The 57,671-nt window shown below is 38.6% G+C and carries 40 protein-coding genes, 4 tRNA genes and 12 pseudogenes (1 of these 56 cut by a window edge); 22 read left to right on the top strand and 34 right to left on the bottom strand.

Annotated elements, in window-relative coordinates:
- The 4 genes and pseudogenes from fbaA to P4S71_RS20580 all read left to right on the top strand — a co-directional run.
- Nucleotides 1-1,056, top strand: the 3' portion of a protein-coding gene (gene fbaA / locus P4S71_RS20595) for a class II fructose-bisphosphate aldolase (protein ID WP_337151415.1). Its footprint begins 27 nt before the window's first position; the window shows 1,056 of its 1,083 coding nt (coding positions 28-1,083); its start codon lies off the left edge, out of view; its stop codon occupies nucleotides 1,054-1,056.
- Nucleotides 1,053-2,014 (top strand): annotated as a pseudogene (locus P4S71_RS20590) (class 1 fructose-bisphosphatase). Before fbaA ends, P4S71_RS20590 begins: the two are co-directional and overlap by 4 nt.
- Before the next feature lie 457 nt (nucleotides 2,015-2,471).
- Nucleotides 2,472-5,204: a poly(beta-D-mannuronate) lyase gene (locus P4S71_RS20585; RefSeq protein WP_337151414.1), complete on the top strand. Its 2,733-nt coding sequence runs from the start codon at nucleotides 2,472-2,474 to the stop codon at nucleotides 5,202-5,204.
- Nucleotides 5,205-5,589: 385 nt separating this feature from the next.
- Nucleotides 5,590-8,624, top strand: a pseudogene (locus P4S71_RS20580) (TonB-dependent receptor).
- A 282-nt stretch (nucleotides 8,625-8,906) separates the two neighbouring features.
- Here the strand turns inward: P4S71_RS20580 and P4S71_RS20575 are convergent.
- The 23 genes and pseudogenes from P4S71_RS20575 to P4S71_RS20470 form a co-directional block, all read right to left on the bottom strand.
- Nucleotides 8,907-9,647 (bottom strand): FadR/GntR family transcriptional regulator, encoded by a 741-nt coding sequence (locus P4S71_RS20575; RefSeq protein ID WP_008137413.1) that lies wholly within the window; start codon nucleotides 9,645-9,647, stop codon nucleotides 8,907-8,909.
- 554 nt (nucleotides 9,648-10,201) lie between these two features.
- Nucleotides 10,202-10,668, bottom strand: a pseudogene (locus P4S71_RS20570) (OsmC family protein).
- Between the two features lie 81 nt (nucleotides 10,669-10,749).
- Nucleotides 10,750-11,307 carry a GNAT family N-acetyltransferase gene (locus P4S71_RS20565; protein ID WP_337151412.1) on the bottom strand — a complete coding sequence of 186 codons (558 nt, stop codon included), beginning with the start codon at nucleotides 11,305-11,307 and terminating at the stop codon, nucleotides 10,750-10,752.
- A gap of 439 nt (nucleotides 11,308-11,746) precedes the next feature.
- Nucleotides 11,747-13,657: an aminotransferase class V-fold PLP-dependent enzyme gene (locus P4S71_RS20560; RefSeq protein ID WP_033016109.1), complete on the bottom strand. Its 1,911-nt coding sequence runs from the start codon at nucleotides 13,655-13,657 to the stop codon at nucleotides 11,747-11,749.
- A gap of 427 nt (nucleotides 13,658-14,084) precedes the next feature.
- Nucleotides 14,085-14,387: a tetratricopeptide repeat protein gene (locus P4S71_RS20555; RefSeq protein WP_337151411.1), complete on the bottom strand. Its 303-nt coding sequence runs from the start codon at nucleotides 14,385-14,387 to the stop codon at nucleotides 14,085-14,087.
- A complete protein-coding gene (locus P4S71_RS20550) occupies nucleotides 14,366-15,442 on the bottom strand; it encodes a tetratricopeptide repeat protein (protein ID WP_337151410.1) in 1,077 nt (358 codons plus the stop codon). The genes P4S71_RS20555 and P4S71_RS20550 overlap by 22 nt, the downstream gene beginning before the upstream one ends.
- Nucleotides 15,387-15,920, bottom strand: coding sequence for a hypothetical protein (locus P4S71_RS20545; RefSeq protein ID WP_337151409.1), 534 nt, complete (start codon nucleotides 15,918-15,920; stop codon nucleotides 15,387-15,389). Before P4S71_RS20545 ends, P4S71_RS20550 begins: the two co-directional genes overlap by 56 nt.
- Nucleotides 15,921-16,154: 234 nt before the next feature.
- Nucleotides 16,155-16,430 (bottom strand): annotated as a pseudogene (locus P4S71_RS23215) (hypothetical protein); the annotation flags it as partial.
- A gap of 109 nt (nucleotides 16,431-16,539) precedes the next feature.
- Nucleotides 16,540-17,421, bottom strand: a complete 882-nt coding sequence (locus tag P4S71_RS20540; protein ID WP_337151408.1) for an AbiJ-NTD4 domain-containing protein — start codon at nucleotides 17,419-17,421, stop codon at nucleotides 16,540-16,542.
- A 528-nt stretch (nucleotides 17,422-17,949) separates the two neighbouring features.
- Nucleotides 17,950-18,537 (bottom strand): imm11 family protein, encoded by a 588-nt coding sequence (locus tag P4S71_RS20535; protein ID WP_033040941.1) that lies wholly within the window; start codon nucleotides 18,535-18,537, stop codon nucleotides 17,950-17,952.
- Complete coding sequence (locus tag P4S71_RS20530) at nucleotides 18,534-19,226, bottom strand: AHH domain-containing protein (RefSeq protein WP_337151407.1); 693 nt, start codon at nucleotides 19,224-19,226, stop codon at nucleotides 18,534-18,536. Before P4S71_RS20530 ends, P4S71_RS20535 begins: the two co-directional genes overlap by 4 nt.
- Nucleotides 19,227-19,415: 189 nt before the next feature.
- Nucleotides 19,416-20,048, bottom strand: a complete 633-nt coding sequence (gene nth, locus P4S71_RS20525; RefSeq protein ID WP_024611069.1) for an endonuclease III — start codon at nucleotides 20,046-20,048, stop codon at nucleotides 19,416-19,418.
- 46 nt (nucleotides 20,049-20,094) lie between these two features.
- Nucleotides 20,095-20,793 (bottom strand): electron transport complex subunit E, encoded by a 699-nt coding sequence (locus P4S71_RS20520; protein WP_096792791.1) that lies wholly within the window; start codon nucleotides 20,791-20,793, stop codon nucleotides 20,095-20,097.
- Nucleotides 20,790-21,431, bottom strand: coding sequence for an electron transport complex subunit RsxG (gene rsxG / locus P4S71_RS20515; RefSeq protein WP_337151406.1), 642 nt, complete (start codon nucleotides 21,429-21,431; stop codon nucleotides 20,790-20,792). The genes P4S71_RS20520 and rsxG overlap by 4 nt, the downstream gene beginning before the upstream one ends.
- The gene (gene rsxD / locus P4S71_RS20510; protein WP_337151405.1) at nucleotides 21,428-22,486 is read right to left on the bottom strand and encodes an electron transport complex subunit RsxD; all 1,059 of its coding nucleotides are present in this window, start codon (nucleotides 22,484-22,486) and stop codon (nucleotides 21,428-21,430) included. Before rsxD ends, rsxG begins: the two co-directional genes overlap by 4 nt.
- Entirely contained in the window at nucleotides 22,483-25,026 is a 2,544-nt protein-coding gene (rsxC, locus tag P4S71_RS20505) for an electron transport complex subunit RsxC (RefSeq protein ID WP_337151404.1), read from the bottom strand. The genes rsxD and rsxC overlap by 4 nt, the downstream gene beginning before the upstream one ends.
- 8 nt (nucleotides 25,027-25,034) lie before the next feature.
- Nucleotides 25,035-25,589: an electron transport complex subunit RsxB gene (gene rsxB, locus P4S71_RS20500; RefSeq protein WP_007379057.1), complete on the bottom strand. Its 555-nt coding sequence runs from the start codon at nucleotides 25,587-25,589 to the stop codon at nucleotides 25,035-25,037.
- Between the two features lies 1 nt (nucleotide 25,590).
- Complete coding sequence (rsxA, locus tag P4S71_RS20495) at nucleotides 25,591-26,172, bottom strand: electron transport complex subunit RsxA (RefSeq protein WP_008134172.1); 582 nt, start codon at nucleotides 26,170-26,172, stop codon at nucleotides 25,591-25,593.
- A gap of 618 nt (nucleotides 26,173-26,790) precedes the next feature.
- On the bottom strand, nucleotides 26,791-28,731 hold the full coding sequence (locus tag P4S71_RS20490; RefSeq protein ID WP_149606163.1) for an EAL domain-containing protein: 1,941 nt from the start codon (nucleotides 28,729-28,731) through the stop codon (nucleotides 26,791-26,793).
- Between the two features lie 164 nt (nucleotides 28,732-28,895).
- Nucleotides 28,896-28,972: transfer RNA gene (locus tag P4S71_RS20485), tRNA-Asn, on the bottom strand.
- 29 nt (nucleotides 28,973-29,001) lie between these two features.
- Nucleotides 29,002-29,078 (bottom strand) — tRNA-Asn (locus P4S71_RS20480).
- Nucleotides 29,079-29,099: 21 nt separating this feature from the next.
- A tRNA-Asn gene (locus P4S71_RS20475) sits at nucleotides 29,100-29,176 on the bottom strand.
- A 21-nt stretch (nucleotides 29,177-29,197) separates the two neighbouring features.
- A tRNA-Asn gene (locus tag P4S71_RS20470) sits at nucleotides 29,198-29,274 on the bottom strand.
- 1,040 nt (nucleotides 29,275-30,314) lie between these two features.
- Between P4S71_RS20470 and P4S71_RS20465 the strand changes: the two are divergent.
- The 7 genes and pseudogenes from P4S71_RS20465 to P4S71_RS20435 form a co-directional block, all read left to right on the top strand.
- Nucleotides 30,315-30,956 (top strand): annotated as a pseudogene (locus P4S71_RS20465) (MATE family efflux transporter); the annotation flags it as partial.
- A 75-nt stretch (nucleotides 30,957-31,031) separates the two neighbouring features.
- Nucleotides 31,032-32,150 carry an ISAs1 family transposase gene (locus P4S71_RS20460; protein WP_007378406.1) on the top strand — a complete coding sequence of 373 codons (1,119 nt, stop codon included), beginning with the start codon at nucleotides 31,032-31,034 and terminating at the stop codon, nucleotides 32,148-32,150.
- Nucleotides 32,151-32,175: 25 nt separating this feature from the next.
- A pseudogene (locus tag P4S71_RS20455) lies at nucleotides 32,176-32,916 on the top strand (MATE family efflux transporter); the annotation flags it as partial.
- Complete coding sequence (uvrB, locus tag P4S71_RS20450; RefSeq protein WP_007378930.1) at nucleotides 32,913-34,907, top strand: excinuclease ABC subunit UvrB; 1,995 nt, start codon at nucleotides 32,913-32,915, stop codon at nucleotides 34,905-34,907. The pseudogene P4S71_RS20455 and the gene uvrB, both read left to right, overlap by 4 nt.
- A 2-nt stretch (nucleotides 34,908-34,909) precedes the next feature.
- Complete coding sequence (locus P4S71_RS20445; RefSeq protein WP_007378931.1) at nucleotides 34,910-35,848, top strand: class I SAM-dependent methyltransferase; 939 nt, start codon at nucleotides 34,910-34,912, stop codon at nucleotides 35,846-35,848.
- Nucleotides 35,849-36,529, top strand: a complete 681-nt coding sequence (locus P4S71_RS20440) for a tRNA (adenine(22)-N(1))-methyltransferase (RefSeq protein ID WP_337151403.1) — start codon at nucleotides 35,849-35,851, stop codon at nucleotides 36,527-36,529.
- Between the two features lie 101 nt (nucleotides 36,530-36,630).
- Complete coding sequence (locus P4S71_RS20435) at nucleotides 36,631-37,653, top strand: hypothetical protein (protein WP_337151402.1); 1,023 nt, start codon at nucleotides 36,631-36,633, stop codon at nucleotides 37,651-37,653.
- 4 nt (nucleotides 37,654-37,657) lie between these two features.
- On the opposite strand, the gene P4S71_RS20430 is transcribed toward P4S71_RS20435, so the two are convergent.
- Nucleotides 37,658-37,900, bottom strand: coding sequence for a hypothetical protein (locus tag P4S71_RS20430; protein ID WP_010553668.1), 243 nt, complete (start codon nucleotides 37,898-37,900; stop codon nucleotides 37,658-37,660).
- 208 nt (nucleotides 37,901-38,108) lie between these two features.
- Between P4S71_RS20430 and P4S71_RS20425 the strand changes: the two are divergent.
- A pseudogene (locus P4S71_RS20425) lies at nucleotides 38,109-38,556 on the top strand (methyltransferase family protein).
- Between the two features lie 95 nt (nucleotides 38,557-38,651).
- Here the strand turns inward: P4S71_RS20425 and queC are convergent.
- Nucleotides 38,652-39,308, bottom strand: a complete 657-nt coding sequence (gene queC, locus P4S71_RS20420) for a 7-cyano-7-deazaguanine synthase QueC (protein ID WP_007583902.1) — start codon at nucleotides 39,306-39,308, stop codon at nucleotides 38,652-38,654.
- 145 nt (nucleotides 39,309-39,453) lie between these two features.
- Here queC and queE point away from each other — a divergent pair.
- The 3 genes and pseudogenes from queE (at nucleotide 39,454) to P4S71_RS20405 (ending at nucleotide 42,235) form a co-directional block, all read left to right on the top strand.
- Nucleotides 39,454-40,118 (top strand): annotated as a pseudogene (queE, locus tag P4S71_RS20415) (7-carboxy-7-deazaguanine synthase QueE).
- A 144-nt stretch (nucleotides 40,119-40,262) separates the two neighbouring features.
- Nucleotides 40,263-41,006 (top strand): class I SAM-dependent DNA methyltransferase, encoded by a 744-nt coding sequence (locus P4S71_RS20410; protein ID WP_337151401.1) that lies wholly within the window; start codon nucleotides 40,263-40,265, stop codon nucleotides 41,004-41,006.
- A gap of 554 nt (nucleotides 41,007-41,560) precedes the next feature.
- Nucleotides 41,561-42,235: a hypothetical protein gene (locus P4S71_RS20405; RefSeq protein WP_337151400.1), complete on the top strand. Its 675-nt coding sequence runs from the start codon at nucleotides 41,561-41,563 to the stop codon at nucleotides 42,233-42,235.
- 713 nt (nucleotides 42,236-42,948) lie between these two features.
- Here the strand turns inward: P4S71_RS20405 and bcp are convergent.
- Nucleotides 42,949-43,428 carry a thioredoxin-dependent thiol peroxidase gene (gene bcp / locus P4S71_RS20400; protein WP_002963124.1) on the bottom strand — a complete coding sequence of 160 codons (480 nt, stop codon included), beginning with the start codon at nucleotides 43,426-43,428 and terminating at the stop codon, nucleotides 42,949-42,951.
- A gap of 11 nt (nucleotides 43,429-43,439) precedes the next feature.
- Nucleotides 43,440-43,973 carry a glycine cleavage system protein R gene (locus P4S71_RS20395; RefSeq protein ID WP_007375924.1) on the bottom strand — a complete coding sequence of 178 codons (534 nt, stop codon included), beginning with the start codon at nucleotides 43,971-43,973 and terminating at the stop codon, nucleotides 43,440-43,442.
- A 360-nt stretch (nucleotides 43,974-44,333) separates the two neighbouring features.
- Here P4S71_RS20395 and bamC point away from each other — a divergent pair, with 360 nt between their 5' ends.
- Together bamC and P4S71_RS20385 are read left to right on the top strand one after the other, a co-directional pair.
- Nucleotides 44,334-45,392 carry an outer membrane protein assembly factor BamC gene (gene bamC, locus P4S71_RS20390; RefSeq protein ID WP_033038476.1) on the top strand — a complete coding sequence of 353 codons (1,059 nt, stop codon included), beginning with the start codon at nucleotides 44,334-44,336 and terminating at the stop codon, nucleotides 45,390-45,392.
- A gap of 66 nt (nucleotides 45,393-45,458) precedes the next feature.
- Nucleotides 45,459-46,828, top strand: a pseudogene (locus P4S71_RS20385) (YjiH family protein).
- Nucleotides 46,829-46,864: 36 nt separating this feature from the next.
- Here the strand turns inward: P4S71_RS20385 and P4S71_RS20380 are convergent.
- Both P4S71_RS20380 and P4S71_RS20375 read right to left on the bottom strand, forming a co-directional pair.
- Nucleotides 46,865-47,011 (bottom strand): DUF2897 family protein, encoded by a 147-nt coding sequence (locus P4S71_RS20380; RefSeq protein ID WP_081824590.1) that lies wholly within the window; start codon nucleotides 47,009-47,011, stop codon nucleotides 46,865-46,867.
- Between the two features lie 94 nt (nucleotides 47,012-47,105).
- Entirely contained in the window at nucleotides 47,106-47,642 is a 537-nt protein-coding gene (locus P4S71_RS20375) for an acyloxyacyl hydrolase (protein ID WP_337151399.1), read from the bottom strand.
- A 243-nt stretch (nucleotides 47,643-47,885) separates the two neighbouring features.
- Here P4S71_RS20375 and P4S71_RS20370 point away from each other — a divergent pair, with 243 nt between their 5' ends.
- The gene (locus tag P4S71_RS20370) at nucleotides 47,886-48,479 is read left to right on the top strand and encodes an MlaC/ttg2D family ABC transporter substrate-binding protein (protein WP_007375919.1); all 594 of its coding nucleotides are present in this window, start codon (nucleotides 47,886-47,888) and stop codon (nucleotides 48,477-48,479) included.
- A 218-nt stretch (nucleotides 48,480-48,697) separates the two neighbouring features.
- A complete protein-coding gene (locus P4S71_RS20365) occupies nucleotides 48,698-50,035 on the top strand; it encodes an ankyrin repeat domain-containing protein (RefSeq protein WP_337151398.1) in 1,338 nt (445 codons plus the stop codon).
- 139 nt (nucleotides 50,036-50,174) lie between these two features.
- On the opposite strand, the pseudogene P4S71_RS20360 reads toward P4S71_RS20365, so the two are convergent.
- From P4S71_RS20360 to P4S71_RS20340, 5 genes and pseudogenes are all read right to left on the bottom strand, one after another.
- A pseudogene (locus tag P4S71_RS20360) lies at nucleotides 50,175-50,617 on the bottom strand (DUF2069 domain-containing protein).
- A complete protein-coding gene (gene wrbA, locus P4S71_RS20355) occupies nucleotides 50,614-51,168 on the bottom strand; it encodes an NAD(P)H:quinone oxidoreductase (protein ID WP_007375916.1) in 555 nt (184 codons plus the stop codon). The pseudogene P4S71_RS20360 and the gene wrbA overlap by 4 nt, the downstream one beginning before the upstream one ends.
- Nucleotides 51,168-51,515, bottom strand: coding sequence for an arsenate reductase (glutaredoxin) (gene arsC / locus P4S71_RS20350; protein ID WP_337151397.1), 348 nt, complete (start codon nucleotides 51,513-51,515; stop codon nucleotides 51,168-51,170). The genes wrbA and arsC overlap by 1 nt, the downstream gene beginning before the upstream one ends.
- Before the next feature lie 53 nt (nucleotides 51,516-51,568).
- A pseudogene (locus P4S71_RS20345) lies at nucleotides 51,569-53,025 on the bottom strand (M48 family metalloprotease).
- Between the two features lies 1 nt (nucleotide 53,026).
- A pseudogene (locus tag P4S71_RS20340) lies at nucleotides 53,027-53,691 on the bottom strand (hypothetical protein).
- A gap of 147 nt (nucleotides 53,692-53,838) precedes the next feature.
- On the opposite strand from P4S71_RS20340, the gene P4S71_RS20335 reads away from it, so the two are divergent.
- The 3 genes from P4S71_RS20335 (at nucleotide 53,839) to P4S71_RS20325 (ending at nucleotide 57,513) form a co-directional block, all read left to right on the top strand.
- A complete protein-coding gene (locus P4S71_RS20335; RefSeq protein WP_007375912.1) occupies nucleotides 53,839-54,057 on the top strand; it encodes a hypothetical protein in 219 nt (72 codons plus the stop codon).
- Nucleotides 54,050-55,120, top strand: a complete 1,071-nt coding sequence (locus P4S71_RS20330) for an AI-2E family transporter (RefSeq protein ID WP_008135569.1) — start codon at nucleotides 54,050-54,052, stop codon at nucleotides 55,118-55,120. Before P4S71_RS20335 ends, P4S71_RS20330 begins: the two co-directional genes overlap by 8 nt.
- 137 nt (nucleotides 55,121-55,257) lie before the next feature.
- Nucleotides 55,258-57,513 (top strand): aminotransferase class V-fold PLP-dependent enzyme, encoded by a 2,256-nt coding sequence (locus tag P4S71_RS20325; RefSeq protein WP_337151396.1) that lies wholly within the window; start codon nucleotides 55,258-55,260, stop codon nucleotides 57,511-57,513.
- Nucleotides 57,514-57,671 lie beyond the last annotated feature (158 nt).

The following is a 57,671-nucleotide window of genomic DNA, read 5'->3' as shown; positions in this document are numbered from 1 at the left end:
CCAGGCGTAATCGTTGGCGATGAAGTAAGTGCTGTGTATGAGCATGCGCGTACTAATCAATATGCTTTGCCAGCGGTAAATGTTGTTAGTACAACATCTATAAATGCGACGCTAGAAGCTGCTAAAAAGAAAAACTCGCCCGTTATTATTCAGCTTTCTAATGGTGGAGCTCAATTTTTTTGTGGTAAAAGCTTATCTTTACCAGAGCAACAATCAGCGGTGCTTGGGGCGGTAAGTGCCGCAAGATACGTACACTCTGTTGCTGCGCATTATGAGGTGGCTGTGATGCTTCATACTGATCATGCTGCTAAAAAGCTTTTACCATGGATTGATGGCTTGCTTGATGAAGGTGAAAGACATTTTGAGTTAACTGGTAAACCACTGTTTAGCTCACATATGATTGATCTGTCAGAAGAGTCTTTAGAAGAAAATATTGAAATTTGTGAACGTTATTTAACGCGTATGGCAAAAATTGGTATGACGCTTGAAATAGAGCTTGGCTGTACGGGCGGCGAAGAAGACGGTGTTGATAATTCACATCTAGATAGTTCTGCTTTATATACTCAACCTGAAGATGTTGCATTTGCTTACGAGCGTTTAAGTCGTATTAGCCCTAACTTTATAATTGCGGCATCTTTTGGCAATGTTCATGGTGTATATAAACCGGGTAACGTTGTTCTTACGCCAACTATTTTAAAAGATTCACAAGCTTACGTATCAGAAAAATTTAATCTACCAAGCAACTCAATTAACTTTGTATTTCATGGTGGTAGTGGTTCTGAGTACAGTAAAATTGCAGAGTCTTTAACCTATGGCGTAGTGAAGATGAATATTGATACCGATACGCAGTGGGCGTGTTGGACAGGTATTTTAGATTACTACAAAGACAAGCAAGCATACCTACAAGGGCAAATTGGTAACCCTGACGGGGATGATAAGCCAAACAAAAAATATTACGACCCTCGCGTATGGCTGCGTCATTCAGAGCAAAGTATGGTTGCAAGGCTAGAGCAATGCTTTGACGATCTAAATTGTGTAAATAGGTATAGCGTATGAAAAGATTAAATACAGTATTGAAAGAAGACGGTGTAAATACCGACCTTATTTTACTTATTCGCACAATTTTAGCGACCAGTAAAGAGATAGCTTTTCGAGTAAGCCAAGGTGAATTAGCCGGTGTTTTAGGTTCAACATTGAATGAAAACGTTCAAGGTGAAGTTCAAAAAAGCTTGATGTAATCGCAAATCAACTACTTAAAGACATCCTACTTGACGATAGCAGCGTACGAGCAGTTGCATCAGAGGAAGAAGATCATGCGGTAGGTGGCCATCCTGAAGGTCAATTTATTGTTGCTTTTGACCCGCTAGATGGCTCTTCTAATATTGATGTTAATGGGCAAATAGGCACTATATTTACTATTTACTTAGCCCGTGATGATGTTCCTTTTGACAGCGACGAGCAATTTAGTCAGCCTGGTATAAATCAAGTATGTGCAGGTTATGTGTTATACGGCCCTTCATCATTACTTGTAATGAGCACTGGCGGGCCAACACGTTGTTATACATTAGACTCAACACACGGCGGTTACTTACTGACAAATAAGCTGTTAAGTGTGCCAGAGCAAAGTCGTGAATTTGCCGTTAATATGGCTAACTACCGTTACTGGGACGAACCAACACAAGTGTATTTTGATAAATTGCTATACACCTGTGAAAACTTCGAAAAAAGCTCAATCCGTTGGAATGCAGCGATGGTCGGCGACGTTCATCGTATTTTATGCCGAGGCGGTTTATTTTTGTATCCACAGGATAAACGTATCGGTAACGATAACGGAAAAATAAGACTGCTTTATGAAGCAAATCCGTTAGCACTTTTAGTTGAAAACGCAGGTGGCAAAGCAACCTCTAGAGGAGCGCGAATTTTAGATATTGCGCCAACTAGCTTGCATCAACGTGTGCCTGTTGCTTTAGGCTCGAATGAACCTGTGGAATTTTATAATAGCGCTATGTTATAAAACAGCACTCAACAAAAAAGGGGCAAGAAAATTGCCTTTTTTTACCCTTATTTTTCATTTTCTTTGTAAATAATCCTTTCTATGCAAATTCACTGCATTTCTTAATTTTTTATAGTCTTCAAGTAAGAATACTTCACATATTAAATAAATCTTATTTACTTAATCCCGAGTAAAACCAATTTTTTACTCTAAGGTTATGTATTTTCCTAGTAATTATGCACGATTGAATTCAATTTTGACTAGAAATAACAGCGTAGGGTTAACTGTATGTTCATTTATTGTTATTTAATTCGGTGGGTATAGTGGAAAAAGTTATTTTATTATGGTTATATTACCAAGTTGGTTAACAATTCATTTGCAATTTAGATGAATTTGGTAATAAGCGGACGATTTATTTGGTAACACACACAATAGATAGCCAAATATTAAAACTATAAATTTGGAGAATAGAGCCACCATGAAATTAAAACACTTTGCACTATGCGCTATTGCGATAGCAATAGTTGGTTGTGACACAGATTCAAACAATAATGACAACAACTTGGGCTCTATTGCTCTAACCGGAACAGTAACAAGTGGGCAAACATTAACAACGGCCGTTAGTGACCCAGATGGGATATCGGGTGAAATTACATATTTTTGGTATGCAGATGGGCAAGCTATTGAAGGGGCTAAAAGTTCATCATTTACATTAACGGATGACCAAATCGGCTTATCTATTACTGCACAAGCACTTTATACCGATGATGATGGCATTAATGAATCACATATCACAGAACCAACCGCAGATGTTGCCGCAATTGCATTCCCTGCAAGCTTAACCATTACGGGTGACGCGCTAGTTGGTTCGCAACTAACTGCCAATGTAGCTGACGAAAATGGTTTTGATGGCGATACAGTAACTTATAAATGGTTTGCGGATGATGTAGAAATTGCAGATGAAGTACTTTCAACGCTCACGTTGACAGACGCACAATTTGGTACGGTTATTACTGTTAGTGCATCTTTTGAAGATGATCGTGGGTTTGCTGAATCTGTTACTTCAGCCAGTACAGAGGTTGTAGCACGAACAAACTCAGAGGGTGAAGTGATAATTAGCGGCACGCCAACTGTTGGAAACACATTAACAGCAGAAATTAATGATACCGATGGAGCATCAGGAGATATTACTTATCAATGGTTTGCTGACGCACAAGAGATAGATGGCGCAATAGAGAGCACCTTTGCAGTTGATGCATCACTTTTAGGTCAAAAAATAAGTGTGCAAGTTGCTTATACAGATGATAATGGATTTATCGAGGATAATACATCAGAGGAAACAATTGCTGTTTCTGCTGTTGCGGTTGACGAAGCCGGTAGCGTAGCCATTATGGGAGTAGTGCCTTATTTAACAAGTGGTGAGTTAACCGCTGAGATAACTGATAACAACGGTGTTGAAGAGGCTAACGTTACTTATACTTGGTCTGCTGATGGCGTTGAAATAGCTGGCAGCAATAGTAAAACATTTACACCTTCTGCTTACGCAGGCTCAATAATGTCAGTTACAGCTACGTATACAGACAACGATGGCTTTGCAAGTAGCGCTACAAACTCACTTGACACAGTGGTTTACACACAATTAGTTACTAGCCCTGAAGCACTCCTTGGTGCTATAAGTGGCGGTTTAGCTGATGGCGATGTTATTGGCTTAAACACCGGTGTTTATGCTGATATGGACGCAATTTTATTAACCAGTGCAGTAACACTGCGCGCTGTAGAAGGGCAGAATCCGGTACTTAGCGGGGAAGTATGTGTACATGTTGCCAACGGCGTTGACGGCGCTGCATTAACAGGGCTTACCTTTAAAAACATAGACACTAAAGCGGGTGCATTTTGTGAAACCGAAGAAGAAACTGTAATTTACTCAGAGGGCGATAACTTTATATTTTCACAAAATACTATGGATGGAGAAGACACTTCACTTAATAACGCTAAATACAATTGGATAGTGTTAAAAGGTAAAGGCGCACTAGTGGAACGAAACACGTTTACTAACCGAAATACGGTAGAAGAAGGCTCTGTGATTAAAATGTCATCTTCAAGCTCTGATCACACTATTCAGTATAATTTATTCAGTGATAGTAATAATCCAAACTTTGCTGAATCAAGCTTACACCTAATTAATGCTGGTAATACAACGGGCGCTGACGCGGCAGAAAACGCTAATTTTACTATTCAATACAACAGGATAGAAAACTTTGTAACAGGGCGTCGTTTAATCAAAGTGCAAACATCTGGTGCAACTATCAAAGGCAATACAATTGTAAATCCTAATGGCGGTATTTCATTAGAAGATGGAGGATTTAACAGTGTCACAGATAATGTGATTATTCGTACTACGGATATTGCTAGCTCAGATGATAGACCGAGCGGTGTGTTAATTACACCACTTGGGCATACCGTTAGTAATAACTATATTGCAGGCATTCGCTCTGATAATAAAGAAGCGGGTGGCATAGTGTTTACAGCTAATCCCTTTTCGCAAGACGATGGCGGCGTACCAAAGTCAGGAAATCAAGCAGTGCTAAATGCTGCTGGTGACTTTACACTTAACGTTAAGAACAATACGGTATTAAACTCTCAACAACCCATAGTGTTCAGTACTGAGATCGGCTCTAAAGCACCAGCAAGTGATTGTGATGAGTTAACCGCAGTGAATGCGCCAGTGCTATATGGTCTAACCAAAAATGCGTTTGTTATCAACTTTGATGGAAATTTAATTGCAAACGGTTTAGGTGATCAATCTAGTAGCGATACAATTGCCAGTAGTGCATTAACACAAGGTTTATTTTACCCATATACACTTAGTAGTGACCATGCTTTTGAATATGACTGCGACTTAATTAATCATACTTCATCGGTATTAAGTAACAACTTTGGTTATACGGATAGTCGAGTATCAGGTGATGCAAGCGGCGACTGGGTTGAAATCAGAAAACTAAACGGTAATGGTGCATTTGATACTGATGGAGCTATCGACCAAGACCCAGCAACTAATAATAAAGAAGTGCTAGAGTATGTTACAGCAACAAGTACGCTAATAGAAACATCGCCAACTGGTGCGCAGGTTTTGGCTGGTGCTAGAGGCCTTTATTATATTCAAACTTCAGAAGTGGGTGTTGGATCTACTTGGAAAATACAAAACGATTAATTTGTAGTAAAACGTTTAATCGGTGTTTTGATTAAAAACTTACTAATTTTTTAGCCCCAATTTTGGGGCTTTTTATTTCCTCCCAAATACCCCCTCAAACCTGCGCAGCAGGTAAATTGACTCCCAATAGATAGACACGCCCAGACGCATGTTGCGTTTATAAGCAAATATTTTATTCGTAATACTTGTACCAACAACCTATTTTACCCCTTGGTAATGCCTATAAAATAGAATTGGTCTTAACGCTGGTAATATTTAAGTGTTAAATTGGTTGATCAAGTGACTTCAGTTGAGTATATTAAATACAGGATTCACATTCTATCTACACAAGCATAACAAGCGACACATAACTAAAACACACTACAACAACCAACGGAGAATTTTAATGTCGTTGAAGTCAGAAAATAATAATTCGATAGCGGGACCATTTGTACTAAGTCCAATAGCAAAATGGGTAAGAACAGCGGTAATTGCTGGTATGGCTGGTTCTTGTGCACTTACTGCGCAAGCTCAGGAAGCTGAAAAAAGGTTACTGAAGTTGAACCTGATGTTGAAATCATTAGCGTTACAGGTACACGTAAAACAATACAAGATCAGATTGCTATTAAACGTGAATCTACCACTGTAGTTGATGGCCTTTCATCAGAAGACATTGGTGATTTACCTGCACTGTCTATCGGTGAAGCGCTGGAATCAATTACAGGTGCTGCATCTCACCGTGAAAATGGTGGCGCAACAGAGATTACTATTCGTGGTCTTGGACCATTTTTAAGTGCTACTCATATCAATGGGCGTGAAGCAACCAATGGCGGTGGTGACCGCTCAGTTAACTTTTCACAGTTTCCATCAGAGCTCGTAAAAAAGTAGCTATCTATAAAACGCAAGATGCATCTATGATTGAAGGTGGTGTTGCAGGTGTTATTGCTCTTGAAACCGTAACCCCTCTTGATTTTGGTAAGCAACGCGTATCAGGGAAGTTAAATTAAACTATAACCCTGATGAAAGTAATGTAGAAAACTCATTACAAAGCGATTTAGGTTATCGTGGTACGTTTAGTTATGTAGACCAGTTTGAATTTGATAACGGCCAAGCCGTTGGTGTGTCTTTTGGTGTACAGCGTCAAGATATTAGTCAACCAGAAGCTGAATATAGAAGCTCAAGCCCGTCAGGCTCTTCATTATGGGCGTGTTTAAACGATCCTAACAATACCAATGAAGGTTTTTATCGTAGCAGCGCAGGTGACTGTGAAGATCAAGTTAGTGGCGGTAGTAACCAAGGTTACGATACAGATATTGATTCTGAAACCGGCAAAGCAAAAAGTGATGGTACGCCTTATGCGTGGACTGGCAGTAGTCGCAGTTTTCGTCAAAATGAAACATCGGATGAGCGTGACGCAGTATTTTTTGCATTGCAATACCAGCCTTCAGATGCGTGGGATATTAATTTTGATACGCAAATTTCAGACAGGACACAAAAAGAAGCTCGCCACGATTTAATTTTTTACAAAAACGCGCAACACCAGGTATTACTGGCCCCACACTTGTTACTAACGATGTAGGTGGTATTTTACATTGGGAAGGCGAGGAGCGCATTGAGTCAGCGGGTGAGCAATTTTCTCGTGAAGAGAACTACCAAGGTTATGGTTTAAACATTGAACATAATGTAACTGACCGATTAACGGTTAATCTTGATTTAGCGTATTCAAAAACAGATCGTGAAGAACTACAAATTTCAAACCGCGGTAGAACATCGGATCGTAATTTCTTCTCTTGGGATTTGGGCGATGAAATTCCTCATTTCACATTAACGGATTTTGATGTTACAGATATTTCTAATTTTACTGACAGTTTAAGAACACGTTTAGATCGTGAGAATGTTCGCGAAAATGTAATAAAATCAGCGCGTTTGGATTTTGATTATGAATTAGATAGTGGTATGTTCACTAAAATTGAAGGGGGTATCAGAACATCTGAGCTTTCTTTCATACAATTCGGTGGCAGCCAAGGTAATGGTTCAAGAAACGAATACACAGTAGGTGACGATACAGCACTTGAGATTCTGCAAGGCTGTCAAATTGACTTCCCTGAATCAGACTTTTTATCAAGCGTGTCTGATGGCAACATTGTAACCAATGTTGATAGTGATGGTAACGTTATTGGTTCAGGTACAGGTGCTTCGTGGGCAACCTACGACAACGTCTGTTTTTCGCAAGCAGTTGCAGCAACTGATGCCGATTACAACGGTGTGTTCGCCTATCCTGACGTTGAATACCAAAATACTGGTACTGTCGATGTAACGGAAAAAACCACTTCAGCGTATTTAATGGCTAGTTACGATACAGAGATGTTTGGTAAATTTATACGTGGTAACTTTGGTCTTCGTGTAGTAGATACTGAAGTAACATCTGTTGGCTTCAGAACAGATTATTCTGTTGGTACGGATGCAGACACTGGATTTCTTGAATTGGTATCAGATTCTACAACACTTGATAAAATTCAAAGCGGCTCTAGTTATACCAAATATTTGCCTAGCTTTAACTTAGTTGTAGATTATAGCGAAGATATATTATTGCGTGCGGGTATTTACCGTGGTATGTCTCGCGCAGACCCGTCAGATTTGAGCTATAACCGTGAATTTTCAACGAACAGTAACGATGATGGTGCAGCCACTTCACTTTCTGATTTAGTAGTAGGTGTAAACGGTTCTGGTAACCCTGCTACTCAGCCATTAATGTCATGGAACTATGATGCGGCGGTGGAATGGTATCCGAATGAAGATTCGATTGTAGCGTTTAGTCTATATTACAAACAGTTCCAAGGCGGTTTTGAAAAACAAACTATTTTAGAAGAGTTTATAATAGATGGCGAAAGTATATCTCTGCCTATTACTAACTCTGTTACATCAGACGATGACAGCGAAATAGTCGGTCTTGAAGCTTCGTTTTCTTACCGCTGGGATAATGGCTTAGGTGTAAAGTTTGGTTATAACTTCGCTGACACTGATTTTGAATTTGAAGATAGCTTATACGGTGATACATTCACTACTGACCTTGATGGTAATACAACACAATTAACGGAAGGTATTGTTGAGCCAGGTTCAGTTCCTGGTTTTTCTAAGCATGTATTTAGTAGTCAACTTTACTACCAAATTGGCGACTTCGATACTGCGGTTATTTACAAATACCGTAGTGAGTATTTCCAACCTTATACAAGTAATGGTACCCGTTTACGCTATGTTGACGCTGTAGGTGTGTGGGAAATGCGTGCATCGTATAAAATCAATGAGCACTTTAGAATCAAAGCTGAGGCAATTAACTTATTTAGTGCACCTAAATCACAAGACTTCTTTGTTGAAGATAATTTAGGTGAAGTGAATGATTATGGCCCACGTTTATTCTTAGGCATGAGCTTTAAACTTTAAACTATAAAGTTAAAAATAGAAAAGGCGGTTTACCGCCTTTTTTCTATTTTTATCATTCTAAAGCTAGGTGAGTTTGTGTATTAACTAAGCTGAACTCTGATTAAGAGATTTATTATACCAATCTGCTTATATATGGGTCTATTTAACGTTAAAAATTACGCTGAACTAGGCAAAATTTTTGTATTTTGTTCTAAATGAAAAACTTTTAACGACGTTATAGTGCAATTTAATTCGTTAACTTGCTCAAATATTTATGCAAGTTAGTATTATTCAGAGTTCAGGTTATTTAGTTAAGTGAGAAATTGAATAAAGCCCACGAGTTTCATCTGTTTTTCGTCTTACTTCTTCCAATGCTTTAGCTTCACTTGCTTCAAATAATGCATTGATCAATCTATTAAAGTGATTATGCATCGCCTTTCTTGCGGCGGATGGGTTTCGATCAGCTATTGCATCATAGATAGTGGTGTGCTCAGCCAAACGCTGATTTATATTTTGCGAACAAACACCTTGGTGAGCTAATAATATTTGTGGCTCTGAGCGTCGTAACTTCCAAAAGTTATTAATGGTAAGTGCTAGCGCTTTATTACGAGTTGCTTGTGCGATAATTTCATGGAAAAGTTGATCTGCTTCATCAGCTTTGTCAGAAAATTCCATGTCTATTAGTGTTTGCTTAAGTGCTTGTAGCTCACTATCTGAAATTTTAGAGGCTGCTAGAGCTGCAGCTTCTGATTCGACTAATGCGCGTGCCTGAGTTAGTTCAAATGCACTTATTGGGGGAGTTAAAGACGCTGTTTTTTTGCTACTAGTAACAAATACACCCGATCCAGTTTTTACTTCAACGCGCTTTCTAACTTCCAGCGCAATAATAGCTTCACGAATAGTAGGGCGACTAACATCGTAAACTTCTGCCATTTCACGCTCTGCAGGCAAACGGCCACCTACTGGATAAATACCTTGATCAATTAAGGCTTCTAGTTTTTCTACAACCATCCAGAAACGTCTGCGCTTTTTAACATTTTGCATTGCTTAATCTCTCAAAGTGGGGAGGTTTTGTTAACTTTAAACTCAAATTTTATGCTGCTTACAACGTAAAGAAACACAGTTAAAGCTTGGCATAATTAATTTTTATTATAAATACGAAATTTTAGTAGTCAAAATAATAAGTATTAGTCTAACTGTAAGCCAAGGAATTATCTTATTTTTCTTTTAAAACAGAGCATAAGCTAATTTACGATTTTTTGTTATTGATAAAACTTTATTTTATGGCGTTTTGTCTTTAAATTCACATAAATCGTATAATCCGACAACAATCTTGCTTACAGGCAAGAGGGTGTATGGTAAGTACAATACTCATCAGTGTTGTATATAAGCTGGTTAATACTACACAGGCTACTTTGTAAACTTTAACAGCATTTTTACTCAAGGCGAAGTTAGCACGATAAAATGCGAAAATATGCATGTTTCAGTGATTACAGGCCAGTACATAGTCTCAAAATAGCAGTGGATAAACTCATTAACCCGACAGTTAAAACGACTAAAAAGAGTCATGAGTTGTCGGTAGTATCTAAACTTACTAGTTAAACTGAAATTTCCGTAACAACTTCAGTTTTTACAGAATTAGCTATAAAACATTGCTCATGGGATTGATGATGCATTTTCTCAAGTTGCTCCATTGTTGGTTTCTTATCGCCTGAAAACTGAACATGTGGTTTAAGTGTGACTTTAGTCATTGAAATTTTACCATCACTATCTTTTTCCATAATACCAACAGCCTCGTCTACATATGAGTCAACTACATACTTTTTTTGGCGGCAATAGATAAAAAGAATAACATGTGGCAACTAGAAAGTGATGCAACAAAAGCCTCTTCGGGATCGACATTTTTTTCAATTGAATAAGGTAATGGAACAACATGAGGGGAAGATGAAGCTAGTACGGTTTGACCGCCATCGAAAATCCATTTATGCCCACGGCTATATTTATTATCAATATAACTTTCATTATTTTCTCTTACCCAATTAATTTTGGCAAAATATTCTGACATATACACTCCATGTTGATGGACGTAGCCTAAGGGATAACTTAAATAGCCTCAACGTCTTGTGAATAAAAATTGTAAACATATTTATATAGGACTGAACTCTGAACGGAGTAAGCCGAAGCACTTGAGGTCATGAAATTTATTTTTCCAAAACCCACACTCACGTCGAAGTCCTTCTTCTTTAAATCCAAGCCGCAATAATAATGATTCAGATGCGATATTTTCGGGTATCGTATCAGCCTGAATTCGGTTTAACTTCTCACAAGCTAATATTCCAGAAAAACCAGCATCAACAATTGCGCGGACTGCTTCCACAGTATAGCCACATCGCCAAAATTGAGGGTGTAGCTCGTAACCAATTACAGCATTACGCATTTTACTGTTCCACGAATTAAACCCGCAAGTGCCTATCAATTGTCCTGTTGGTTTTAATCGGATGGCCCATCTGATGCCTTGCTGTTCGTGGTATCTTTTATTAAAAAGGTTAATCAAATTAGCAGCTTGATTGTGTTCACGAAAAACATCTAAATCATAGTATTCGATTACAGATGGGTTAGAAAATAAATTGAACAACTCAGCTTCATCTTCAACACGAAGCTCTGTGAGTAATAGCCGATCAGTTTCAAGTGATGGAAATACCATCTAAATTCCTTTTATAATAAATTAATCGCACATGTATCTGTTGATGCTGCGCTCATGCTTTTAGTTTTCTTTAGTGTCAATGTCAGGCCAGTTTTTGGCTGTGTTCACTCGCTGCGAGCTATAACAAGTTTGTGGTTTGTACCTACGCATAACCAACCCTGTATGGCTCAGATATTGATCATCCCCAATACGAACCCAGCCAGACTCCCATCTATACATTGAACCGTATACCAAAAGGCATCGATTATGTCGTTAATGGCGGTTATAAACTCGAAGTCATAAACATTAATGATATTAAAGTGGAACAACTGTTAATTACGCGCTTGCATTAAATTATCGGTGTAATCTGGAATTATCACTCATACAATAACGCTTCATACAGCAGCAATGTCTTGCGACATTACTGCCCAGCGATAACGATAGTACTAAACGAATACCGTTACTTCTTAACCTTTCCCTTAAGTACATAAATTTCACCATCAAAACTGCCTTGAATTGTCAGCCCTTGGCTTGCCAATTCCTGCAAATATTCAATGTGATCTTCAGTAATATGCTGGCCCGGCACTAAAAGCGGAATACCTGGCGGATATGGGGTAACTAAACCAGCGCAAATGCGGTTGTTACTTTTGCTAATAGGCACCGATTCGCGCTCGCCATAAAAAGCATCGCTTGGAATACACGCTAGATCGATGGCGGGTAAATTTTCTGGTAAGCGGGCTCTGCGCGTCGATTTCGACAGCTTCACTTTGCCCCCATCTAGCTTTTTCAATGCATTGTACAAACGAATTATTTTCGAACGTGTGCCGCCAAGCGTGAGTAAAACCAAGATAGTGCTGTGCGTGTATTTTTCTATTTCTAGACCAATTTCGTCCAGTAAATATTTATGAATATCTTTTAATGAATAAGGTAGCTCACTAATATCAATGAGTATTTTTAACGGGTCGTGGCCCATGTTATCACCGCTAAAGTGCGGAAATATATCCATAAAGTCTTGCTTACCTAGCACTTTAATGTGCTTGAGCGACGCCATCTGTTGTTTAAATTCGTCAACATGATTTAGCAGCGCATTGAGCAACTTATAGCCTTCCATCTCTAATTGCTTTTGGCATACATCAAGAGACGCAATAAGCTGATATTTGGGCGATGTGCTGGCGTAGATACTGTAAATATCTCGAAAAAAATCAGCATCAAAATCGGGGTCGTTAATATGGATATAAGACGCCTGAGAAAATGCCGAAACTACTTTGTGTGCGGAATGCGTAATGTAGTCGGCCCCAGCATGTATTGCAGAATAATAGCGAAAGCTAGGATGAAACAAAGAGTATGCAAACCATGCCTCGTCAATAAACACCTTAATACCATATTGATGAGCGTAATCTACGACTTGCTTCAGGTCGCTAAGCAGGCCATCGTAAGTACAACCTGTAAGCACCAGTAATTTAGCATCAGTATTGTTTTCAATTGCTAACTTTATGTCGGCCAACGACGGTGGCGCGAAAATTCCATATTTTGGATTTAAAATACTCGCCAAATAAATGGGGTAACTGGCAGATTGCAAAATGCCATAGTGGACTGATTTATGACAATTACGGTCAACAATTACTTTATCTCCCTTACGCAGGAGTGTTTGTAAAATAATTTTATTTGAGGTGGACGAGCCGTTTGTAACAAAGTAGGTGTGCTTAACTTCAAACGTTGCCGCTGCTGATTCTTGAGCGCGACCAATAGTATTCGTGCTGTCTGACAATGAGCCTAGCGAATCTACCGACACCGACAGGTCGCCAACAAATACATTGCGGCCATAAAACTGATAAAAATCTTTAATATAAGGAGAGTTTCTAAAGCTAGAACCTCCGCTATGCCCCGGTGTGTGCCATGAATCGTTTGACTCGCCCACATAACGACGATACGCCGTCCAAAATGGCGTTTCCGAACGGTCGTCAAAATCGTTGATCATATAACCTAAAATTGCTTCAGGGTCAGAAATTACTTCATCTTTAAAGAAAAACGATTCAATTTCTTCTGACTCGTTAACGATTTCCAGCCCTTTGGTGTCGTCGCCAACAACATAAACCGGCAGCTCAAGACGAATAGCCTTTAACTCTTCAATAAAGCGGCTATACATACGCTCACCCACTTTATTGTGCATATCCCAGCTTAGAACCACGGCTTGAATATCACCATCTTCCGCTACATGTTCCAACGCGCGTTTAAGCTCAAGGCATTCAATAATATCGATATGAATATCATCACGCTCAAAGTTAGGAATAGTCTTTGACAGATTCGTTGAAAGCCCTTGTAAAGTGGTTGGGTCTTGCTCAATTATCAAGATACGAAGTAGAGGTAGCATAGAGGTTTTCGCAATAAGATTTATAATGCTCAATAGCATAACCAAAGGAGTGTAACTTGTGAAATTAATACTTTGATAATGTTCTAATAATTGGGCTGTTTCATTGGCTACTACAAATAAGAGGCGCAATGAAATTCATGTGTTTTCTGTTTCCATCGTAAGCAAAAAGATTTTGATCATTATCAACGGTAATATACTTCCTTTTAAGTTTTATACCACTACAGTATAAAAATTATACCTATTTGATGGGCAGTTTTCTGCCAGTGTAGGTCGAATAAGCGAAGTGCCATCCGACACAGTAAAATACCTTGCCAATTATTATCAATATTTTATGTTGTCGAGTGGTTGAAGAGTGCCAGTTGCAGACACTCATAACCTTAGTCACTTGTTAGCTTTGCGCTATTATAACCTGTTAAAGCCATACGAATTACACATTATTTAAAGAGTTTAGCGCAATTAATCGTCGTTCCTTACCTGAGCTGTCACCTAGTGAAATGGCTATCTCTATACTTTTATCTAAATGCATTGCGGCATACTTAAACTCCCTAGACAGCACGAAATACTCGGCAATATTCTCATGCCACTTCCCTTGCCCAATATTATCACCACACTCAATAGCAATAGAAAGAGCGTCATTCATTGCTACAAATGCTTTTTGTAATTTACCTTGACGAAGGTACATAATTCCTAAGTTTCCTGTCCATACACCTATATTGAAAGTATGGTCCATTTTTTTGCTATATTTAAAGCCTCTTTATAATTGATTTCTGCTTTTTTGTAACAGTTAAAATGATGGAAGTAAATATTCCCCAAATTCCCTATACTCCAACCAACATCTGTAACACTACCAATAACTTTGAATAATTCGGAGGCCTTTAAAAAATGAGTTTCTGCACTCTTATATTTTTCTATTGCTTTATATGAAATACCTATCTCCATATGCACTTTTCCACGAAAAATCATGTCAGATATAGAACAAAGTTTCAAAGATTTTGTTAAATTAAAAAGAGACTCTTCAAAATTACTCTGATTCCTCTCACTTACACCTAAATTCCTTAGATGCAGACTCATCATTTTTTTGTCTTTAATTGATTTTGCTATTTTAAATCCTCGCTCTGAATATAATTTAGCTTGCTTGGGATTAGAAGACGCATAGAGAAACGCTAGATGGTTGAGCGCCATACATTCAATTTCTAGATCGTGTTCTAAGATAGAAATTTTTAAGGATTCTTCATAGTAAGGAATCGCACTTATCTTTTGAGAAGCATTATTTAGTAGTTCACCTGAGATAAAGTATGAAAAAGCATTGGATTTAATGGAGTTAAATTGTAAAGCCCATGATTCGATAAGTTTCGATACTTTATCTTGAAATTCAGTTAACTGCTTATTGGATAAAGCACAGACCCGCGAGCTAAAATATTTATCCGTTTGATGAGCTAGCTCGTCTATTACAAAATCTGTATTTGCTTGGATTAAAGCCCCTTTTGCATTAGGGTGATAAAATCCTTTAAAATCCCCAAGGTTTTCACTAAAAACCAAGGAGTCTAGTCTGTTCTTTGAATGTTCGTGATTAAGGTGATAAATTTTGTTTTTACAACTACCCCTTTTAAACATTGGGGTTAAGTCAAATACATCTGAGCAACTGTAACCCATAACTAATACTGCTTCATGTTGAACAGATGAAACGAGGTGCTCAACTATTCTCTCTCTTGGTGAAATAGCAGCTTTTTTAGCTACCTTTTCTATGGTTATAACAAGATCTTCTTTTTCTTGAGATACAACCATGTATTTTAATTAATACTGGCAGCACACCTTCTAAATCTATCGACATGAAATCACTATCACTTCTAGCCACCAGATAGTCTTTACCTTCTACCATCCCTTCAAATTCAAGAGCTTGCTCTATATGTTCAGTGAAGTTTGTTGTCACTACTGTTTTTATATAGCCACACTTAATGGCTTTTGCAATAATATAATGATTCTTATTTGGTTTTCCAATATTGAATATCTCAAGTAAGTGATCAATGTTGCTATGTTTTCCTAGTATGCTAAAAAACGCTTCAAATGGCATGTTTGACATATTCAATAAAAAATCATTATCTTCAGCTGAAAAAGGTAGTTGGGACAATATTTTTGTCATTATCCCGTGTTCCCCTTTCACTAACGGCACACCCGAATAAAAATCTAAACCAGCTCCAAAAAATATAGCTAATTTACTGTTTTTTATTAAATTTGATATTTCAAAAATATTTTCTGATTTCATAATTATGTCAATAGACTAAAAGTTTAATTGAGGGGCTAGAAAAGCTAACGAGCCTGTAGATTAACTCGTTTTTTATTTATGAATAAACCATAGCTGAGTTCCTATTTGGGTTCAATCGATTACTGTATTTTTCATCGAATATAAAAAGCTGGTTTAGTGTTGTTTTAATTGGCGTTTGGAAGGGATTACGGGTGTTTGAGTGGCTTTTATTTAGAGTAAAAAGGCTTCCCCTTCTCAGTGCATTGTGTTTTGCAGCTTTTCTATATTATGAGCAAGACAATACAGTTGCTGCAGCTTCAAGTAAGGCATTCACTTTCATTTGACCTCGTAGGGTCAGTTTGTTCATCCCTTTATTCCCGTAATATACCGCTTTTTATTTAAAGGAAAGCCGGTTCAATACAGCCTAGTCGTTTGCCATTCTTTAATAAACAGCTATCGTCGTCCGATTGGGCTGTCTATTTTTACTTTCATTTTGTCTACATAGCTCTGCTTTTTTAATGATTCATTATTTATAGCAATGCACACTTCATGCTGTTTTTATTGGCTTTTTTCGCAATAATTAGGATGGGTGTCATCCTGATTTCATTTTGTCCTTATTTAATTTCTTATTAGCAGTCAATTACGACTTTCTAGAAATTATCGTTCTTATAAATGCAGCTGACATATGTAACGCTAATTCTGCATCCATCTCGCCAACGCCTGATATTTTATTACTACCATGCCTTACCGCTGGTTCAGCATTTGTATATGCATAAAACTTCTCAAAAACTGTTACAAGCATAGGAGAAATAAGTTGCTCCCTTTTCATTGCCTTTAGTGCATCACCTAGCGTAGAGCATTTGGGATAGATAGTTTTACAAACACTCTCAACTGCACTTACGGACTCTTTAATTGAATTCTCAGGATCCTTACTTGGGCTCAATATATAAGATCGAGCTTTGGAATAATGGACTCTTGCGGGTTCAAATTTATCCTGCAAAGTAGAGTCTATAGCAGATACTCTTGTTTCAAGATCTTTGGGAAGTGGGGTCTCTAATTTACCAGCATCATTTAATTTCCACTGAATTTTATGCTGTGAAAATAAATCATTTACCTTTTGCCTATATGACGGAAACATAAATAATTCGAATCGCGAGTTTTCCCATGCTGAACTGTACTCTATTTCCTGTTCTTTAATCTTTATCGCTGTAATTTCAACAAAGTCATAAAATTGATACCATTCGAGATTCATAAGTCTGGATTTCAATGCATCCCAACATGTCCATGAGTCAAAATCTTCGGAGTCAGTTTCGTGCCCATTTTCTGCACATAACCTTTCAATTAAGTCTTTAACTCCCAGCGGTTTTGATTCTTCATTCTTTTGACGGCTATCACCATCAATATAAAGGAGAGGCTCCAAAACATTAATAAAGAAAAGGCTTTTCAACCAATTTGGGGCTTCTTCGCTAATTGGTTCATTTTTATACTCTGGGTCAAAACCAAATCTATGGGAAAACTTCATACCTTTCCTTAACGACTAATATTTTAGTATTAATACGATACGCAGTTTGTGTTGCATAATCGCTTGTTGGGCTGAGTCGTTACCTGTTCGATGTGTCAGGATAGGTGTTGTTTAAGCTATGGGAGTTTGCTTTTAGAGGTTTTAGCTAAATCAGCTTACTTATTTCCCTACATTGCTCAGCGTTAACTATGTATCCATTACACCTAAATTCTGCTCAATAAGCAATTACATTTGGTCAATCTCAATGACTGCTTATCGCTCATTGAGGACTGTCAGGGAAAATTATAACCCTCTTTTCAAACTGTAACTGAGATGTGGTCTACTACAAATTAGGCATTAAGTTTTTATACGCCAACCATTAGAAGAGGCGTTAGAGTTAATTAGTATACAGTTCCCGATTTATTTAGGCGTTAAAAAACCCACATCCACGTGGGCTTTGAAATCACTAAAATAGAATAGTGGGTTTTAAAGGTCGTTTTTTAGTTTTACACAATATCTCTGAATAAGATTTTATTCACCTAAATTAACTTAATTAGAAAAAATATTATCGAGATCTTCGTCAATATAAACACCCGTCAATCCATTATCTTCTACAGCAGATTTAAACTTATCAGTACAAAACAAACGAGAACCACCTGTAAACTTGCTTTTAAAAACTGGCTTATTTTTTACATCATCATTTATGAAAGCAATCTTGATATAATCTAGAGGATAACCATCTAAATATTCGCGTTCACATTTTGCTTCATCTTCTTGTCCAAATGTACGCAAATTAAAAATTACAATAGGCTCACCATCAGCTTTTGTTTCAATAAACTCACCTAGAGGCGCTAATAAATCTTTTAAAGCTTCATAAGCATTCATCCTAAGAGCGATAAATCCATCCATGATACTTATATCGTAGTTATCTTTTAGGTAACCAGGTAAAAAAGACAACTCATAACTTTGAGGCCAATACTCTAATAAAGAGTCATTATTCATATGGATATCAAGTAGAAACATGCAAGCATCTTGATTAGGTGGCAACATTGGTTGTATTTTTTCAGAAAATGAAAGTATGTCCCACTCAACCATGTCGTAAGAATTAGTAACTGGCTTTAACGAGAACAACTTCATGATTTACCATTCCAATTAGCATCTTTACGCATCATAACGCTGGCTGGCATCATATGATTTTTAATTTTTATTTTCACGCCACGTAATGCATTTACAAAATCAAGTTTACTTACTTTGGTTCTTAAACTAGTAGACACCCAAACTTCATAATTATGACGATGCAACCTTCTATGAGAAACAGTGTCAGGCGTAGCCCAATCATCTGACTTGTTTTTTTCAAAGTTTCTTAGCCATACCCCATTCGTAGGATCATTAATACGAATACCAAACGAGTGCATTCTTAAACGTGTGGCATATGTAAGACGTTGTCTATATCGCCCCTTACCACACACAATGTGATGCGCCTCATGATATGAAGTCGGTTTTGGCTCGCCTGCCGCTCGTAAAAACTTAGCAAGTTTTTCCGTCGGATGATGCTCTTCTTCTGCTAGCTCCTTAATAGAGGTACCTTCGCTTTCTGCACGGTAAGACTCTAAGCTTTGTTGTGCAATAAGCAAGTGCTCTAAACGCTTGCGTTCTTTTTGCAAATGGTCGTAATCTCTTTGCAGCTTTTCCTTAGATGCAGGAGATTTACGACGCTTATCGTCATAGTGTTTTTTTGCTAGTAATTCATAATTATAAATAGCCATTTCTAAAGGGCTAGGGTTACTTGGTCGATCTGGCATTGGGTAGCGCTGTAGTTGAATCATCCTTAAATCCTTAAATTTTCCTTCTGTTAGGGCGTAAAATAGCAAATAGATTATCTAGGTACAATTCTGAACGTTACACACCTAATAACTTCAATCAGTTTATTGCTAACAATGAATAACACAGCGGTAAAATTTTCGTTCATACAACACAAAATTGAGTGACCTCTCATCGCTCAAAGCAGCCTATAGTTACTCTATTTTATCTTTAAACTCACACAAGTCTTCAATAATACAGCTGCCACACTTAGGTTTACGTGCTACGCAGGTGTAACGCCCGTGCAGTATTAGCCAATGATGTACGTCTACTTTAAATTCTGCAGGCACTACTTTTTCAAGTTTTTGTTCAACTGCTACAACATCTTTACCCATGGCAAGCTTAGTGCGGTTAGAAACACGAAATATATGCGTATCTACTGCTATTACAGGCCAGCCAAAGGCGGTATTGAGTACAACGTTAGCTGTTTTTCTGCCAACGCCTGGTAGGGCTTCTAGTGCTTCGCGGTTTTCTGGCACTATGCTGTTATGTTCATCAACCAATATTTGGCACATTTTATAAACGTTGGCCGCTTTTGAATTAAATAGGCCAATGGTTTTAATGTAATCACGCAGTGTATCGTGGCCAATATCTAAAATAGCTTGGGGTGTATTAGCAACAGGGAACAACTTTCGAGTGGCTTTATTAACGCCTACATCAGTTGCTTGTGCTGAAAGAGTTACTGCTACTAGTAACTCAAATGGGCTTGAATATTCAAGCTCTGTAACTGGATGTGGATTATCGTCGCGCAGGCGCGACAGTATTTGGTGACGTTTTTCTTTATTCATGCAACTTAAAACGCATTAGCTTTTGCTAAGTTAATGCGCTTTCCCCTTAAGTTAAGCTAGTAACACGTGCTCGAGGGCCTTTTTCAGCCTCTGGCGGTGCGATTTGTTTTGATTTTATTTGTGCGTCTATTACGTTTTTAGCTGCAATAAGCAGCCCCAGGCCTAAAAAGGCACCGGGTGGCAAAATGGCCAGTAAAAATTGGTTATCAAAGCTAAATACTTCAATGCGTAAGCTTTGTGCCCACGGGCCTAATAATAAGTCGGCGCTGTCGAATAACGTACCTTGGCCAATGAGTTCACGCATTGCGCCTAAAACGACCAGCACAATCATAAAGCCCAAACCCATCATTAAGCCATCAAAGGCTGATAAGTGAATTGGGTTTTTAGACGCGTAGGCTTCAGCACGGCCAATAATGGCGCAGTTAGTAACAATCAGCGGGATAAAAATCCCTAAAGACTGATAAAGCCCAAATGTATAAGCGTTCATGAGTAACTGCACTATAGTTACAAAGCCTGCAATGATCATAACAAACACCGGAATACGAATATCTTTTGGTACCCAGTTTCTTACTATTGATACACTAATATTAGAGCCTACTAAAACAAGCAGTGTTGCAAGCCCTAGACCCAGTGCATTTGTAATTGTAGAGGTAACAGCTAATAACGGGCAAAGACCTAAAAGCTGCACTAGGGCAGGGTTATTTACCCATACACCTTCTTTATATAATGTTTTTAATTCGCTCATTTAGTTACCTCTGCACATTTGGCGTTAGGCGCGGCAAAAATAGCATCAAATTCACTCTGTGCGAACAGCACTGCGTTTTTTACTGAGCCAACCACTGCGCGAGGCGTAATGGTGGCTCCTGTGAACTGATCAAATTGTCCCCCGTCTTTTTTAACGGCCCAGCGAGCATCGTCTTCGCCTTGCACTGTTAAACTTTTAAATGTGGTGATCCAAGAGGATTTTTTAACTTCTACCTTATCACCTAAACCAGGGGTTTCTTCGTGTTTAGTGGTGCGCACGCCTGCAATAGTACCATCACTTAAAACGGCCGTTAGCAAGTTAATATCGCCACTGTAACCACTTGGTGTGACATGCCTTACAACAAGAGCAACGGGTTTGTTATTTTTGCGGGCGCGATAAATTATTTGATTAGCATAAGGGCCTAATCGTTCATCTGAAATAATAACGCAATCGGTTGAAAGCGCGTTATCGTAAGTACTCGGGTCAAGCACTTCTTGCAACTGAGACGTTAGGTGTAGCTGTTCTTGTTCGGCAATTTTATCGGCGGTTAATGCATTAATTGACGCAACGAGCCCCGTGGTTATAAGGGCAAATGCCGTTAAAATAGCGCCATTTTTAGCCATTGATGAAATAATCATTTTACTGCTCCATGGCCATAAGTACGTGGTTGCGTGTAGTAGTCAATCAATGGCACTGCAATGTTTAATAACAGTACAGCAAACGCAACGGCATCAGGATAACCACCAAAAGTACGAATTAAATACACTAGTAGGCCAATTAAAGCACCGTAAATTAAACGACCTTTATTAGTTGTGGCAGCTGATACCGGATCGGTAGCTATAAAAAATGCGCCCATCATAGTAGCACCACTTAATAAGTGAAATATTGTACCAGGCTCGGTTCCTGGGGCGGCAATATAACCAATGGCGCTGCATATAGCTAAGCTTGCAATAAAGCTGACTGGAATATGCCAGTTAATTATTTTTTCTTTTAATAGGTATAAACCACCTGCTAAAAAGCCTAAATTAACCCACATCCAGCCAAGGCCTGCCCATTCATTGAATAATGTTTTTTGCATGCTTTCGGTAACCGTTAAACCATGACCAATATCGGTTTTAATGGTGTCTAAAGGCGTTGCCATAGTGATGCCGTCAATACCTGCGCGGACTTGATCTAAACTATAACCAATGGAGGTGAAGTCGGTAAATATTATACGTAGTTGTTCAGTAAACCCTATAACGTGGTTAGATAGTTCAGACACAGGTAACCACGAGGTCATTTGTACCGGAAATGAAACTAATAACAGCACATAGGCAGCCATTGCGGGGTTAAATAAGTTAAACCCTAAGCCACCATATAATTGTTTAACGATAATAATAGAAAATAAACAACCAATAATAATTATCCACCACGGGGCTAAAGGCGGAATACTTAACGCTAATAACACAGCGGTTAGCCATGCACTGCCATCACTTAATGCAGGCCAAACCGGGCGCTTGCGCATCAGCATTATGGCAGCTTCAAAAACTGTTACTGCAGTTAATGCCAGTACTAACTGAATAAGCACGCCAGTGCCAAAAAATACAACTTGAGCAATGAGTCCAGGAATACACGCAGCTATAACGGTAAGCATTAATCGCGTTAACGATTTATGACTGTGGTTATGCGGCGAACTGGCCATGGTTAATTTCATGACTGATCATTTCCTTCTTTTTGTAACTTTTTGGCTTTTGCTCGGGCAATAGCGGCAGCAACAGCTGCTTTTTTCTTATCGTCGCTTGATTTAGGTACGTCAGCGTCAATAGAGCTAGATGAATTGTCGGTATTATCGGGTGCGTTTGGTGCTTCTGCATCTTGAAGTGCTTTAGCTGCTTTTTTAGCTTTGGCGCGTGCAATAGCAGCGGCAACGGCGGCTTTTTTATCATCAACAGGAGTTTCGGTTTGCGGCGCTTCACTAATGGCTGGCTCTGCATTCTCTAGTGCTTTAGCTGCTTTTTTAGCTTTGGCGCGTGCAATAGCAGCGGCAACGGCGGCTTTTTTATCATCAACTGGTGCTTCGGTTTGCGGCGCTTCACTAACGACTGGCTCAGTACCTTCATTTGCTTTAGCTGCTTTTTTAGCTTTAGCGCGTGCAATAGCAGCGGCAACGGCGGCTTTTTTATCATCAACAGGAGTTTCAGTTTGCGGCGCTTCACTAACGGCAGGCTCTGCATTTTCTAAGGCTTTAGCTGCTTTTTTAGCTTTGGCGCGTGCAATAGCAGCGGCAACGGCGGCTTTTTTGTCATCAACTGGTGCTTCGGTTTGCGGCGCTTCACTAACGACTGGCTCAGTACCTTCATTTGCTTGTGCTGCTTTTTTAGCTTTAGCGCGTGCAATAGCAGCGGCAACGGCGGCTTTTTTGTCATCAACAGGTGCTTCGCTTTGTGGCGCTTCATTAAAGACTGGCTCAGTACCTTCATTTGCTTGCGCTGCTTTTTTAGCTTTAGCGCGAGCAACTGCTGCAGCCACTGCTGATTTTTTATCATCAACAGGTGCAGTATCGGCTGATTCATCTGTTTGAGATTTTTGATCTCTATATTTTCTAGCTTGTTCTTTACGTAGCGCGCGTTCTTTTGCGACTTCACTATTATCAGGTTCTAATTCCGCAGATTGATCACCGAGCTTTTTAGCTTTGGCGCGGGCTATAGCGGCAGCAACAGCTGATTTTTCATCGCCATTATCTGATTTGTTTTTAACGCGGGCTAAAGCATCAGCTACTTTTTGTTTTTCGTCAGCCGATTTAGCAGCAGGTTTACGTTTATGGCGGTTTTGTCTTTCTTCTTGCTCGCGATCTAGGCGCTCTTTACGTGCATCAAAACGCTCTTTTGCGCGATCGGCTTTAATTTTATCAGCCTGTTGTTCTTTAATTTCCACTTTGGCGACACGGTAGTACTGTACAAGTGGGATTTCACTTGGGCAAACATAGGCACATGCGCCACATTCGATACAATCAAATAAATTGTGTTCTTGTAGTTTGTCGTATTCTTTTGACTTAGCAAACCACTGTAATTGCTGTGGCAATAAAGAAGCAGGGCAGGCATCAGCACACGCACTACAGCGTATACAGGCTTTTTCAGGGCCGGGTTCTGCTAGCTCTTTATGATCAGGCGCTAAAATACAGTTAGTTGTTTTAACTATGCCAATCCGCACTGTTGGCAGAGTAAAGCCCATCATCGGGCCGCCCATAACAACGCGTTGCTGTGGTACAGGTGAAAAACCTTGGCAATCAAGTAAATGTTTAATTTCAGTGCCAAGTAGTGCCCACACATTACCTGGTTTATGAATAGTATTACCTGTTACAGTGACTACCCGTTCAATGAGTGGCTTACCTTCGTATACAGCTTGCTGCACGGCAAACAACGTACCTGTGTTTTGTACAAGTACGCCAATGTCAGCCGGTATGCCGGCGCTTGGCACTTCACGATTAGTGAGTAGCTTAATAAGTTGTTTTTCACCGCCCGATGGGTAAATAGTCGGGACCGTTTGCACAATTATTTTTTCGTTATGCTCAGCCGCCTTAGTCATAGCAACTATCGCTTCAGGCTTGTTATCTTCAATGCCCACAATACACAACGTTGGGTTTAGCAACTGTTGAATGAGTTCAAGGCCTTGAATTACCTCAATTGCATGCTCACGCATTAAGGTATCGTCGGCTGTAATATAGGGTTCACACTCAACCGCATTGACTATCAAAAACTCAATCGGTTGCTTTGTGTCAGCTTTTACATAAGTAGGAAAACCTGCGCCGCCCATACCGCTAATACCGGCTTGATGAATTATATTTACTAGTTCGTCGTGGGTAAGCGTTGTTGGATTATTAATTGGGTTAAGTGCCACCCATTCATCTTTACCATCTGGTTCAATAACAACACTCAGCTCAGGTAATGCAGAAGGATGCGCAGAAGGCATTGGTGCTATATCAGTAACAATACCCGAGCTTGGGGCATGTACAGGCACTGACCAGTTTGCAGCAGGGGAGGTTAGAGCTTGGCCTTTAAGTACACGCTGTCCTTTTTCTACAAGCAGCTTACCGTTTGCGCCTATGTGTTGCTTTAGCGCCACTACGAGCTTATCGGGCAATGGTAGGCGCGTAATGCTAGCACTATTAGAGAGTGATTTTTGTTGTGGTGGGTGTATGCCGCCAGGAAATGGCCAAACAACCCCTTTTTTTATTTGTTCAAGTAACTTATCCACTCAAACCTCTAATCTATTTGTGTAACAGGAATAGCATCTAGCTGCCATTTCCAGTTTTGTTTAGTTTCGGCTACAGGCAGCATATCAATGCAATCTACAGGGCAGGGCTCAACACATAAATCGCAGCCAGTACATTCATCAATTAACACCGTGTGCATTTGGCGAGTCGCGCCTAAAATAGCGTCAACAGGGCAAGCCTGAATGCATTTAGTGCAGCCAATACATTCGTCTTCGCGAATGTAGGCTACCGTTTTTATTGGCTCTGCTTGTTCGCCGCCGGCAAGTGGTTTTTCATCAACTCCCATTAAGCCGGCAAGCTTTTTCATTGTAGCTTCGCCACCCGGAGGGCATTTGTTTATTTCATCGCCATTTGCAATTGCTTCAGCATAGGGGCGACAACCTGGGTAGCCACATTGTCCGCACTGGGTTTGCGGTAAAATGGTGTCTATTTGCTCAACAATGGGATTGCTCTCTACGCGAAATCGTATAGCGGCAAATCCTAAAATCAACCCAAAAACCAGCGCTAACGAGCCAAGCGCAATTAAGGCATAAAACAAGGTCATATTAAAATTTCACTAATCCGGTAAAGCCCATAAACGCCATCGACATCAATCCTGCGGTTATCATGGCAATAGAGGCGCCTTTAAAAGGAGTGGGTACGTCAGCTGCTGCTAAACGTTCACGTAATGCTGCAAATAATACCAGCACTAACGAAAAACCAACCGCAGCGCCAAAACCATACACTGCCGATTGTAAAAATGAGTGATCTTCTTTGATATTTAGTAAAGCGACACCTAATACAGCACAGTTAGTGGTTATAAGTGGTAAAAATATTCCTAATAATCGATATAGGGTTGGGCTGGTTTTACGTACCACCATTTCGGTAAATTGCACCACAACGGCAATTACTAAAATAAAGCTCATTGTGCGCAAAAACTCTATGTCGAGTGGGATTAAAATATACTGATTCACTAAATAACTGGTGACGGAGGCGAGCGTAAGCACGAAAGTGGTAGCCAAAGACATACCAATAGCCGTATCAAGTTTTCCTGATACACCCATAAAAGGACATAAGCCTAAAAATTGTACTAATACAAAGTTATTAACCAGAACAGTACCAATCAATAACAAGACATATTCAGTCATGCGAGCCTCACGCTATAAAAATCCTGTGTATTATCCTTTTTTCTGGTGTGATTAACAACATATGCAGTGATTATCATTTAAATAAACAATATTAATTTAAGGGGTAACAACAAAGATGTAAAAATACTGTGATTCGTATGTAACCTGAGCTCTGGATAATAAATCTATCCCGAGCAAGTAAATTAAGCACTAACTGCGTTGAGTTTACTTGTATATAGGCTGGCTATTAACGTGTAAATTCGCCTTGTTTTCACTGAAAATATCTGGCTAGAGAAAATAAATTTAAATATCACCATGGCTCAATACGTTAGTAAATCCCTTAACCAGTGTTCAGGTTATGTAATACCAACCTGCATAAATCTTTGATCAATTTAACGAATTAAATTGCACTATAACGTCGTTAAAAATTTTTTATTTAGAACAACTAGATACAAAAACTTTAGCTTAGTTCTAGCGTAATTTTCTTAACGTTAAATAGACCCATACATAAGCAGATTGGTATGGTATTCATTTTACTTTGCAGTGTTAGTGGTGCCACCAAATAACTGTATTACGATTTACAAAGCAAAAAAGAGCAACAAGTGCTCTTTTTAAATTAGTCAATGTTGCTTGATTGGTTTAGATATCTTTAGGTTTTTCTATGTAATAACCTTGCACGCCATCTAAGCACAAGGTTTCTATAATATGTTTTTCTTCTTGGCTCTCAACACCTTCGGCAAAAACATTAACACCAATGCGGTGGGCTAAATCGACCATTAAGCGCATAAAGTACTGATTGTTTTTATCATCTTCTAGGCCGCGAGTATAACTGGCATCCATTTTAATAAAGTCAGGTTTTAAATCGCGGAAAAACTTAAATGAGGTTAAACCAACACCAAAACGTTCAACAGTTACGCGTGCGCCCACTCGGTGAACCATATCAATAAAGCGCTTACTTGCTTTAATATTTTGTTGTAAGCCGAACTCGCTCACTTCAAAAATAAGTTTTGATGCAATATGGGTATCTTTTAATAAGCGACGCTCTAACCAAATTACAAACTGATCGTTATGAGCGCTTGAAGCCGTGACATTTAAACCAAAATATTTTTCAGAAAGGTTACGACTTTTAACTTTTTCAAGTGATGAATCGATAATTAATTTATCTATATCAACTGCCATACCAAGCTTTTCAGCCATAGCTAAAAATGAAGCTGTAGGCAGAACTTGATTATCTTCTGTTTTAAAGCGAACTTGAATTTCAGCGTATGCTTTAATACTTTTACCAAGCGGCATAATATTTTGCATAACCAAATGAACTCGTTTGGACTCAATAACCTCGTTAATCACTTTACGCCAGTTTTGATTACCAAACCCAGCACTTACATTATTTACAAGATCGGATTCACGCTGTACATGCCATGCATTAATTTGCTTAGACTGCGCCATACTCATCGCATTATCAACAACTGAGAGAAGTTCGCCTAACGGCTTACCCTTTTCATAACCAACAATACCGGTATTAGCCACTGAGCTTAATTCTTGATTCTGCTGATATTGAGTGAAACGAGATTGTAAGTTTTCGCCAAAGCGTTCGGCTTCTTTAAGTGGTATATGGGGAAGTACAACAGCAAAATCAGAACTATTTAATCTAAATAATTGACTGCCAGCATACGTGCCACTTATATGTTTAATTATATCAGCCACACCCTTTACGTACTCATCACCTTTTTGATAGCCACGGCTTTGATTTATTGCTTGCAGCTCACTACAGCGAATCATTGCTAATGAACCAAAAGTACTTTGTTCGCTATTTTCAATATTTTTTTCGTAGTACTCAACAAACATATTACGATTACCTAGCGCGGTAATTACATCTTTATATGCTTCGTGTTTAATACTAAGCGCTTCACTTTGTATATATTCATTTTTTGTTTTAAGAAAGTGCGATAAGCGGTTAAAACTTGGTACTAAATCTTTTCCTAAGCTTTTCAGTTTAGAGCTATCTAGCACTGTTTCTAATTCACCGGCTTGGTTTTGGTTAATATAAACATCGATAACGTCAGAGACGGTCATGCTGATACTTTTATTTAGTTGATAAAAAATAGATTGCATCAAAATAATAGGAATAATTACTAAAACAGCGGAAATAAAGATAATAATAAAAAGTGATATTTGAAGTTGTTCAGCTAAGTGTTGAATATTAACTGTAAATTCAACTTTTATATCTGCAGCCTTATTTACCGCAAACTGCGGTCGGGCAGAGTTAAAAATAGACTGTATAAAATCTGCAAATAGTGGCAGGTCAATAGGGGAGTTAACGTTAAATACTTCTGCGCCTTGGTAATCTCGTAACGTAAAGCTTGAGAACGTTTTACCATCAGCCAATGATTTTTTTAAATTTTGTACTAAATTATCGTCAAAAGAAAGGTCGTTTATATAGTTGGTAACGCTAGCTTGCGCATTTTTTTGAGCTTCACTTACTGCATTATCAAAGCTTACCGAAATGAAATAGCTTCCAGCTGCAACACATAATAACCAAGAAATTATTTGTATAAAGATAAGTTTTTTAAAGCCAGCCATTTTTTCAGTCTTTTAATAGTTCAAAAGGGAAGGAATGAAATCCTGATTAGTAAATCAGAGCAAATTATTAGCGCGATTTGTTTTTTTATTTATAAAACAGAGGGTAGTGGAATTTAGAATGAATGTCTATCAATGTCTATCAATGTCTATGAAATTATTAGAATTGGCTCCCCCTCCCCGACTCGAACGGGGGACCTGCGGATTAACAGTCCGTCGCTCTAACCAACTGAGCTAAGGGGGAACTAAAGTAGAAATTTTATTATGATGATTTGGCTCCCCCTCCCCGACTCGAACGGGGGACCTGCGGATTAACAGTCCGTCGCTCTAACCAACTGAGCTAAGGGGGAACTACATCATAAACATAAACTTGGCTCCCCCTCCCCGACTCGAACGGGGGACCTGCGGATTAACAGTCCGTCGCTCTAACCAACTGAGCTAAGGGGGAATCGTTTATGGTTGAAAAACTTGGCTCCCCCTCCCCGACTCGAACGGGGGACCTGCGGATTAACAGTCCGTCGCTCTAACCAACTGAGCTAAGGGGGAAGCGTCTTGCCTTTCAACGGGGCGAAATATTAATGACCGCGCCGCAAAGTGTCAACATATAAAAGTTATAAATTTAAAAAAGGTGGTTATTCGTTGTTTTTATGTTCGATCTGCGTGTTTTGTGACTTCATTTAAAGAACCTTTTAAAAAATAGAGTTACGATTTTAGACGATATGCCTATTTTTGAGATCGCCTTTCTTAGTTCTTTGAGCAAATAAAATACAATGTTAAACCGCTTAGCTGTAAAAAATATGCACAAAATATAAAAAGTAACGTTTGTATTTTTTATTGTTGGTCTGTTTTGTCAAAAAAGTAAAAGTTTTAAATTGATTTTCGATAATCACAGAAGTGAATTATTTTTTACAACTTATATGTACGATGGTGATTATATTGTCAGAGCTCAAAAATAATACAATCAATACGTTGCGTTATACTTTCATTTTTTTCACAAGAATATAATCAGGTTAATAAGGCAATTTATATGTCGAGATGGTTTTTGCTCTAAAACCAGAAAAACGCGATAAATTGAATATTTGTAATAAGTCAGATCTGAGTGAAAAAAGCATCACTCTAAAAGCCTTTGTAAATGCGGGCTTGAATGAGTTATCCACGGTTTCTGTGGATAACTCTGTTTATGAAACTTTAAGAACATCAGCGGCACCAGCATTTTAGAGTGCTACAACGATTTCAAGCTTTTAAATCATTATTTTTATTTCATTAAAAAACAACAGGTTACTATTATCAATTTAAATCATCTAACTCGATGAGAGAATTTTTTCGTTACGATAAAATAAAGCATGTCTTTGTGTGAAAATGCATCAGTAATGAACGGGGGTTTGTAAAAAAAGTAACTAAAATGTGTTTTAATTGTTTTTTGGCGGCTTAGTGCTCAATTTTAGCAAAAATATCTAAAAATAGATCTTTACTGTTTTGTCGAATAGTTAGTTTTATGTTTCCTTCAAATCTGTTGATAAATCCGTGGCTTGAATTGTCTTGATGCTTTAAAATGATTTGCTCAGTAAAAGAGGCTTATTTATTTCATGCGCGCAATTTCAAAAACTCAGACTCGCCCAGATTTACTAAACGATCCTATCTTGCCTACATTAAAGACCATGACCATTCCGATGATTTTTGGCATGATCACGTTAATGATGTTTAATATTGTTGATACATTTTTTATCAGCTTATTAGGCACAGAGCCATTGGCTGCAGTTAGTTTTACGTTTCCTGTTACGTTTACAGTTATTAGCTTAGCCATTGGGTTAGGTATTGGTACGTCGGCAGTTATAGCTAAAGCTTTAGGTAGCAACAAAATAGATGAAGCGCGTTTTGACGCAAGCGTTTCAATATTGGTTGCTTTTGTTTTAGTGCTTATTTTATCGTTTATTGGCTATTTGCTAATCGACCCCATATTTACGTTATTAGGCGCAGGTGAGCAGGTACTTCCTTTAATACACGAATACATGAATGTATGGTTTATCGGTAGCGTATTTTTAATAACCCCAATGATTGGTAACTCGGTACTGCGTGCCAGTGGCGATACTAAAACGCCCAGTATTGTAATGGGCGGGGCGGGGCTTATAAATGCGGTTCTCGATCCTATGCTTATATTTGGTTTTGGCCCTATTCCTGCGTTAGGTATTCAAGGTGCCGCTATTGCAAGTGTAATAGCATGGGGGTTGCTGTCAGGGCAAGATCACGAACTTTACCTTGACTTAAAAGTATGATCTTATACTCCTTTTTTAAGGAGCATCCCCATGTCTAACATTCAGCTATTTAAATATTTCGAATCAATCGACGACCCTCGCCAACAAGGTAAAGTTGTTCATAAACTATTTGATATCATATTCTTAGCTGTTAGCGCTGTTGTTTCAGGCTGTCAGGGCTGGGAAGAGATTGAAGATTTTGGTCATGATAGACTAGATTGGCTCAGAAAATATGTTCTTCTTGAACAAGGGATCCCTCGCCATGACACAATTGCTCGTGTAATGAGCCGTATTGACATGACGCAATTCCAAGATTCCTTTTCTTCTTGGATGAAAGCCTGCTCCAAATTAACTCAAGGCGGTGTAGTTGCTATTGACGGTAAACGATTGAAAGGTTCATTTAATCAGTCAGATAGACGCGATGCGCTTTATATGATCAGTGCATTTGCATGCGAAAATGGTGTTGTTTTGGCACAATGCCCTGTTGATAAAAAGTCGAATGAAATAAAAGCGTTGCCAGAGCTGCTTGAATTATTAGAGATAAAAGGCTGCTTAGTAACGATTGACGCTATGGGGTGTCAAAAATCAATTGCAAAAAAAATAGTTGGTAAAGAAGCCGATTACTTACTTGCGGTAAAAGCAAACCATAAAAGGCTACTGTCACAAATAGAAGATGTGTTATTACCTGAGGTAGCACGACAAGCATCTGATGGGCTCTTGTTTAACGAAGCCGATTATCAAAAAAATAGAGAAGAATTTAGGTGCTGTGCAGTGAGCCATAACGTGAGCGGTTTATCAGAAACGATACACTGGGAAGGTGTAAAAACAGTGGGTGTTATTGTTTCTTATAGAAAAGAAAAAGGTAAATTAAGCAATGAGTTATGCTATAGATACTATATTAGTTCAGCGAATTTAACAGCGGAAGAACTCGCGAGAGGAGCACGACAACATTGGCAAATAGAAAATGGATTACATTGGCGTTTAGATGTAGGATTTAAAGAAGATGAGTGTCGAATTAGGCGCGAAGGTGCAGCACCTGTATTTGCGGGGCTGAGACACATCGCATTTAATCAGCTAAAAGCAGAAAAAAGCTTTAGTAAAGGCATGCCCGCAAAACAGAAAAAAGCTATGCGCAGTACAGCCTACCTTGAAAAGGTACTGAACGCATAGACTTTTTTCATGCTCTTGCCCTGGGGTTGCTGTTGTTATTATTTTATATTTACTAATAGTAAAAAAACGGTTGTTGAGTTTAAAAGCCGGGTCGCAAACGGTGGTAGGCGCTATTCGTAAAATATTAAAAATAGGTTTACCCGCCGCAGGCGCAAACATGTTGACCCCGGTTGCAATGGCTGTGATGACCGCTATGGTTGCACATCACGGACCTGAAGCCGTCGCCGCATTTGGGGTAGGCAGCCGGATAGAATCTATAGCCAGTATTCTTGTACTTGCTTTGTCGATGACATTACCCCCGTTTGTGAGCCAAAACTTTGGAGCGGGTAAATTATGCAGAGTAAAAGATGCTTATATTGGTACCTTAAAATTTGTGATGATTTGGCAATTTGCTATTTATATTTTGCTTATTGTTTTTTCAGGCTTTATTAGTCAAATTTTTGGTAAAGAACAAATGGTAATTGATGTGATAAAACTCTTTATTTACACCATTCCGTTTAGCTACGGTTTGCAAGGGGTGATCATATTATCTAATTCTTCGTTTAATGCTTTACATAAACCAATGAATGCACTGTTTTTAAGTACTATTCGTTTATTTGTTTTTTACCTACCGTTTGCTTATATAGGTAATGAGCTAGCTGGTTTAATTGGATTATTTATTGGTGCGGCACTGGGTAATTTATTTACTGCAATGGTGGCATATAAATGGTTTATGAAAGAGCTCGATGCGTTGAGCAGTCAATCATTACGGGAGTGCAATAGTTGAGCGATCATTTTCAGTTAAAATCACATTTTAAGCCAGCAGGCGATCAGCCTACCGCGATTAAACAACTGTGCGAAGGGTTAGAAGCGGGGCTTGCACACCAAACCTTATTAGGTGCTACGGGTACAGGTAAAACCTTTACCATGGCTAATATTATTAACGATTTAAATCGTCCAACAATAATTATGGCGCACAATAAAACGCTTGCTGCTCAGTTATATGGTGAGATGAAAGAGTTTTTCCCTAAAAATGCCGTTGAATACTTTGTATCGTATTACGATTACTACCAGCCAGAAGCCTATGTTGTATCAAGCGACACATTTATCGAGAAAGATGCTTCGATAAATGAGCATATAGAACAAATGCGTTTAAGTGCGACCAAAGCACTGCTTGAGCGCCGCGATACTATTATTGTGGCATCGGTATCGGCTATTTATGGTTTGGGTGACCCTAAATCATACATGAAAATGATGCTGCTTTTAAAAGTCGGCGAAAAAGTCGATCAACGCGATATGCTACGCCGCCTCGCCGAAATACAATACACCCGTAACGATGTAGATTTTAGCCGTGGTACATATCGCGTGCGTGGCGAAGTGGTCGACATATTTCCTGCCGAGTCAGATACCTATGCCGTACGCGTAGAAATGTTTGATGACGAAATAGAGCGCTTAAGTATTTTCGACCCGCTTACTGGTGCTATCGAAAAGCACATAGTACGCACCACTATCTACCCAAAAACACACTATGTTACCCCGCGTGAGAAAATACTCGGGGCTATCGATAAAATACAAGAAGAACTAAAAGATCGAAGAGCGCAGTTACTCAGTGCTAATAAATTAGTAGAAGAGCAACGCGTAACACAGCGTACGCAATACGATATAGAAATGATGCGGGAGCTAGGTTATTGCTCAGGCATAGAAAACTACAGTCGCTATTTATCGGGTCGCACGCCAGGCGATCCGCCGCCTACGTTGCTTGATTACCTCCCAGACGACGCATTAATGATTATTGATGAATCGCACGTAACCGTATCGCAAATTGGCGCCATGTACAAAGGCGACAGAAGCCGTAAAGAAAACCTTGTTGAATATGGTTTTAGAATGCCCTCAGCAATGGATAACAGGCCGCTGCGTTTTGAAGAATTTGAAGCCATAGCACCACAAACTATTTATGTATCGGCAACGCCTGGCGACTTTGAGCTAGAGCGTTGCGTAGGCGAAATTGCTGAGCAAGTAATTCGTCCAACAGGGTTGCTTGACCCACTTATAGAAGTGCGCCCGGTAGGGGATCAGGTTGATGATCTTTTATCAGAGATTTATAAAAGTGTAGAGAAGGGCGAACGTGTACTTGTAACTACACTTACAAAGCGTATGTCTGAGGATTTAACCGACTATTTAAGTGAGCATGGCGTAAAAGTGCGTTACTTACATTCAGACATTGATACGGTAGAACGAGTTGAAATAATTCGTGATTTACGTGCGGGCGTGTTTGATGTGTTAGTGGGCATTAACTTACTTCGAGAGGGCCTTGATATGCCAGAGGTGGCACTTGTTGCCATACTTGATGCCGATAAAGAAGGCTTTTTACGATCGGCTCGCTCTTTGATACAAACCATTGGCCGTGCTGCTCGTCACTTAGATGGCCGCGCTATTTTATATGGCGACAGAATTACAAAATCAATGGCAAAGGCCATGGACGAAACTGCGCGCAGACGCGAAATTCAACATGCTTACAACGTTGAGCACGGCATAGAGCCTCATGCTCTGGCTAAAAAAATACTCGATGTAATGGATGTAGGCGAAGAAGCCGGCCCTAAAGACAACCTTAAACTTATTCGTAAAGAGTCTAAAAAGGTACTTAGTGCGAAAGAAATTGCTGTGCAAATTAAGCAGTTAGAAACCAAAATGCATGCATACGCAAGCGACCTAGAATTTGAAAAAGCGGGCTCTGTTCGCGATGAAATACATGAACTACAACAACAGTTGATTAATTAAAAATGACAGCAAACTTTACTCCTCTTATTACTGCGCTTGAAGACGCGCCAATTTTAAAAAATGAACTGTGTCGTGTTTTTCATGGCCGAGGCCACAGCGTCGAAGCGTTAAGTCATATTAATTTAGACTTTTACCCGCCCAGTTTATTTTTGGTTTCGTACGACGAAATTGACGAGCAAACACTAAGCGAGCTTACCGATGTTGTGTGGCAGTGGGCACAAAAAAACCAGCCAGAGCTTATTAGCTCACTTGTGTACCAGCAACGCGCTGGCGTACAAAGCCAAAACACCGTGGTTTATGGGCAATTACCTAACCCGCATGTTGTAACTGAAAACGGCATTCGTTTTTTGGTTGATTTACAGAGCCGTCAAAATACCGGAATATTTCCCGATATGCGCAGCGGCCGTGAGTTTGTAATGGCCAACAGCAAGCATGGCAAAGTGCTTAATTTGTTTTCGTATACATGTGGGTTTTCGCTTGCAGCCATGCAAGGCGGGGCAGATCATGTAATGAACATGGATATGAGCAAAGGCGTGCTTAAAGTCGGCAAGCAAAACCATCAGCTAAATGGTTTTGAGCGCGGCGTAAGTTTTTTACCTCACGATATTTTAAAGTCGTTTGGAAAACTAAAAAAAGCAGCCCCGTTTGATTTAATAATAGTTGATCCGCCAAGCTTTCAAAAAGGCAGCTTTATATTAACTAAAGACTATCAAAAAGTACTGCGCAGGTTGCCAGAGCTACTTTGCGATACTACACAATTGTTATTGTGCGCTAATAGCCCAGAGCTTAGCGAAGAGGCGTTTAAAGCGTTAATAAACGAGCACACCCAAGGCGCAATTGAATTTGTTGAGCGCTTAGCCCCTACCGAGCGTTTTATTGAAGTAGACAGCAATAAAAGTTTAAAAGCGCTTGTCTATAAAATGTCACAAATACCTGCTTAAATGAAGCTCAGCAAACGCCTAACTGCCATTGATACATTAATTTCGCAGCATCACGATATTATTTGGGATTGCTGCTGCGACCATGGTTATTTAGGCATGGCGCTATTAAAACGCGCAGCTGCAAACCAGGTTATTTTTGTAGATATAGTCGCCACTTTAATGAACGACCTAGAAACGCAATTATCATCTATTAATAAATTACAAAAAACCTGTGATAAAAATCCGCAGTGGCAGGTCTTATGTCAGGATGTAGGCAAAATTGAAGTTACTCAAAGTAAAAGCCAAGTAGTTGTAATCGCAGGTGTTGGCGGTGAGCTGTTGTTAAGTTTAATACAACAAATCACTGCTAATAACGTAAGTGAGCATTTAAATAATGTTCGTTTTATTTTGTGCCCAGTGCATCACACTTATAAGTTGCGAGTCGGTTTAAAGCAATTAGGTTTAGGGCTTGTAAGTGAACAAATAGTTTACGACAACAAACGTTTTTATGAAGTGATTGAAGTGAGCTTTAGTAGCAATAATGAGATTAGTCACACCGGTAATAAAATGTGGAATTTTGCTAGTGCAGAGCACGCTATGTACCAGCGCCAACTCATAAATCATTATAATAAAATGCTCAATAAAGATAAGCCATACTATCAAAAAGTTATAAAAGACTATCAAGAACTCACCGATAGTTAAAAAAGCCCAAAAGTAGGGCGTACATGTGATCTAATTACGACATTGACGACGTAATGTGTTCATAGTTTATATCGCACAACGCGAGTTTATTTGGTTTATTTATGTCAGATAACAAGAGTCACATTAATCATTTGCTTAGCAATGAGCAAAAATGGCAACACAGTTACGAGCAACCTATTTCTTATGCACCCCTTGTGCAATTAGCTAATAGTAGCTGGGTGGTGCCACAGCATTTTTTACGTTACAAGCACACGCTTCAAAGCGTAAACGAAGTACTTGAGAGTATTGAATTTTCGGCTCACTTTAGAGTGCTTGCTGCACAAAAAGGTGAAGAAATTTACCTGCAAGTAGCAGTGCTGAGTCCTGATAACTACCAAAAAAGCGCATCTACTAATGAAGCCAAAGCTAAAAAACTATTATTTGGCAGACGTTGGATAGTAGAGGAAAACTTACCTACCTCAGAGCTTATTCAAACCGCATTTTTAGCGTTAAAAGTAGCGCGAGAACATGAAGTAAGAGAACTTTTTCAGTTAATGCAAAGCGGCGCAACAAGCACGCCATTTAATAACCATCACGACTTACCGGTAATGGCGCAAAACCCTGAACTTGTTAAAAGCGAAGCGGTTACAAGTAACGTTGATGAAGTGCTTAAACGCATTGTATTTGCAGGAAAAAGCATTGACCTTAAAAGGCAGCAGCAAGTAGCCGAGCAATATTTATATACTGTTGAGCTGTTGTGTGAGGATTGCCAGCTTAGCGAGTTTAATAAAAAAACAATTGCGTTTTTAACAGCAGATCCATCCGTTAATAGCTTTTTACACGGCTTAATTGCGGCATTGGTGGCCACAAGTAACGACTACGTAAACGAGCAGTTTAAATACAAAGGTTTTGCCCGCTTTAGTAAGCACGTTGCGGTTGAACAAATAGGTAACCTAAGTATCGCTATGCGCTCGCCAAGTACCGTAGGGCTTTGCTCTATGGGTAAGCAACATGCTAATCAGTTAAACTTTGAGATAGACAGTGGGCGAGCACCACAGGGCTGCGGGCAAGCTATTGGTGGGTTTTTAGCTGCTCACGGTATTGAGCAGCCAGAAAATGCACATTTATATCCAAATTACTTATAACAATTTAAAGCTTATTAATTTCATCTTTAACGTTAAAGCTCGAATCAGTAACAATAGCCTCAAGTGTTTGTACACGCTCTTTTAATGCAAGCACTTGTGCGTTTGTTTCAGCTAATTGTTTATGGGCATCGCTGTTGTTGTTTTGCATTTTATGCTTAAACTCAAGATGCTTTTTATACATATCGTAAACTACTCCTGAGCCAACCGAAATTAGCACAATAAGTACAATCATCGTAGTTCCAGACATAATCTCATTCCTTATCATTTTATTATTCGTTTATGGTTAAAGTATAACCTTTAAGCGCTTTTGATAAAGCTGACAATTGTAACTTAATTTGTATACTTTACTTAAGCCAAGCTTTGAGCGTGTTCATCATTTATACACTTTAGATATTGTTTAATGGCTGCATAGCCACCATATAATAAACATACTTTAGTCAATACAGTGAGTTGCTATGTTAAATAATAAAATCCCCCCGTTATTGTTGTGCTGTTTTTTGCAGGCATAATGGCGCTTATTGCGCATTACAGTGTTATTGATTTCACCGCATTTATTACCTACCTAGCAGCAAGTTTGGTCATTATCGGGTGTGTTTTTTGTATTGCAGGTGTGGCGAGCTTTAAAATAGCAAATACCACGGTAAACCCTAATAAACCTGAACGAGCGTCAAAACTTATTACTAGCGGCATTTATAAAATTTCGCGTAACCCAATGTATGTCGGTTTTGCATTTATTTTAGCAGGGTGGGGGTTTGGTTAGGCTCGTTGTGGGCAATGCTTTGTATTGTTGGATTTATTGCGTATTTAACGCTTTTTCAAATAATTCCAGAGGAACGCGCGCTCACTAAATTATTTGGCGAAGAGTTTACCGCCTATAAAGCGCGTGTAAAACGCTGGTTGTAATCAATACCAGTCACTTAAAACCTGACAAACAAAAAAAGGCTATCGATGATAGCCTTTTTTTGTTTGCAGCAATTGTATTACTAATTAATTGCGGCTTATTCGTATTCTAACGGGTCTGTAATGTTATTTAGTGCAAATGCTTCAAGGCGTTCTTGGCACGCGCCACATTTACCACAGGCCTTTTCACGGCCGTTATAACAAGTCCACGTTTGGCTGTAATCTAAACCCATTTCAATACCGTCTGTTAAAATACCAATTTTAGTATTATTTAAATACGGGCTAAAAATTTCTACAGCATCGTAGTTAGCAATACGACACACATCATCCATTTTTTGCACAAATTCAGGACGGCAGTCAGGGTAAATAGCATGATCCCCAGAGTGAGCGCCGTAATAAACTTGGCCAGCTTTAAGTGATACCGCGTAACCAACAGCAAGCGAGAGCAAAATCATATTACGATTAGGTACAATCGTACTTTTCATGCTCTCTTCTTCGTAGTGGCCTTCAGGCACATCAATATCATCAGTAAGTGATGAGCCACCAATAAGTTGGTTAATCGCCGAAATATCAACAATTTTGTGCGGCACGTTTAGTTTTTCACACACACTTGCTGCCACTTTAAGCTCTTTTACATGACGCTGCCCATAGTCAAATGAAAGGGCATATACATCATGGCCTTGTTGCAGGGCTTTATTTAATACGGTAAATGAATCCATACCGCCGGAATAAATAACAACTACTTTTTGCGTCATATCTGTTTTGCTCTTAGTTTTAATAGAGGTTTATATCAGGGCGCGATATACTACACGGCCGCAGCTTAAATAACAATTTTTGCACAGCGCTTTTTGGTTTTTTAATAGTAGCAATTTGGCTGCTAGGTAGTAAGTGAGATCTCTTTTGTACAAAATTAATGAAGTGTTTGAAACCATTCAAGGTGAAGCTAGCTTTACTGGCACACCCTCAATATTTTTACGTCTGCAAGGTTGCCCTGTAGGTTGCTCTTGGTGCGACACCAAGCAAACGTGGGATGTTGATAATGTATATAAAGTATCGCTGGATGAAACCGTAGAAAAAAAGCCGACTCAGATCATTGGGCTAACGCCAGTGCAGAGCAAATTTTAGCGCTGTTTCAATCACGTGGGTATACCGCAAAGCATGTAGTAATTACCGGCGGCGAGCCATGTATGTTCGATTTAAACCCAGTATGTAACTTATTACACGAACACGGCTTTAGTACACAAATAGAAACCAGCGGCACGTTTGAAATACTCGCCCCAGAGCAAACATGGGTAACGGTATCGCCAAAAATCAATATGCGCGGCGGTTATGAAGTACTTACCAGCACCATGAAGCGTGCAAACGAAATTAAACACCCCGTTGCGATGCAAAAGCACGTAGAAGAGTTAGAAGAATTATTTGCAAAAACAGGCGTTAACCCAAAGCTTGTTTATTTACAGCCAATTAGTCAAAAAGTATCAGCAACCAAACTTGCAATCGACACCTGTATTGCCAAAAACTGGCGCTTATCAATACAAGTGCATAAGTATTTAGGAATTAGTTAAAGCGCAGCTTAAAGTTATATTACGTAGGTCGGATAAGCGAAGCGCCATCCGACAACCCTAAAGCTCATATCTTCTTCGCTAATAGCCATAACTAGTTTACTATGCGCGACTTAAAAATATTCTACTACTTACCACTAGGCTTATATGTCCGCAAACGCGCTTTACACCGACCTTTCTGATTACTACGACTTAATGTGTGCAGATATAGATTATCAAGCCCAAAGCAATTCTATTCACAGGCTGCACCAAATTTTTGGTAATGGCGCAAACACCCATCTCGATTTAGCGTGTGGCACTGGCCCGCATGTACGCCACTTTATTGACAACGGTTATAAAAGTAGTGGGCTTGATTTAAACCAGCCAATGCTCGATAAAGCAAAAACGCGCTGCCCAGAAGCGCAATTTTCATTGCAAAACATGAGTGAATTTAAGGTAACTGAGCACCTGGATTTAATTACCTGCTTTTTATATTCAATCCATTACTGCGATGGTATTAATAAGTTAAAAGAGTGCCTTGCCAGTGTACATAATGCATTAAACGTGGGTGGGATATTTTGCTTTAACACAGTTGATAAAAACAAAATCGACAGCGACTCATTTGTAGAGCACACCGCAACAAGCGAAAATAGCTTCTTCACATTTCGCTCTGGTTGGCACTACAGTGGTACAGGCAATAAACAGCTATTAAAACTCAACATAGAAAAAACCACTGCAGACAAAACACTCGTATGGCACGACGAGCACCCAATGGTGGCTTTTAGTTATGCCGAGCTTAAAGAAGCCTTAAAACCGTACTTCGAAATTCACATATTTGAACATGACTACGACAAAATAACCCCATGGGCACAGCGCTCAGGCAACGCCATTTTCGTCTGCGTAAAAATTTAAGACAAACTCGTAGGTTGGGTAGAGCGTAGCGAAACCCAACGAGCTCCAACGAACCTCCAATACCCACGGCCCAATAACCCCGCATTATATATTTGAAAACGTAGGTCGGATAAGCGAAGCGCCATCCGACACAGTAACTTATTTAAGTTTCGGCGAATATAAATAGCTAGTTTATATAACTTTTTACGCTTGTTATTTCCATTAAAATCAATATGTTAAACCAATTTAAATAATTAAAAAGGGCGGGTATCTTAATTGAATAAGCAAAGCTACTACTTAAGCTGATTTCTGAACCAAAATTCCATTCTATTGTTACTTTCGAAGTAAATTAGGGGCAATATGATTGTTAAATGATTAAAAATAGCAAAAGAAGGTGCTAATTAATTATTATGTGTGAAGTCATGATTTGACACCTTTGGTCTTTTGGATTTTTCTCAACACGCAAATTTATTACTATAAAAAATTATTATGCTAGAAACTATATGTGCTATTTTGGCATAGTAAATTTTAAACTTTTTTAGCATTTGCTATGTTAATTTTGAGGGAATATAAATTTGATCTGCTTAAATGAAAAGTCTTTTCTAGATATATTAGAAAAATGTGATGGGGTTGTGTCAGGTTATAAATTTCAAACAGAAATAGATTTTTCTAAAATAAAATTAACGAAAGATATAAAGTTTAAAAGATGCGAATTCAAAAAAATAACTTATTCTAATACTACGATAAAATATGGGTTTTTATTTGATAAATGTAATATAAATACTTTAACAATATCGAATGTTATTTTTAAAGAACAGATAGTAATTAATTCTAATATAAAAGAGCTTCTGATTGGAGGTGCAAATACCTTCAGTTCTTTTCTCATACAAAGAGGAGGTGAACAGAGTAAAGCTCCCAAAATATCTACTTTGCGTATGACGGGCGAAATAAGGGGTCGTATTCATATTACTTGCACAAAAATTAATTACGCTGATTTTAGTAGTTTACATTCTTATGCTCATTTTACACTCCAAATGTTGGAATGTAAGAGAATTAAATTTCATTTTTTCGTGAATGAGAGCGGTGGCTTCTTTCATCTTATGAACCTAGTAAGTAACTCAAATGACTCACGTATTTATTTAGGCTTCTCAATTTTTAAAAATACTAAGTTTACGAATTGTAACTTTGATAGTTTTACTACCTTCTATGTGAACAATAATGATTTTTCTGATTTAATTTCTCAGGGGTGAATTGGCATAGAAACCCCACTCAAAGAAATCGAAGACAAAGGGCAGAGTACTTTTCAAATATTACTGATCTATATGAAAAAGCAGGCAATACCAGTAAAAAATCTCAATTCTATGCTAAGTATCATAATGAAATATTAAAACTAACTTGGAAATATAGAAGGACGGATAACCTCTTGCTTTTATTTGGGAAATTAATGTCAAATCATTGCACAAATTGGTTGTTACCCATTTTTTGGCTTGTTTTATTTAACTCTGGGTTCATTGTATTATTGGATGACCTATTAATTAACAATTCATCTAACTTTAGAGCTGCTGATTGGAGTGTTCTTTTAAACCCCCTTCACTTAATCAGTCATTATTCTTTTTACAACGATATACTAGATTCGTATTATTTTGTTATTTTAGATAGTCTTTATAGAGTAATTAATAGTATCTTATATTACCAGTTAGGAAAATCTTTACGGAAGTTTTCTTAAAGCGACTCATGAGGAACGCTTGTTATGAGAGACTCTGACCTTAAGGAAACAAAGAACCCAAATCTTGACTTCATAAATCAAAATTATTGCCTACCTACTTATCCCTCAATCATGCTTACACTTAACCAAATATTTAATAACTAGCATAAAAAGCGTTGCCCTTGAGCAACGCTTTTCTGTATTTGTCTAATAGCTGGTAGTTAACTTACTGTGCCGCTAGCTTATTCTGCAGCTAACTTATTCTGCTGCGAGATAATCCAACACTACTTGATGGTGATCTTTAGTTTTAAACTTATCAAATAGGTGTTTTATTTTACCGTCTTGGCCTACTAAAAACGTTAGGCGGTGAATACCATCGTACTCTTTACCCATAAATTTTTTGTAGCCCCATACACCAAATGCTTCAGCAATGGCGTGATCTTCATCGGCTAATAGGTCAAAATTAAGCTCTTTTTTAGTTTCAAAGTTTTTAAGGCGCTTAATTGGATCAGGGCTAATACCTACAACGCGGGTGTTAAATTTGGCAAGCTGTGCTTGCTCATCGCGCAGGTTTTCGGCTTGTACAGTACAACCCGGCGTTGACGCTTTAGGGTAAAAGTACACAAGCACTTGTTGCTCTTTTAACAGCTCGCTTAATGTTACTGTTTCGTCGTTTTGGTTTTGTAGGCTAAAAGCGGGTGCTGTATCGCCAGCTTGTAATGGACTAATTGTGTTCATGTTTAGCATCCTTAACGAATTCGTTTAAAAATATAATCTACGTTTAGCGTGTGAGAAAGGCTCTCAAAACTAATTTTAAATTGATCTATATCTACATCAACCGGTATGTTGAATTCAAGTTCACAACGCATTTTAATGTCGTCTTCTTGAGAGTAGGTATCTGATTTTAGTGAACAAATGCTAATGTTGCTGTCGGCAAAAAAGCGCGTTACTTTACTTAGAGTCCCCGGTGTGTCGATCCCTGTGTACTCGAGGGTATAACCGGCACAAAATTCACTGGGTGTATGACTGGCGGTGCGCTTCATCATGGTAAGCAGGCCAAGTTCCATGGCTTTAGTAGGGAGTACGTGTTCAATACGGCTAATAGCTGACATGTCGCCATTGAGTAACATTATAAAGGTAAATTCGCAGCCTAAAATAGCGATACGGCTATCTATAATATTACAGTGGCAGTCGCTAACTAATTGTGTAAGTTCGCTCACAATACCCGGCCTATCTTCGCCAATAGCAGTTAACACAATTTGATGATTTGAAAATGCAGTCATGGGTTAAAATACCTAAGTTACTTGGATTATAACAACGCAATGGGCAACGCAACTAAATACACTTGAGAAGTTGCACGGCGGCGAAGTTTAACACAAAACACTCTATAAACTACAATGCGGGCTAATTAAGCGCTTTTAAAGTGCGGTGTTTCTTGTTTTTACTGGCACAGGAAAGTACCATAGCTAAAATTTGCTTATTTGCACTTAGATTTTTTCTAAGTTGAAGTGCTGAACTTTATTGCAATTAGGCAGCCAAATAATAAATGTAAAGTTAATATTGATTTTACACTGAACCAAATCGGCATAACCCACTCATATACTTGTTAAAACAATTAAAGGGTATGCTAAGGAGAAATATCTGTGCAGTATTGGATCCCAAAAGCACTTGCTGTAAGTGTATTGGTAAGTTTATCAGGGTGTAGTGTATTTACTAACGATGCACATAATGAGCGTAATTACCGCACGCATGAGCCAGTTAAAGCGCCAGCGTCTCTATCGCAACCAGCCCAAGATCCCGTTTATAAAATGGATATAGGTCAATACGATAATAACCCTGTGGCTACAAACTATCGTCCACCTGCTCAGGTTCTTACGGTAGCTAAGGGCAGCTGGGTTGAAGAAACAGATAAACTGGCTCGTGTTTATTTTGATAAAAATGATGGCATTGACGATTTAGATGAATTTGTTTGGGATTCAATTAAAGCCGTTTTAGCTGACAATAACGTAAGTGCAACCAAAGAAGATAAACTGTTAGGTGTTATTGAAACTGATTGGTATTCAATTATTAAAACAGAAGAAAGCTGGCTTTGGGGCAGTGACGAGAATGCTGATTTAGAAAAATTCAAGTTTACTATTGAAGAAAAATCACATCAGCGAACTGCGTCTTTACGTGTTGATTTAATTGATTTTAAAGGTGATAACGCATTAACCGATTTACTTAAGCAGCAATTAGAAGTGCGCGCGCTTAACCAAGTAGTGAGTGAATTTGATTACCGTTACCGTCAGTTAGAAGTCGATTTACGTAAACGCCAAGGTATTATTTCACTTGAAATGGGCTTTGATAATAAAGGCAATGCGGCACTGGTTACTGAGCAATCTTACGATGCAGTATTTGACCGTTTCTCTGGCTTTTTAGAGCGTTTGTCATTCACTATTGTTGAAATTAACCAAGATACAGGTTTAATCACAGCTGATTATAAAACACCAGAGAGCAGCGTTTGGGATTCTATTTGGGGCGACGAAGTTACTCAATTACCTATTGATGAAGGGCAATACCAAATTTTAGTGAGTAAAACTAAAGAAGGTGGTACAAGCTTAACGTGGATGGATGATAAAGGCGAAACGCTTGAACCAGGTACTATGAACGGTTTACAACAAGCATTAGAAGCGGCACTCATTCAGCGCGGCATTAAAATTTAAATAAGAATAAATTTTTACTACAAAAAGAGCGCTAAGCTCTTTTTGTGGTTTTTATAGGTTAAAAATATGTCTCAATTACCGACTTCTACGCAGTACGATTGGCGTACTTGGTTTACGTTTTTAGTACCTTCACTAATTGGTGTTTTTTTGTTTATGACACCGGTTTCTACCGGTGAAGTAATGACCATTCCTATCGCTATGATGGCTAAAGCAATGCAAGTTTTTTTGCAGATTCAGCACAGGCTATTATTACGTTAATTATTTGCGCTACGGGCTTACTTTCATTCGTTGTAAGTGTATTTAAACCGCAAGTTATTTGTAAAATTCCACTTTTAAATCATTTATTCAACGTTAGTTGGATTTGGCTGGTTACGCGTTTATTTGGCACTGTGTTTGTGTTAATGACGCATTTAAAAGTAGGGCCACATGCCGTTATTTCTGAAAATACAGGGGCATTGGTGTTAAACGATTTACTGCCTGTATTGTTTTCGGTATTTATACTTGCTGGCCTGTTACTGCCTTTATTACTTAATTTTGGTTTGCTTGAGCTAGTTGGGACTTTATTAACGAAAGTTATGCGACCTTTGTTTGGTGTACCAGGGCGCAGCGCTGTTAACTGTGTGGCATCGTGGTTAGGTGATGGTAGCGTAGGTATTTTAATGACGGCTCGCCAATACGAAGATAAGTACTACACACAACGCGAAGCCGCTATTATCGGCACTACTTTTTCCGCTGTATCTATTACTTTTTGTTTAGTAGTTATTGGCCAAGTTAAACTTGAGTACTTATTTGCACCGTTTTATTTAACGGTATGTTTAGCGGGTGTTGTGGCTGCTATTATTGTGCCTCGTTTACCTCCATTACGCTTTAAAAAGGATGTATTAATTGATGGCTCAAAGCCTGATGCTAACGCGGAGTTAGTTCCAACGGGTAAAACACTGTTTGGCCATTCTTTAGATGTTGCACTCGCTAAAGCAGATAAAGCCCCAGGTTTTGTCGGTACTGTTAAAGAGGGCGTACATAATGCACTGGATATGGTTTTTGCTGTGTTGCCAGTGGTTATGGCTGTGGGTACTTTTGCGTTAATTATTGCTGAATACACGCCAATTTTTCAGTATTTGGGGATGCCATTCATTCCGTTTTTAGAATTACTGCAAGTACCAGAGGCTGAAGCAGCTGCACAAACTATTATGGTCGGTTTTGCTGATATGTTTATTCCGTCAATATTAGCAGCCGGTACTATTGAGAGCGATGTAACGCGTTTTATTATTGCAGCTATGAGTGTTACTCAACTTATTTATATGTCTGAAGTTGGTGCGTTGCTGTTAGGCAGCAAAATACCGGTTAATATATTTGAATTGTTTGTGATATTTATTTTGAGAACGTTAATTACTCTACCAATTATTGCTTTTATGGCGCATTGGTTAGTTGGTTAAATAGAACGATTTAATGAATTAAAAAGCCTTGATTAATCAGGGCTTTTTTGTATCTGTTGTATTTTTTATATTGGCGTTGGGCTTTTTAAACTCCTGTTTTGCAGAGAGTCTAATCAGCGCAATATTACCAATGATAATGGTAAAAACAACGGCGACAATAATTACAATATGCCAAGTTTGCATCGCAGTATCACTTAATATTTAGTACGTTTAAGTGTGACCGTTTCACGCTATAACATCAATAAAACAACTAAAAAATACAACCAATAAATTGCTTTTAAAAACGCCTAGCGATCGAAAGCGTTAAAAAATTAAGGCCTGGATTTGGCTCTTTAAATCCTGCGTTTGAATAGTGAATAACTCTAAGTGCCACGTTGGTTTTTCCAAGGTCGGCAACAAGGCCAATACGGTCTTCAAACTGGTAGTGGGTGCTGATGTTTTTACCTGCAAATTGAGTTTCATCAATCAATGACACACCAATACCAGCTTCAACGTAAAATGGTGTGTTATTGAAACTAAACGCCGGAAACTGTAATACAGGCGACATGGCTAAAACTATGTTCGATTGTGTTTCATCGCCGTGCCGATATCCCCACATATTTACACTTGTCTCAAAATAAAATCGCGCATCACCAATGAGGCTTTGCATACTAGGCGCATGGTATTGGTAGGCTATTTTTACGCCATTGACATTACCTTCGCCTTTAAGAAAGTCTACAGCGTAACCGTGATCCGATTGGGCAAAAGCAAGTTTGCCAAAAAACGAAATTACTAATAAAAAAGAGATAAAAAATATTTTAAGTGACGTTTTCATAGATACCAATTCTGTTTAATTCAAAGTGATATCCAAATGATAAGGGCGAGCAGTTAACAAATTCAATGAGGACAAAATGCCGGTTGTTTATGAGGTGTTAATATAAAATAGTAACTACTTGAATTATATTTAGTTATTTTATTGGTGCTGTTTAGGCACTAATAAGTTGCTTATTTGCTTCTTTTTTATTGCGTATAGTTCGCGTAAATTACAATCATCTTAATCACACAGACAAAACTTATTATGAAACTAATTAAACTATTACTGCTAGGCACTGCATTTTTAAGCAGTTCTCTTTTTGCACAAGAACAGCAATCCCCAGATCGACTTTTAGAATCAGTTGCTAATACGTTATTCGCCGATATAGGCAAAGTAAATGCAAAAGGGAATGCAAGTAAAGAAGCAATGTCTGAGATTGTTGAAAAACGTTTAATGCCACATATTGATGTTAAGTTTGTCTCGTTTAAATTATTAGGTAAGCATATTAAAGGGATTGAGCGCGAGCAAGCAGTTCAATTTATAGATGCAGTAGAGCATTATTTAACGGGTACTTATGCTGGTGCATTAATGAAATACACGGGTCAAAAGGTTGTATTTGAACGTAATAATGCAATAAGCGATTCTGAGTATGCAACGGTTAATACACAAATTATTGAGCCTAATGCACCAACAATAGATTTAAGCTTTAAGCTTCGATTAGGTAAAAACAATGAGTGGAAAGTATACGATATTGTTGCTGAGGGTATTTCGTTATTAAGCGCTAAGCAAAAAGAGATTATTCAACGTATTTCAGATGTAGGTTTAGAGCAAGTTACTAAAGAGTTAAAAAATAAATAACGATTTTGTCTGGCTCTGATTAAGCCCAACTCCAACCTCAAAAACAGCCAAGTACTTATGTACTTGGTTGTTTTTATAATTTCATTTATTCATCGACTTTGCTCTAGCGTGGCGATCAAGGTGTGGTAGAATATCAGTTCTTTGATTAAGCGTGGTGTCAGCTAAAAACTGTTATAACTGACCACTTACCCGAGCTACACTGGAGTTGTGTTGTTTTAATGGAAAATGTACTGATTTGGCCAAAGGAATACCCGTTACTGATTAAAGGACTTGTAGAACAAAACGGTGCCTTTATTTTAGATGCGTTAGAAGCTTGGCCTGCTTGTCGTTCTACTAATGAAGATGATGGTGTTTGCACCACTGTTTTGCCGCCTATTTATTATTTGGCGTGGCTAACTCCACTTGAACCTTTTGAAGAGTGCTTTTTTCAACATATTTCTGAATATGACGAAGATGCGCAAGCGTATATTAGTGCAGTTAAAAGCCACTACTACGATAATGAATATACCCCTGAAAGTTTAGTGCTAATGCTTTGCGAGCGATTAGAGCAGTACGCAAGTATTGCCACGCAAAATGATATTAGTACGCCTCTGTCGTTACTCGGTTTGTTTTTTAGTAAGCGTTATTTTACGTTAATTGAACATGCCTTAAATAATGGCAGTAAACTCTCTGCTGTTGACACGCTATCACTCTGGAAAGAAGTTGATTTTAGAGAACGCTTAAGTGCATTTATTCCAGAGTCTATTGCTGATTTAGATGTGCTTTGTGAACTTGCTAGCGAAAAAGTGGCAACGGGTAAAGACTATTTTACGTTGCTTACGCAGGTATCTCCTGACGTTGATTCTGTTGTTCTTTTAGAGAAAGCTTTATTAACTCACTTGCGTAAAAAAACAGCCAAACAAACCATGGCTATGCGCTTTATTGAACAAGGTGCTACCGGTGTTCTTGCCGATGAAAATAATAAAACAGCATTTATGTGGGCAGCTGAAAAAGGCTTTGTAAATGTTGTGGAAACATTACTTTCAAAGCAAGATAAAAAAGCGGCTAACAATTTAGGGAATACAGCATTACATTATGCTGTACTTGCTAAAAATGAATCATTAATGGTGTTGTTACTTAAAAGTGGCTACGACTTTAGAGCGCGTAACAACGAAGGGTTAAGCTGCTACCGTTTGGCCGTTAATATTAAGGCTAATAACTTAGTTAAATGCTTAGAACGTGACTTTGGAATTAAAGAGTTGTCGCCTGAAGGTCAATTTGCTCGTATTAAAAAGGTGCATGCTTTACATGCTATTGTGACGTTGTTTTTACCGTTACAATTGTTTTTCTTTTTTGATGAAACAATTACTATAAAAAGCGAACTAACGCTTACGTTAACCATGATTGCAGTGGTGTGTTTTTTCTTTGCAACCACTCTAAAGCGTTGTGCTTTATATCCTCATATAAAACACCCTTGGGGTTTGTTTATACTTAGGGTATTTTCTTTGGTTAGTTTAGTTGCTCAGCTGGGTTTAGCTGGTATTGTGACCCTCACTGCTTTGAGTGATTTAGTTTAGTTAATGCCAACCTATAAAATATTTGAATAAATTGACCTTATATAAGCAGGTTTTTGTAAGTGTAAAAACAGTCAAATTATTTATAAAAAAACCGTGTTTAATTAACTTTAAACACGGTTTTTTTTGCTTATGGTTTACGCTATTTATTGTGCTCGTTTGCCGCTTTTTCTTCTGCAAGTTCTTCTTTAAGTTTACGGATTTTTAAACCAAGTTCTTGACCGCGATGCCGTGCATAATATGTACAACCAATAAACATGGCGGATGCAAATACAAGCTCCAATAATACCCATATCAGCTCAGCTGGCGCTGCCCAGAGCATGGTAAGCCCGTGAATAAAATACAGCATTACAATAAAGTTAGCCCACGCATAGGTGTAAGTGTTGTCTTTAATAATACCTCTTAGTGGCAGCAGTAACGGAATGATGGGCAAAAATAAAGATACTAAGCTCGCATTACCGTTTAGAGGGGTATAAAATACATCCACAATGGAATTAGAACAAGCAAACCTACATAGCCAAATAGTGCGGCACGTTGAAATTTTATCGTAATTGGCTTTTTAGCTGGGTTGTCAGCTGTATTCATTTAAGTTTTCTCGCAATGTGAGTAAGGCGTTTACCAACGCTTTGGCATATTTTAATTTCGTCTTTGCTTAGCTGGGCACTGTTAGCGCTGCCAGCGACGTGTGTTGCACCGTATGGTGTTCCACCGGTTTGTGTTGCAAGTAGTTCGGGCACATCGTATGGCACGCCCAATAGCATCATGCCGTGGTGTAATAATGGCAGAGATAAGTTAAGTAAGGTTGCTTCATTTCCACCATGCATACTACTTGATGACGAAAATACACACGCTGGCTTATCGATTAGTTGGCCTTTTAGCCACAAGTCGCTGGTGGTTTCCCAAAAGCTTTTTGCTTGAGAGGCCATCATGCCAAATCGCGTTGGCGTGCCAAATGCAAGGCCATCGCAATTAATTAAATCATCTTTGGTTATTACGATATCGTGTGCGTTTTTAGCTACAAACGTGCGAAGCAGTGCAGTTGCGCCTTGTTGCTCTACTGACTCCGCTATTTCATGTGCCATAGCTTCAACTGAACCGTGGCTAGAGTGATAAAGTACCACTATGGTTGTGCTCATTATAAAACGCTTAATACGTTTGCGGGTGGACGACCAATAGCAGCTTTACCGTTGTTAACAACAATAGGGCGCTCAATCAGTTTAGGGTTTTTTACCATGGCATCAATAAGTGCATTTTCGCGCGTTTCATCTTTTAAGTTAAGCGCTTTGTAGTCATCTTCTTTGATACGCATTAGTTCACGTGCCGATGAAAAACCAAGTTGGCTTACAAGGGTTGAAATTTGCTCGTGAGTCAGTGGTGTTTTTAGGTATTCGACAATAGTTGGCTCTACAGATTTACTTTGTAATAAGGCAAGTGTTTCGCGTGATTTAGAACAGCGCGAATTATGGTAAAGAGTAACAGACATAAAATGTATCCAAATATTAAGTTTCGCCTATTTTAGGGCAAGCGCTTGCAGACTTAAAGCCTTGCAAGCTCTTTTTGTAAACGACGATATTGGGTAAGCAAGGCTTTTAATCGTTGCTGCTTTACAAGTTCTGTTGATTCTACGAAGTTAAGTGCTTTTTGGATTTCGTCAGCGGCTTTTAAATAAGCACCATATTGCGATAATACATCGGCATTAGCCTCGTGGTAGGCTGCTAGTTTATCTTGTTTTTTATAAGTGTCGGCAAGTAATTGTTTACCTAGGCTATGATCTGGCTTTTCAAGTAAAAAACTCTTAAGTATGGTCTCTGCTAATTCATATTGTTTAGCTTCCAGTGCCGAATTAGCATAATTAAGGGTAATTACTTGGTTATTAGGGCGGTAATTGTTTAACTCGGCTAAAAATTTAACCGCTTCATCGGCTTTTTCTTGCGCGATGAGTAAGTCGGTCTTTGTATCTATGTAAAATAGGTTTTTAGGATCACTTTGTAACAGTTCATCTAATATAGGTTGTGCTTCATCAAGTTTTTTCTGATCGAGCAAACTTATAGCTAGGCCATATTTTAATGCTGTATTATCGTAATTTTTTTCACGCATTAATTTTCTAAACAGTGCTTCAGCGTTTTCAGGCTTATTGTCGTAGCGAGCTAGTACTCTGCTTTTTGCTAAGTTAAAATTAAGACTCGGTGTTAGGTAACGCACCGGAAATTGCTCAGCACGCAAGCGCACATCAGATACTCGACTTTCAGGTAATGGGTGAGTTAATAAAAATGCAGGTGGCTTATATTTGTAACGAATTTGCGCGGCTAGCTTGGTTAAAAATTCACTTGATGCACGGGCATCAAAGCCTGCATTGTTTAGTGTTTGCATGCCTATACGATCAGCTTCTTGCTCGGCTGAGCGGCTATGGGTTAGCTGGCTAAAAGCTGATTGTGTTTGGCTCGCTGAAATAATAGCAATACCTGCATCAGGTGCAACAACCGTTGCCAATATACCGGCAATCATACCAGCAATGGTCAAGGCACTGTTATCTTGTTGCTGCTGTATTCTACGTGCTAAGTGGCGCTGTGTTACGTGAGCAATTTCGTGCCCGAGTACCGAGGCAAACTGGCTCTCGTTATCGGCTTGAGCAATTAAGCCTGTGTGTACGCCAACGTGTCCGCCATAAAATGCAAACGCATTAATTTCAGGGTTGTTTATCCAAAAAATGAAAATGGAAAGCGTACGTCATTAGCATTTGCTACAAGTTTGCGGCCAATCGTAGTTAGGTACTCATCAAGTACAGGATCGTTAATTACTGGCGATGAGCCTCTTATTTGCATCATCATTACTTCGCCAATCGCTTGTTCTTTTTCGAGTGGAAGTGCTTGTAATGCTGACGTTCCTAAATCAGGAAGTGTAAAGTTGGTTTGCGCCTTTAAAGGCTCACCTACTAATAGGCCAAATGTAAGTGCGGCACTGCATAAAGTCATAAAGGCTGATTTTAGCTGCATTTTATTCCTTGTTTATTGGTTCACCAATAGCAATTTTGGCAATGTCTATTTCGTCACTACTTGCACGGCTGTCTTTTTCGCACAATTGGTATAGTTCTTTTATTGTGACTCCATCAAGCTTTACAACGTTCAATTCGCGCTGCAAAAAAGTAATAATTTTATGAACTACTTTGTGTGCATGTAATATAAGTGCTTTATCAGCTTTGTCGCCACTTTCAAAATAAAAGCCAACAAATTTATGTAATTGGTTTATTCTGATCAGGCTTTTCATTGAAATAGGATCCCATACTTTAAATTCAACAAAGCGGTTTCCTTTTATATACTGATCTATGACTACGTCTTTTGCATAAGGTTGCGCCCAAAGTTCAAAACCGCGGTCGGTAAACACTTGATGAAGTGCTATTCGAGGCTTATTTTTGGTGTGGATTTCACCTAAGTTATCTTCATAGCCTTCTAATAAGTCTAAATTCCAGTTGCGTTTATTAATAAGCTGTTTAACAGCGTTGTCAAAACCATGCTCTAATATCCCCTCAGATTCGCTGACTGAGGAAGCAACTAAATGATAAAAAGGAGGTAACTCCCCCAATTTATTTGCTTTTTAAACCAATTAATCTCTTTGAGTGTTGGATTACTTGGTAGTTGCGCTTTATTATGCGTGCCAGACATTAACTTATCCTTACTACTAACTATGGTATACAGGATAAACCATTGCAGGGGTTGTTTTAAGAAAAAGTTACATTTGTTCACGTGTTAGAAAAATAAGACCGTGATTATGTGACTTATTATTCATTTTAATAAATTGGTAAAGCGAGTATGTTACAACAAGATTTGCGAATTTATAGGTGTCCTCAACAGTTTATTCAGTTTAAATTGGGCTTGCGTAAAGCATCATCATTACAACAAAGTATCACTTTTAGTTTAAATAACGATGAAAACGTTGATGATATAGAACGATTTTTGAAAAAATATGCTTATAGTTACAATTTAAATAAACAACAAGGGTTGTTATTAGTGGAGCCATTACGTGTTTGAATATGTAAAAACATGGTACGAAAGAAAGTTTTCGGATCCTCATTCGGTTACCTTATTATTTTTATTATTGGCATCGGTTGCCTTACTTTATTTTTTTGGCTCTTTAATAGTGCCAGTACTGGTTGCTCTTGTAATCGCTTATTTACTTGACTGGCCTGTACTTCATTTAGAGCGCTTTGGTTTAAAGCGTTTTACAGCAACGGTTATTGTGATGTTGGTATTTACCGGCATTATGCTGACGCTTATTTTAGTTATAGGTCCGGTACTTTGGCAACAAACAAGTAATTTAGTACAAGAAACCCCACACATGGTAGAGCAGGGGAAGTCTTACTTGTTGGCTTTACCCGAACAATACCCTAGTTTGATTAATACTGAGCAAGTACAAGCAATTGTTGCAACAGTAGAGGCTAAAGTTATTGAGTTTGGCCAAGTGGTGTTGTCGTTTTCGCTTACTTCTTTAAAAGATGTGGTTGCTTGGTTAATTTATTTGGTACTTGTACCGTTACTTGTATTTTTTATGCTTAAAGATAAGTTAGAGCTTACAGGAAGCGTAGCTAAACTCATTCCTCAACAACGACGCTTAATTTTGCAAGTATGGAACGAAATGAATCAGCAAATCATGAATTATATTCGCGGTAAAGTGTTTGAAATTTTGATTGTTGGTGGTGTGTCGTTTATTGCATTTACCGTTTTAGATTTACGTTATGCGGCGTTACTAGGTGTGTTAGTTGGTTTTTCTGTGTTAATTCCGTTTGTGGGTGCTGCTCTTGTGACTATACCCGTAGCGGCCGTGGCGCTATTTCAATTTGGCCTAGAAACGCAGTTTTGGACTATTTTAATTATTTACGGAATTATTCAGGCGCTTGATGGCAACGTACTTGTGCCACTGTTATTTTCTGAGGCGGTTGATTTGAATCCGGTGTTTATAATTGTCGCAGTATTATTTTTTGGTGGCTTATGGGGATTTTGGGGAGTGTTTTTTGCCATCCCATTGGCTTCATTAGTAAAAGCGCTAATAACAGCCTGGTCGTCAACCCATGAAGAGTTAAGTAACCAGAGTTAAGGTTAGGTAAACAGACTTTTAGTTTAAAAAAGAATAGTAAACGCACCTCTAGTGCTAATTGATTATTACTCATTACCTGTAAAGTTATGTACTATTGGTAATAAGATATATTTTTTAGTAATAAGGTGCGTTTTTTAATGTCTGATTTTTTATTGCACGATGAGCCAGTAAAACAAGTTTACCTTGATGCAAACGCAACCACTCCTGTGTTGCCTTGTATTGCTGATGTTGTTTCTCATACTATGCAAATTTGTTTTGGTAATCCTTCAAGTCCCCATATTACAGGCATTCAAGCCAAGCATTTATTAGAACAAACACGTCAAAAAGCACGCACTGTTATCGGCGCAAGTAATGGCGATATTTTATTTACGTCTGGCGCGACAGAAGGCATTCAAACAGCAGTAGTTTCTACGCTTATTAATGCTAAAAAATACCCAGTTAAAAACCCAGTATTATTATATGGCGCAACTGAGCATAAAGCGGTGCCAAATACACTTAAACATTGGAATAGCGTACTTGACATTAACGCTGAAGTGCTTGCTATTCCAGTGGATAGTAACGGTATTTTAGACTTAGATTTTATTGCAGAGCATATTAATAATGCATTGATGATTTGCACCATGGCCGTTAATAACGAGACCGGTGTATATCAAGATTTACCCGCTATTGAGCAGGTAATTCGTAGCCGCAATAAAAATGTATCGTGGATGGTGGATTGCGTGCAAGCGCTTGGTAAACAGGCACTCGCGCTGAGTGACACAACAATAGATTACGCCCCTTTTTCGGGGCATAAGCTTTATGCGCCCAAGGGTATTGGCTTTTTATATATTCGTAGTGACAGTGCGTATACACCTTTTATAGCGGGTGGCGGTCAAGAGAGTGGAATGCGTTCAGGCACCGAAAATCTACCCGGTATTGCAGGGCTAAATAAGCTATTTAGTCTGTTGCTCGATAAATCAGACGGTACATTTAAATCAGTTGATGTACTTAATTCCTATCGCAGTCAATTACAAAGTGCAATTGTAGATACCTTTGGCAATATTACATTTAATCACGACTTTGCTTATAGCGTGCCCACTACACTTAATTTTGCTGTTAACGATTTAACAAGCAAAGAGGTGATTGATTTATTTGATGCGGCGGGCATACGCGTAAGTGGAGGCTCGGCTTGTAGTACGGGGGCATCAACAAGTTTTGTTTTAGATGCAATGGGTGCAAGCAAGTGGCAAAGCGAAAACGCAATTAGACTTTCGTTTGGACCTGCGGCAACACAGCAAGATATTGATAATGCTTGTGGTCGTATTCGCGCTCTAAGAACAATATTACAAGCAAACTGTTTAATCGTGTCTGACAGTACGACACCACAGCAAGAAGTGTGCGCACTGGGCCTTACTCAATTTAGGCACCAAGGTGCATGTAGTTGGCTTTATGTGAGCGATGATAAACACGCAGTTATAATAGACCCGATTATTGAGCTTATTCCGCGTTTTGAAAAAATAGCCAATACACAAAACTTAACTATTTCAGCGGTGCTTAATACTCATCTTCATCAAGAGCGAGAGTCAGCGACTAATTTGTTAACCAGCGTTCTTGCATCAAGAGTTGTAAAAGGTGAGGTTGATTCGCTAGGTTGGCCCGTAGGCGCAGCAAATATTAGCTTAGCAAATGACGCACTTGAAAAAGTTGCTACACCTGGGCATAGCAAAGATAGCGTAAGTTATTTATTAAAAAACAGTAGTGGCGAAACGCGTTATTGTTTTTGTGGTGATTTAATTCTGCCTGCAGGACTTGGCAATACTTCCCTTATGGGTGGGGATGCAAAAGCTATGGCTCGCTCTATTTTAGCAATAAGCGAGCAACTAAATAACATTAGTATTATTTGCTCAGGGCACGACTACCAACAATGTTTTGCTATGAACTGGGCCGTTCAGCAAAGCCAAACGCCATTACTCAATGCGTTAGTGAGCGGCAGTATTTCAGTTGATGAATTTGTAATTGAAAAGCAGCAGTACGATGCTTCAAAACAAGTGAATAACACACAACTGTGCGGTTATGTAAATGCGCTACCTGAAGTAGATACACTGCAATTAAATTTTGATGACGCTAAAATAATGTTAAACACCAGCGATGTATATTTAATTGATACACGCGAGCCATACGAACACGGCGCAAATAATGTTGCCCAGTTATTTAATATACTCGATGAAAAAACATTAAATATACCGCTTAGCAGAATGGCGAATGCGGTATTTGAAGGACAGTTGAACAAAAATAACAAATACATTTTATTATGCCGCAGTGGTAACCGCTCAAAAATTGCTGCGAGTAATTTAATGCGGCTAGGTTATAAAGCTGTTTATAATTTAAATGGTGGGTTAGCGCTTAGCAATTAAACAAAGATTGTAATTTATACAAAATCGGCTTTAGGGCCGATTTTTTGTTTTTAAGGTCGATTTGATCGCAAGGCAAACAAGTACAGTAATTAGTGAATAACTATATAAAGTAATTATTGTGCTTATGAAAATTCATCAATATTTCATTTTAATCAATT

It is taken from the genome of Pseudoalteromonas sp. B62 (assembly GCF_037162565.1).
Lineage (GTDB): Bacteria > Pseudomonadota > Gammaproteobacteria > Enterobacterales > Alteromonadaceae > Pseudoalteromonas > Pseudoalteromonas fuliginea.
Note: the sequence above shows the minus strand (reverse complement) of the source record. Positions and strands in the feature narration are given on the sequence as shown.

Coding starts and splice junctions, on each gene's coding strand:
- rsxB (WP_007379057.1), bottom strand. CDS start 25,589: ATGACCTTGTTTTATGCCTTAATTGCGCTTGGCTCGTTAGCGCTGGTT.
- P4S71_RS20520 (WP_096792791.1), bottom strand. CDS start 20,793: ATGAGCGAATTAAAAACATTATATAAAGAAGGTGTATGGGTAAATAAC.
- P4S71_RS20460 (WP_007378406.1), top strand. CDS start 31,032: ATGTCTAACATTCAGCTATTTAAATATTTCGAATCAATCGACGACCCT.
- P4S71_RS20430 (WP_010553668.1), bottom strand. CDS start 37,900: ATGTCTGGAACTACGATGATTGTACTTATTGTGCTAATTTCGGTTGGC.
- P4S71_RS20440 (WP_337151403.1), top strand. CDS start 35,849: ATGAAGCTCAGCAAACGCCTAACTGCCATTGATACATTAATTTCGCAG.
- P4S71_RS20490 (WP_149606163.1), bottom strand. CDS start 28,731: ATGGCTGGCTTTAAAAAACTTATCTTTATACAAATAATTTCTTGGTTA.
- P4S71_RS20410 (WP_337151401.1), top strand. CDS start 40,263: ATGTCCGCAAACGCGCTTTACACCGACCTTTCTGATTACTACGACTTA.
- rsxG (WP_337151406.1), bottom strand. CDS start 21,431: ATGATTATTTCATCAATGGCTAAAAATGGCGCTATTTTAACGGCATTT.
- P4S71_RS20550 (WP_337151410.1), bottom strand. CDS start 15,442: ATGGTTGTATCTCAAGAAAAAGAAGATCTTGTTATAACCATAGAAAAG.
- queC (WP_007583902.1), bottom strand. CDS start 39,308: ATGACGCAAAAAGTAGTTGTTATTTATTCCGGCGGTATGGATTCATTT.
- wrbA (WP_007375916.1), bottom strand. CDS start 51,168: ATGAGCACAACCATAGTGGTACTTTATCACTCTAGCCACGGTTCAGTT.
- P4S71_RS20555 (WP_337151411.1), bottom strand. CDS start 14,387: ATGGACCATACTTTCAATATAGGTGTATGGACAGGAAACTTAGGAATT.
- P4S71_RS20375 (WP_337151399.1), bottom strand. CDS start 47,642: ATGAAAACGTCACTTAAAATATTTTTTATCTCTTTTTTATTAGTAATT.
- P4S71_RS20565 (WP_337151412.1), bottom strand. CDS start 11,307: ATGGTATTTCCATCACTTGAAACTGATCGGCTATTACTCACAGAGCTT.
- P4S71_RS20325 (WP_337151396.1), top strand. CDS start 55,258: ATGTCTGATTTTTTATTGCACGATGAGCCAGTAAAACAAGTTTACCTT.
- P4S71_RS20370 (WP_007375919.1), top strand. CDS start 47,886: ATGAAACTAATTAAACTATTACTGCTAGGCACTGCATTTTTAAGCAGT.
- P4S71_RS20445 (WP_007378931.1), top strand. CDS start 34,910: ATGACAGCAAACTTTACTCCTCTTATTACTGCGCTTGAAGACGCGCCA.
- P4S71_RS20540 (WP_337151408.1), bottom strand. CDS start 17,421: ATGAAGTTTTCCCATAGATTTGGTTTTGACCCAGAGTATAAAAATGAA.
- P4S71_RS20535 (WP_033040941.1), bottom strand. CDS start 18,537: ATGAAGTTGTTCTCGTTAAAGCCAGTTACTAATTCTTACGACATGGTT.
- bcp (WP_002963124.1), bottom strand. CDS start 43,428: ATGAACACAATTAGTCCATTACAAGCTGGCGATACAGCACCCGCTTTT.
- arsC (WP_337151397.1), bottom strand. CDS start 51,515: ATGTCTGTTACTCTTTACCATAATTCGCGCTGTTCTAAATCACGCGAA.
- P4S71_RS20560 (WP_033016109.1), bottom strand. CDS start 13,657: ATGCTACCTCTACTTCGTATCTTGATAATTGAGCAAGACCCAACCACT.
- rsxD (WP_337151405.1), bottom strand. CDS start 22,486: ATGAAATTAACCATGGCCAGTTCGCCGCATAACCACAGTCATAAATCG.
- P4S71_RS20365 (WP_337151398.1), top strand. CDS start 48,698: ATGGAAAATGTACTGATTTGGCCAAAGGAATACCCGTTACTGATTAAA.
- P4S71_RS20395 (WP_007375924.1), bottom strand. CDS start 43,973: ATGACTGCATTTTCAAATCATCAAATTGTGTTAACTGCTATTGGCGAA.
- P4S71_RS20575 (WP_008137413.1), bottom strand. CDS start 9,647: ATGCAAAATGTTAAAAAGCGCAGACGTTTCTGGATGGTTGTAGAAAAA.
- P4S71_RS20545 (WP_337151409.1), bottom strand. CDS start 15,920: ATGAAATCAGAAAATATTTTTGAAATATCAAATTTAATAAAAAACAGT.
- P4S71_RS20435 (WP_337151402.1), top strand. CDS start 36,631: ATGTCAGATAACAAGAGTCACATTAATCATTTGCTTAGCAATGAGCAA.
- P4S71_RS20335 (WP_007375912.1), top strand. CDS start 53,839: ATGTTACAACAAGATTTGCGAATTTATAGGTGTCCTCAACAGTTTATT.
- nth (WP_024611069.1), bottom strand. CDS start 20,048: ATGAATAAAGAAAAACGTCACCAAATACTGTCGCGCCTGCGCGACGAT.
- rsxA (WP_008134172.1), bottom strand. CDS start 26,172: ATGACTGAATATGTCTTGTTATTGATTGGTACTGTTCTGGTTAATAAC.
- P4S71_RS20530 (WP_337151407.1), bottom strand. CDS start 19,226: ATGATTCAACTACAGCGCTACCCAATGCCAGATCGACCAAGTAACCCT.
- P4S71_RS20380 (WP_081824590.1), bottom strand. CDS start 47,011: ATGCAAACTTGGCATATTGTAATTATTGTCGCCGTTGTTTTTACCATT.
- P4S71_RS20585 (WP_337151414.1), top strand. CDS start 2,472: ATGAAATTAAAACACTTTGCACTATGCGCTATTGCGATAGCAATAGTT.